Raw genomic sequence first — 57671 nt, 5'->3', positions numbered from 1 at the left:
GGTCAGCACCAAATCATTATTGGTCACCATAGGTAACAGCCCTAGGGAGCCACCCGCTAAAATCGCCGAGGTTAGCCCAGCGGCTTCTCCCCCTGCAGTAGGTTCCATTTTATAGGTCACAATCAGTTTTAATGGATTGCCGATATTCTCTTTATCCATTTTTTCAAATAATGGGATGCCCTTGAGTTTGTTATAAAAGTCAGTTGAATCAATGGTACTAATAAAAAATACTGGTGGAAGTACCGTGGTTTGTGCTTTAACAAACGGGCTAATGAGCAACAAAGCCAGTATCAAAATACGAAGCATAAATAGCATTGGAAACATCCTTATTGATAGCAATTTAGTTGAACAACAGCACCAAGTGCCGCCGCATTTGCCGTTCGAATATCGCCCTTCATATTGGGTTCAACCGACTGATAACTAATGCGGTGCTTATCTAAAAAACGGGCAGCATATTTTGCATCAAGGGCAAAGTTAACATTCTGCGGCAATGCACCCGATTCACGTAGACTCGTCACATTTAAGGTACTGACGGTAATACCTAATAGCTCCCCACCGTCAGAGACAACTGGGCCACCACTTGAGCCGGGCTGGATCGGTGCCGAAAACTGGAATTGCCCCACCGCCCCCTTTAATGCCTCGCGTGAGCTGATATTTCCGCGCGTTAAATTGGGAGAGGCCGCCAATAATCCCTGCAAGGGATAGCCAACATTGGTAATCGCCTCGCCCAGGAAAATCTCTGTACCTTTACGCAATGGTAAGTATTGCTCCACTGGCGTACCCGTACTCACGACCGCTAAATCCAATAAGGTCGAGCTAGCCTCTACGGCCGCATCAAAGGATTTACCGCCAACATTCACCTGTGTCACCATGCAATTTTTGAGTACATGGGCCGCAGTGACAATTTGCCCCTGAGGATTAATATAAAAACCTGTTCCTGTACTGACTGGCTTTTGCATATTTGCCAGCAAATTCGCCGAGACATCCTTCATTGCATACTGTGCAGGATAGGAGCTAGCCGACGGCGTCAACGTGTTTAGCACATCGACAATCACTAATTGAGTCGCACGCAATGCGGCGTTATAAAGACCTAAACCATCCCCTAAATAACCAATATCTGCCTTAAAGGATTTTTGCCCTTCGCGAATGGGCTTATCGGAGCCATTAAATACCCGATAGCTCATGATCATTTCTGCTTTACCCGACTCAAATTTCCACTCAGGATCGATATCGATCAGCAGTCCATACTGACTCGCTTGCGTGCGGTCTAATAACTTAGCATTTGAAAAATAAGCACCAAAACCATCCTTCACGCCATCACTGAGTGATTTTCCTGGATCGACCCAAATATTCCATTTCTCTAAATAAAAACGGTTATTTAACTGCGAATGGGGCAAATAATAAGCAACACTCACATCCACAGGGAGTGTAATAGCTTTATTTAGCACCACACCCTTTGGTAATTTATTGGCATTTAACTTGGTATTGGTGCAACCACTGAGATGAAAACAAAATAGAGCAATAAGCACACAGGAGAGAAATCGCATCGGTTATCCTTAATATCAATGCAAATAGCGCCATACAGCATAAACGTGATAACCGTACGGACCATGGCGTATGCAACTTAAGTTGCATTAAGCCAAAGATTCTATTGCAAGTTAAAGGCAACATCAACGATGAAAATTTACAAAAATCAAACAGTCGCAACTATTTCTTAATGCCTGGAAGGCTAATATACAGGCCTGAAAACTCAGCGCAGAGCAGATCTTCACAGTAAAGCTTAACCACAAGTCGAACTTTGGCTTTTCGCCCCACAGATAAGCCCGCTAAACTGGCATCCTGCCATACCACGCGTGCAATAGGTTGATTGCGAATGGGCGCCAAGTAACGGATATGGGCATCGGCTAACACTATGTCGCCATCCACATTGAGGAGTTGCTGTTGCAGCCATACCATGCCCCAACCAGTGAGCGTCATAAGGGTATAAATGCTGCCCGCAAACATGGTGTGATGCAGATTGATATTCGGCGCGAGTGGCGCACTCACGCTCAATTCACCATCAGAAAATGACAGCGGCGCTATCTGCATAAACTCACTCACAGGTATAGTGCGGTGCCAGGTCTGGCGTAATTGGTTTAATAATTCGTCCATGTGCATGTCCTTACTGCCGTTGGCACACTGTCCTGTAGGTTAAACCTGTAAATGGAAGGTCACTGGGCCATCGTTGACCAGTTCAACCTTCATATCAGCAGCAAATTGCCCTGTTTCGGTGGTCACGCCCTTGGCGCGGCAAAAGGCGACAAACTCTTCATACAGGCCAAGCGCTTGTTCTGGTGTGCCCGCACCCGAAAAGCTCGGCCTTAGCCCACGCTCAGTATCAGCGGCCAAGGTAAATTGGGATACCACTAAAAGCGAGCCTCCCGCTTGAGTCAAATTGAGGTTCATTTTGCCGTTTTCGTCAGAAAACACTCGATAACTCATCACTTTAGTAGCTAGCTTTTCCATCTTCTCGCGGTTATCTTCCCGCTCAACCCCAAGTAAAACTAACAAGCCCTTATCAATTGCACCTATGGTTTGATTATCTACAACCACACTGGCGCGGCTGACTCTTTGAATTAAAGCGATCACAACTTTTCCTTTAAATTAAGACTTAACAACGGGCATCAAAGGAATTGGGCGCAGATACTGCTCAATTCCCTCCGGCAAGGACTTAGCGATTTCTGCCAAGCCGCCATCGGTCCACAGCATAAAACGGCGAAGCTCCTCGATTTCGACCTTATCAGCAAAGGTCACAGTACCTTGGATTTGGATTACCGCACCTTGCTCGCGCAATACAAATTTAGCGAAGTTTAGCTTGGCATTCAGTTCGCCAATCACCGCGGGCAGTTCAGGGCTGGCCTGCAACTGTGGATGCACCGCATAAAAACGGTTCATCAGAATACGGTCAATCCCCGCAGCATTTATACTGGGTTCGAGCATAAAATCATTATTGCCAAATTGCACCGCAACCTTATCCGCCCCGACTTTAGTGGCTAAATAGTTGGCATTAATTAAGGCCTGATACAAAGCATCAGCAGCGGCCTCATTGGTCATTCCAGCCAATTGCACCACTTTAGGCGCCACAGGTGCGCGAGCCTCGGTAGATTCGACCGCAGAAGATGAGGATTGAGATTCTGGGGTTGAGGATGAGGTGGCCGCGCAGGCCGTTAATCCTAAAATGGCGGCAATAATCATAGCTAATTTCATGCAAACTCCTGTCGCTTTATCCAAGACCACATGGCTTGAATTTCGAGTGTGACGGCAAGTGAGAGTATTTCACTATTCAGCGAATGCCCGCCATCAACAATAGTGTGGATTTGTATCCTGGGGTTATCGATTTTTGCCCCAAATGCGGCTAATAAACGTGCCGGACAGACAGCATCCTGCGTGCCTTGTAATAGCAGGGTACGCGCAGAGACTTGAGATGTCACCCGTTGTAATACACTGAACATATTGAAGTAATCATTTTGCGCATAGTGCAGCTCGATTTGAGCTAAGGCGAATAGCGGCGGCGCAAGCCGCTTAGGCAGGCCAGTTGGTACACCCGCTAGGGTTAATTCCCATTGGATCCAACGGCGGGCAAATTCGTGGCGAGTTGCTTCATCTTGGGCGTTAAATCCTAGCTGATAGTGCGTAAATAAATCCGCCAATCCAATAGAAGGCGCGGCAAATTCACGGTAAGCCTGCGGATATAACTGCGCGGCGCCCGAGGGTGCATAGAGCCATTCAATCCCTTCTTTTGATGGAATAAACAGCGCCCATAATACTTGAGCTATTACCCGCTGCGGAAATAACCCACTGTAAATTAAGGCTAAGGTGGCGCCAAATGAGCCACCCGCTAAGCACCAACGCGCTATGCCTAAGTGAATGCGAATCGCCTCAATATCGCTGATGAGTCCATTTAAATGATTGTGTTCCAACTCGCCAGCGGGCAGTGATTGCCCCGCACCACGTTGATCTAACAGTAAAATCCAATAGTGCTCGGGGTTAAATAAACTGAGCTCACTCACACTAGCGCCTGCGCCAGGACCACCATGCAAATAAAGCAGCGGGATACCCTGCGGATTACCATATTGAGCGAGATGCAACTGCTGCCCATTGCCCATCATCAGCCAATCACGGCGGATAAAAGGGGCAAAATGATGGCCATCAGTAATCATAGGCGGGCTAAGGCTCGTTAAACGTATTAATGGATGACAACTTCGCTACGGCTTATCCAATGTAGTCGATGACGGCGCGCTTTCGGAAAGTTCAGCCTTCGTCTCAAGCACTTGGCTTGATTGGGCGGATGTGGTTTCTGGCTGCGCGGCGGGTGTATCCTGCGCCGCTAAAGGTTGACCATCGAGGTTAGTTTCGTTGATATCGCTGCTGGACTCATAGTCCAAATACTCGGGCATGGCGGCGGTAATTTCGGCGCCCAGCAGCACGATCATCCAAGATAAATATACCCAAACAAATAGAATAGGAATGGTCGCCAGCGCACCATAAATGGCTTCATAACTTGGAAATTTCGTCACATACAAGGCGAAACCTTTTTTCCCCAACTCAAATAGCAGTGCCGCCACCACAGCGCCCAACAGCGCGTGCCAAAACTTCACCTTTTGATTCGGCACCACCATATAGAGCAGTAAAAACGCGGCCACCGAAAATAACAGCGGCAAACGTTCGATAAACAGCGGCATTACGCCAGATAAGGTATCGCCCTCAAAGAGCTTTAACGACACCACATAGGAAGTCGCCACTAGGCTCGCCCCCACCAGCACAGGGCCTAAGGTAATCACCATCCAATACATGGAAAAGGCCACGACCACAGAACGTTTTTCCTTAGTGCGCCAAATATTATTTAGTGACTTATCAATGGCGGAGATCAGCATAATAGCTACCACGACTAAGGCCGCGATCCCCACCGCAGTCCCCTTCGAGGCATTGCCCACAAATTCATTGATATAGACTTGTACCGTATCGCCCGCTGCGGGTAAAAAATTCTCGTAAACGAAGGCTTCAATTTGGCCGCGGATCCCCTTAAACACAGGAAACGCCGACAGCATAGACATAGTCACCGCCACCATAGGGACGAGCGATAATAGGGTGACATAGGCCAAGTGGCCCGCACGAATATTGATTTGATCTTCTACTAGGCGCTGGCGTAAATGCAGCAGGAAGTGCCAAATCCCAAGGAGTAAGGCTCGAATTTGTGCCAGATCTATCTTCTTAGTCACGGGTTTCTCTTGATTCTGTTGGTATAGACTCGTTATCTTCGTACAATAAACACTTAATTTACAAGTCTAAGGAGTGAATTGATGTCACAACAAGGATCCACTGGCAATGTTATCGCCGCAATCGCTAGTCTGTTTTTCCCAGGCCTAGGCCAACTGCTACAAGGGCGAATTTTGGCAGCATTGCTATTCTTCGTGGTCACTGTAGTCGGCTACGCCCTTTGGTGGTTAATTGTGCCCGCGGTAATTGGTGCTATCTTTCACCTCTGGAGCATTATCGATGCGGCACGTTTTAAGGCCGACTAACTTCATCTGACTCAGTGACGGAATACCCAATGAAAAGATTGATCACCTCTAGTCTGATAGCGGCAACGCTATTGCTGACGGGCTGCCAGAGTGCCTATTACGGTGCCATGGAAAAAGTGGGCTACCACAAGCGCGACATTATGGTCGACAGAGTGAAAGCCGCGAAAGAATCCCAAGAGGATGCGCAAAAAGAGTTCAGCTCAGCACTCGAGGAGATGCAAGCCCTACTCAACCACAATGGTGGCAACCTCGAAAAAGCCTATAACAAGGCTAAAGATGAATACGAGTCAGCCCAAAGTGCCGCCGATGACGTAAGTAATCGCATCAACAAGGTCGAAGATGTTGCCGAGGCGCTATTCGATGAGTGGCAAACGGAAATTGGTGAGATCAGCAAAGCGAGCCTACGCCGCAACAGCGAAACTAAGCTCAAGGAAACCCGTCGCTCCTACGAGCAGTTGATTAAAACCATGCGCCGCGCCGAATCAAAAATGCCGCCCATTCTCACCGCTATGAAAGACAATATGCTGTATTTAAAGCATAACTTAAATGCCCAGGCGATAGGCGCGATTAAAGGTGAATTTGCCAACTTACAAACGGATATCTCAGGCTTAATCAAAGAAATGAATAAATCTATCAATGAGTCTACTCGATTTATCGAGGCCCTTGAGAACTCAAAAGGGTAAGGCCATTTAGCTTGCTCAAACTGGCTGTTAATTCCGTCAAACCAATCTGAATTAACAGCTTAGCACTGATGCTCTAACCCTCTAAACACTTCGGCAAGCTGCGATGGCGGTTTGCTGTTGATTTTATCCTCCCTGCATTCCCAGTTTCGTTTGTGCAAGGCTAAGATTTTTAGCTTTGTGAGCGATGGCGCGCTTTAGTGTGATGATTCAATCAATATTGGATCTAACGCACAAATTCACTTTAGGCTCATAAACTTATCTACAAAAGATTGCTCAGATTGAATACGTGTATTCTATTTGCAGTATTAACATGACCTTTATTGAATCCCTTACCCTAATGTTGGCCCTGATGTATATCGCCTCCCTAAGCTATTGGAGCGGTAAAAAATGGGGAGCAGTGACCACCTTACTCCTGAGTGTGGGCGCCGTGGCGATTAGCCTCTACTGGCCCTTGGCGCTCGCCCTAATCATTGCCTTGCCCCTTACACTTATTGCCCATAAGTTTGCTCCGGTGGAGTATAAGGCCGAGATAAAAATCAACGCCCTGCGTGAAGGCTGCCAACACCTGCTCGCACTCTCGTTGTTTTTAGTCGCCATCCAATACTGCATTAATGCTATCCAACTCAAACAAGGGGTCACGCCTTGGTTAATGCGCCCTGATGTTGTCGATGCCTTTTTGCCCATCGCCGGCGGGATTGAATTAAAAGCCATATTGACGCTCAACCTGTGGGACCAAACCCATCCCGCCGCCGCTGTGATGCTCGCCGCCGTGCTACTCACAGGCCTACTCTGTAAACGCGCCTTTTGTGGCTGGGCCTGCCCCTTAGGACTCGCCGGCGAATACCTCTACGCCTTGCGCAAACGCTTTATCAAAGCAGAACTTGCGCCACCCGCATGGCTAGACTGGCCACTACGGATGCTTAAATACTTATTACTGCTGGGACTGTTTTATGTAGTGATCGGTATGCCAAGCGAGTCAATTCCCTATTATCTGCAGGGTAACTACCACAAAATTGCCGACCTTAAGATGGCACTGTTTTTTATCACACCAGGGCTTATTACCTTAGCCTGCTTTGCTCTTATCCTCGTCCTCGCCGCATGGCGTCGCCAAGGTTTTTGCCGCTACTTGTGTCCCTATGGTGCCATGCTCGGACTGTTAAGTTTTGCCAGCCCACTGAAAATCCGCCGCGATACTCAGCATTGCCTGATCGAAGCCAAGGGCATGAAGTGCGATAAATGTACCCGCGCCTGCCCAGCCAACATCATAGTGCATACCAAAACCACGGTTCGCAGCGACGAATGCCAAGCCTGTATGCGCTGTGTGGCGGCCTGCCCTAAATCAGCGGCGCTCGGTTTTGGCCTTAAATCGGGTCACAGAGTTAGCCATAAAGGATTGTTAGTCTTGTTATTATTGGCGCTCTTCCTCCTGCCACTCGGCGCTTATTTAGCGGGATTCTGGCATAGCCAAACACCGGACGCTATCCGCATGGAACTTATCCAAGTGATTGACCGAGTGGGTCATTAACTCTCTGATTTGTTGATAAGAGATATAAAAAAGGTGCAGTCTAAACTGCACCTTTTATGGTCACAACGAGCTTAAGTACTAGTGATTAGGCAAGGTCAAACCTATCGGCATTCATCACCTTAGTCCAAGCCGCCACAAAGTCATGCACAAACTTCTCTTTGGCATCATCCTGCGCATAAACCTCAGCATAGGAGCGCAAAATCGAGTTAGAGCCAAACACCAGATCGACACGGGTAGCGGTCCACTTCACTGCGCCAGTTTTACGCTCGACTATCTCATACAAATTAGTACCCGCAGGCTTCCAGTTGTTGGCCATGTCGGTAAGATTCACAAAGAAATCATTAGTTAACACACCCACTTTGTCGGTAAACACGCCGTGGCGTGTACCGCCATAGTTAGTGCCCAACACCCGCATTCCCCCAACCAACACTGTCATCTCATGGGCGGTTAACCCCATAAGTTGAGTGCGATCGAGCATCATCTCCTCGGGCTGAACTATATAATCCTTTTTCTGCCAGTTACGATACGCATCGTGCAAAGGCTCAAGTACGGCAAAGGATTCCACATCGGTCATTTCCTGCGTGGCATCACCACGGCCAGGCATGAAAGGTACTGTGATATTGACTCCCGCAGCGTGGGCGGCCTTTTCAATCGCCGCAGCGCCACCGAGGACAATCAAGTCGGCAATACTGACCTTTTTGCTTAAGCTTGCCTGCAACGCGCTCAACACCTGCAATACTTTTTGCAACCGCTCGGGTTCGTTGGCCTGCCAATCTTTTTGTGGTGCTAAACGGATCCGTGCGCCATTGGCGCCACCGCGGAAATCCGAGCCTCGGAAGGTGCGCGCGCTGTCCCACGCGGTTGCGACCAATTCGGAAACACTGAGTCCCGAGGCTAATAATTTCGCCTTCAGGTCGACAATCTCACTGGCATCCAAACGATAATCAACGGTTGGGATGGGGTCTTGCCAAATCAGCTCTTCACTCGGCACTTCTGGCCCTAAATAACGGCTCTTAGGCCCCAGATCGCGGTGAGTTAACTTAAACCAAGCACGGGCAAATACCTCGGAGAAATAGGCGGGATCTTGATAAAACTTCTCGGAGATCTTGCGATACTCGGGGTCCATTTTCATCGCCATATCCGCATCGGTCATGATGGGGTTAAACTTGCGATTCGGGTCGCCCACTGAGACGACTTTATCTTCCTCTTTAATATTAATAGGTTCCCACTGAGAGGCGCCCGCGGGGCTTTTTTTCAATTCCCAATCGTAATTTAACAGTAGGTGAAAATAACCGTTATCCCATTGAGTGGGATGAGTCGTCCAAGCGCCTTCGAGACCACTAGTCACGGCATTTGCACCCGTGCCTGGGCCTTTTTTGTTGAGCCAGCCCAAACCTTGGGCCTCAAGTTCTTCGCCCTCGGGTTCAGGGCCAAGATCCTGTGCCTTACCATTGCCATGGCATTTGCCCACCGTATGGCCACCGGCGGTTAAGGCCACGGTTTCTTCATCATTCATCGCCATCCGTGCAAAAGTGACACGCACATCTTGAGCGGTGCGCAGTGGATCGGGTTTACCATCAACCCCTTCAGGATTCACATAAATCAGCCCCATCATTACGGCGGCTAAGGGATTTTCAAGGTCACGCGCGCCCGAATAACGGCTGTTAGGATTATCACTTGGCGCGAGCCATTGTTTTTCAGAGCCCCAATAAATGTCCTTCTCTGGGTGCCAAATATCCTCTCGACCGCCGGCAAATCCAAAGGTTTTTAAGCCCATAGACTCGTAGGCCACATTACCCGCGAGGATCATCAAATCTGCCCATGAGAGTTTATTGCCGTATTTTTTCTTAATCGGCCAGAGTAAACGGCGGGCTTTATCAAGGTTGGCGTTATCGGGCCAGCTATTGAGTGGGGCAAAGCGTTGATTACCCGTTCCCGCGCCGCCACGGCCATCGGCAATGCGATAGGTACCCGCAGAGTGCCATGCCATGCGGATCATCAAGCCACCATAATGCCCCCAATCGGCTGGCCACCAATCTTGGCTATCGGTCATAAGGGAGTGCAAGTCCTGCTTCACGGCAGCGAGATCAAGGGTCTTAAAGGCTTCACGGTAATTAAAGTTGGGATCCATGGGATCCGTCTTCTTATCATGCTGATGCAAAATATCGAGATTAAGTGCCTTAGGCCACCAATCCATATTGTTGCTGGCAACGGCTGAATTTGCCCCATGCATCACGGGGCATTTACCTTGAGAGTGTTGAGTCTTGTCCATGGAATATTCCTTTACTTATGGCTAACGAAGGGAATGACCCTATAAGGCGTCATTAGGCTTATCTGGTTTGGACGTCTTCTAAAACGTTTATCGTTTGCATTAATCCCTTCTGCACTGTTCCAAAGTAACGATTAATGCACCATTCGGTCTGTATACTAAACAAGCAAAATGACAACATTTCAAACTTTTGCCACTAAAGCTAGGTAACTGTAACAAGAACAGCAAACCCTAGCTCAAAAAGCGGGCACAGATCACACTATTGGTGGTTTTTACATCACTATCTTGATTTTAATCAGAACGGAAGATGGTTTTATCACTAATACTCATCTCAAATAAGAACAATAAAACGCTTATATTCTTACTTGAGGTGAATCTATGCGACAGAGACGCTTGCAACTTATGCAGTCACTTTTTGATGAATATATTGAGATGTACGCTGCACGGGATGACAAACTCACAGCCCGCTTTAGCGATACTTTTAGTGGTTATGCAGGTAGCAGCGATATTCTTGTCACCAGTAAAGATGAATGGGTAAAAATAACCCGTCAGGACTTCGCCCAAGTCCCCGAACGGATCCATATTGAAGTATTAGATCTTTCACTACAGGATCTTGCCGAAGATATTATTGTTATTACAGCGTTTTTCCATATACACCTCCCTATTCCAGACTCGATACTTAGCCAAGAAACCGCAAGGTTAGTGCTGATTTTTCGCCAAGAAAGCAACGATTGGAAAATCGTCCATAGTGGAATATCCATTCCCTATGGTTTAGCAAAACAAGGCGAAATTTACCCGATGACGAGTTTAGAAGAGCGCAATCGAGAGCTAGAGTCCATTATACAAGCGCGAACCTATGAACTTGCAGAAGCGAACAACAGACTCGAAAAACTCAGCAATACCGATGGGTTAACCAATATTGGCAACCGTAGATTGTTTGATCAAATGCTGCAAAAGGAATGGAGTCGTGGGCAACGCAACAACACGCCACTCTCGCTTATCATGCTCGATATTGACCACTTTAAATTATTTAATGATTTTTATGGCCATCTCGCAGGAGATGACTGTCTCAAGATGCTGGCGAACAGCTTATCTCAATCAGGTCGTCGGGCAGGTGAATTGGTTGCACGCTATGGCGGCGAAGAATTTGTTATTTTACTCCCCAATACGGATCACCAAAGCGCACTCGACACCGCCAAGCACGTACATCAACTTATTCAATCGCTTGCTATACCCCATATTAAAACAGACATAGGAATTGTCACGGTCAGCGTGGGGGTCGCGTGTTTACTCCCCTCAGATAAACATAATGCCTTAGAATTAGTCCACCAAGCAGATACCGCCCTTTACTTGGCGAAGTCCGCAGGTCGTAACTGCATACGCTCAGTACATGAACCTGAAATATAGCCATTAAAAAGCCCCGCTAAGTTGCCTTAGCAGGGCTTTATTCACTGTATGGCAGTCACTTTACGTGCCCACCACAACCACCATTAACCGCGGCTAGCGCGCTTACGGTCGTTTTCAGTTAAGTGTTTCTTACGAACACGGATGCTCTTAGGTGTTACTTCAACTAATTCGTCATCATCAATAAACTCAAGCGCTTGCTCAAGAGTTAAGGTGATTGGCGTAGTCAGTACTTGAGCTTCGTCAGTACCAGAAGCACGCATGTTAGTCAGCTGCTTACCTTTCAAACAGTTAACTGTCAGGTCGTTAGAACGTGAGTGAATACCCACAACTTGACCTTCGTAAACTTCGGCTGCGTGGCCAATAAACAGACGACCGCGGTCCTGCAGACCGAACAGTGCGAATGTCAGCGCCTTACCCGTAGCGTTAGAGATCAATACGCCGTTAGCACGTTGACCGATATCGCCACCTTTGTGCGGACCGTAGTGATCGAATGAGTGGTAAATCAGACCAGTACCAGAAGTTGCAGTTAAGAACTCAGTTTGGAAACCAATTAAGCCACGGCTTGGGATGATAAAGTCAACGCGCACGCGGCCTTTACCGTCAAGCTGCATGTCTTTCATCTCAGCCTTACGGATACCCAGCTTCTCGATGACTGTACCTTGATGCTCTTCTTCAACGTCAACGGTCAGGGTTTCGTATGGTTCACACAGTTCGCCATCGATGGTTTTTAAGATAACTTCTGGGCGAGAAACCGCTAATTCGTAACCTTCACGACGCATGTTTTCGATCAGGATAGATAAGTGTAATTCACCACGGCCAGATACCGCGAAACGGTCTGGGCTATCGGTTTCTTCAACACGCAGTGCCACGTTGTGCACTAATTCCTGTTGCAGACGCTCAAGAATGTTACGTGATGTCACGTATTTACCTTCTTTACCTGCGAAAGGTGAAGTGTTGACTTGGAACGTCATGGTCAGCGTTGGTTCGTCAACTGATAGTGGTGGTAGTGCTTCAACATTACCAGCGGCACACACAGTGTCAGAAATCTTCAGCTCGCCTAAACCAGTAATCGCAACGATGTCGCCCGCGTTTGCAACGTCAACTTCGGTACGCTCTAAGCCCATGTAACCTAATACTTGGCCCATTTTACCGTTGCGTACTTTACCGTCAGCACCAATTACGCTCACTTGTTGGTTAGCTTTGATGCTACCACGCTTGATGCGACCAACACCGATTACACCTACGTAAGAGTTGTAATCAAGCTGAGAAATTTGCATCTGGAACGGACCTTCAGCATCTGCTGCAGGTGGAGATACTTTTTCAATGATCGTCTGGAACAGTGGCGTCATATCTTCACTGACGACATCCGGATCTAAAGTTGCAAAACCGTTTAATGCAGAAGCATAAACGATTGGGAAATCTAATTGCTCGTCGGTCGCACCTAAGTTGTCGAACAGGTCGAATACTTGGTCGATAACCCAATCAGGGCGAGCACCAGGACGGTCAATTTTGTTGATAACAACGATTGGCTTTAAGCCTTGGGCGAACGCTTTCTTGGTTACGAAGCGAGTCTGTGGCATTGGACCGTCAACGGCGTCAACCAGCAGTAATACTGAGTCAACCATAGACAGAACGCGCTCAACCTCACCACCGAAGTCGGCGTGGCCTGGGGTGTCTACGATGTTGATGCGGTAGTCGTTCCACTTGATGGCAGTGTTCTTTGCCAGAATCGTGATTCCACGCTCCTTTTCAAGATCGTTGGAGTCCATCACCCGCTCAGTAGCTTCTCCCCGGGTCTCAAGGGTTCCTGATTGCGACAGCAGCTTGTCAACCAGGGTCGTTTTGCCATGGTCAACGTGCGCAATAATGGCGATGTTACGTAAATTCTCTAGCACAGATAAACCTCTTACCATCAAACAAAATTAGGGATATTACAATATTCGTTACAGCAATCTACGTTGAGTCGCCATAAAAAAGCGTGACATTCTACTCCAGAGCGGCCATATCGCACAGGATTATTTTTGAACACTTATAAAACTATTTTTTGGGGCCTATGCTAACGAATCCGTTATGGCGATAAGGCAAATAACCCAAATGCACCGTTAACGCGCAGACAATTGCCACGTTATCTCGAACTCAATACGACTAACCAGCTGAAATTACTATTTTTCACTGGAATGTCATTGCAGACTATGCGCTCAAGGCCGCCATAAGTATAGCGAATAACCCCAATTCGGCAGCCCCGTTTTTTCGTCCAAACACATCAGTATGCCAAACCGCTACCTAAGTATTTTCCCTATAGCCTAAATAAATGGCTTTAGACGCAGTTTCAATAAACTCTATTCCCACCTAAGAACAACAAGACTAATCAATTGATTTTTAATGATAAGCAATGAAAACAAGCCAAAATCATTATCAGAAAAACAGCTTAGCATCTCACTGTTTTGTGACATTATGGCGAGCACTGAAAACAGTGAGCTTACGCGGTTATCTAGACTTATTTATATGCTAAATTCATTCTGTTTTGCTGAGCCTAATGGATAGTAACAGGCTAACAGCGAGTATGCTGCTCAGCTTGAATATGGATATGAATTAACCAAGCAAGCCGATGCTCATCGTCACTGCACTAAAATGGGGGCGAATGGCGCGCACCAAAATGGATGAATGCACCAAAATACCACATCAAAACGCACCAATAAGGTGCAACACAGAGTTAAAGATAGTGCGATAAAACACATATTCATTAATTATCAACAAGTTAAATTGTTGGCATAGATATCGCTTTATAGCTAGTAAGTTTTGCTCAAGCACAACTTGAGTTAAAAGATTATAGAAGGGACATCCCTTTACCCTACCGGAGACTTGAGAATGTCAGTTGAATCAGTTTTAAAGCAACTTGAAGAATTAGAAGTTAAGTTTGTTGATTTACGTTTTACCGACACCAAAGGTAAAGAGCAGCACGTATCTATCCCAGCTCATCAGGTAGACGCTGACTTCTTCGAAGACGGTAAAATGTTTGACGGCTCGTCAATCGCTGGCTGGAAAGGCATTAACGAATCAGACATGGTACTGATGCCAGACCCAACTACGTTCGTACTGGATCCATTCACCGAAGAAACCACTGCACTGATCCGCTGTGACATTCTCGAGCCAGGCACAATGACTGGTTATGACCGCGACCCACGTTCTATCGCGAAAAAAGCGGAAGAATACTTACGCTCTACCGGTATCGCTGACACTGTATTAGTTGGACCAGAACCAGAATTCTTCCTGTTCGACGACGTCCGTTTCGGTACTGACATGTCTGGTTGTTTCGTGAAAATCGACGCTAAAGAAGCGGCTTGGAACTCTGGCACTAGCTACGAAGGTGGCAACACTGGTCACCGTCCATTCGTGAAAGGCGGTTACTTCCCAGTAGCACCAGTTGACTCATCACAAGACTTACGTAGCGCGATGTGTTTAGTGCTCGAAGAAATGGGTCAAGTGGTTGAAGCTCACCACCACGAAGTGGCGACTGCGGGTCAAAACGAAATCGCAACTCGCTTCAACACCCTGACTAAGAAAGCGGACGAAATCCAAATTCTGAAGTACGTAGTACACAACATGGCTCACGCCTACGGTAAGACTGCGACTTTCATGCCTAAGCCAATCGTTGGCGACAACGGTAGCGGTATGCACGTTCACCAATCTCTGGCGAAAGATGGCGTAAACCTGTTCGCAGGCGACAAATATGCTGGTTTAAGTGAAACTGCACTGTACTACATCGGTGGTATCATCAAGCACGCTCGCGCACTGAACGCTTTCACTAACCCAAGCACTAACTCTTACAAGCGTTTAGTACCACACTTCGAAGCGCCAGTGATGTTAGCCTACTCTGCCCGTAACCGCTCTGCTTCAATCCGTATTCCAGTGGTACCAAGCCCTAAAGGTCGTCGTATCGAAACTCGCTTCCCAGATCCACATGCAAACCCATACTTAGGTTTCGCAGCACTGCTGATGGCGGGTATCGACGGTATCCAAAACAAGATCCATCCAGGCGAAGCGATGGATAAAGACTTGTACGATCTGCCAGCGGAAGAAGCGGCTGAAATCCCACAAGTAGCGACTTCATTAGAAAACGCCCTTGAAAACCTGCAAGCTGACCACGAGTTCTTAACTCGCGGCGGTGTATTTAGCGAAGATTTCATCCAGTCTTACATTGCACTGAAATCTGCAGAAGCTGAGCGTGTAAGCCGTACAACTCACCCATTAGAGTTTGAAATGTACTACAGCCTGTAATGGCTAGATGCATGCAATTACTCACTGTATAAATGCATGCATAAAGTATCAAAGCCCCAACAGTTTTGCTGATGGGGCTTTTTGTTTCTTGAAGGTATACGCTTCTTTCATGCTGGTGCAATGACCAACACTTTTCTCTAAATGGCGACATAGCCAACCACTTATTTATCATCAAAAGAAAGCATACCAGCAGACACCACTGCAATAACAACAATAGGGACAGATGTCGTTTAAGACTGAGCTAAACGCGATATAAAACTAACTTATAGGCAGAGGCGTTAACTACTGCGACACTAAAGTTGGGAGTCTCTTTACTGTTGTCTCATTACTGCTGCTGAATAATTGACACATATATTCATGTGGTTAGAATGCCGACTTGCTAAAACTGAATATATCGGTGTCGAACAAAACCAGTTCGGGTTCCATAAGACTAACGCCCAAAGTTAATCAAGCGAGTCGCTCATACCGAAACAATGCGGTTTTTCACATATAAACAATGGAGTGGTTATGCGTTGGTTGACTTGCTTGGTCGTGTGCTGTTCTCTCACGGGATGTGCAACAATAACATCGAGGATGGGAGAAAATTCAACTTGGGGGCATTCTTTCTCCAGTGTTCAAACTGCTGTTGATAATGGCGAGGAGTGTGCGATAGTTTCTGCGTTATCCGCCCCGCCACTGCTACTGTTTACTATCCCTCTGACACTGGTCGATATGGGTAGCTCGCTGATCGTCGATACCGTGATGCTGCCCGTCGATTTGGCTATCACGCCCAGTAATCCCAAGCTCCGAACCCCGCGTTCTATGTTCTGCCACTATAACTACAGCATTTGAGCATATTCGCCCCAATAAATGACCTCAGCCTCAGGGCATGGGTTAATGACATCGGCATTAGGGGGCGCCTTGATGCCCCAGAGCCATGCTCCCTGTTCGAGGCTATTACGCCATGTCGGCTGAGTAAGCTATGCTCAATCCGTTAACGATGGGCTTTTATTACCTCCAGTAACCTTAGGATATCGGCCTCATCGTTATAAATATGTGGCGATACGCGTATCCCTAAACTGCGGGCATCGACACTGATATTCGCCTCAGCCAATGCCGCCATGATCGGCGCTTGCCGCTCGCCAAATTGCAAAATCAGCGTACCGCTACGCTTATCGATTGCCCTCGGCGAGACGAGCTCATTGTCCAATGCCTGTACCACTGGAGCCATCAGTTGCAAGTTATGCTCACGCATTGCCTGTGAGCCAATATTGGCAAAATATTGAATACTATGGGCGGCAATAGCGTAGGGGGCGATAGAAGGCGTGCCGCCCCAAAACCGCAACGCTGTTGGATGATAGCGAAAATCATGAATATCAAACTCAAAGGGATTTTCATGGCTAAACCAACCCACATCCTGTGGCTGACATTCGGGCAAAATAGCCGGATTGACCCACAGATACGCAGCGCCGGGGCCGGAGCATAACCATTTCACACTCGAACCAATCATAAAATCTGGCTGTAGCTTGGCTAAATCCAGCGGCAAAATCCCAGCCGATTGCGCCACATCCACTAGGCTCAAGCAGCCACGCTCACGGGCAAGGGGGATAATCTGCGCGAGGGGGGCCTGTTGTCCCGTGTTAGAATAGGCATGGCTGACAAAGACTAAATCAACATCGTCGCTGATATGTGCGTCCCACACATTGGGGTCGGTAACATCTAAGCCCTTGGGAATAAAGCGCAGTTCACAACTTGCGGGCAATGCCTTTTTAAGGGCGAATCCCATGCTAGGAAAATCAATCTCGCTCATCAGCACCACGGCGCCATCGCGATTTAATCTATCCAGTGACATCACCAACTTGGTCAATGCGCTCGATAGATTCACCTGCGGGCAAAATTCCTGCGGCTGACCATTAAAAAGGCTTGCCAGCGCCGCGGTAAAGTTATCGATGACACCTAACCATTGACCCCAAGGCTCGCGGCCAGACTCCTGCCAAGGTGCAAAAAACGCCTGCTTAAACGCCTGCTCGGTCGATTTGAGTGGCCGCCCCACGGAATGGTTAAGCAGATATCCAGGGCCTGCGAGGCAAAAGTCCTGTTTTACATTTAGCAGCATGGCCTTACCTCAAACTGTCTTTGAGTTTTTTCAAATCATAATAACGGGTGCGAATATCGTCACGTAATACGGCCGCGCGTCTATCCCTTAAACGCTCAAGGGAGGCGAGTAACACAGGCAATGGTGGACCACTGGCGGTCACTTTGGCTAAATGTTGTTGTTCCATGCTGACCGAAGGCTCAGCAATATACTTAGTCACTAATTCATTGTGATGTTGAATCGCAGTTTGCCCATGTAATTCACAGACTTCGATAAACAGCTTGAGATTTTCTTGATACCAGTCCTGATGCACACAGCCCTTGGCCTGCAAAAAGTCATCCATCAAATTAGGGCGGCGCATGCATTCCCGCAAGATTTGCTGATCCTCCGGCATCATGTATAAAAACTTATCCACCAGCATTTGCGAATAAGATGCTTCGTTGGCAAAACATAAACCTAGGGTTAAATCGATAACGTTAATCCCAGCAAAGTCGCCCGCATTGGCGCCACGATACACCACAGAACCAACCCGATAGGGTTTGTAATATGGGCGGACACAGTAGAAGAAACGGTCCGTATCTAAACGATTGAATAACTGCGTATTCGAATCAATCACATCCTGCAATGCCTGCTTAGCGACGCGCAGTAAATCGTGACTAATTGGATGAGAAATCCCCAAAGGCTGGATTTTTAATAGCGCATCAGCTGCACGTTTATAGGCCAAAATGCCTTTAGTGTTGTAATCCACAAACAGTTTTTCATCGGGCAGATCGGTAAAGCGTTTGTAGATACCATTATGGGCGCGGTTATGGGTGGTTAAATGGGCGGTAGCAAAGCGCGGCGTGACTCCAATTGAGGCGCCGATATGCATCGCCAGCGCTGACGCTTCAAGAAGTGGCGAGGTGGTCTCCCGTGTTGGCTCAGTAATTTCATGGCGGCGGCAGGCGGCCATATACAGGCCAACATTGCCTAGCAAATCAAAAGCACTATCAAAGCCTTCGTCGGTATTGCCCTCATCGAGCAAAGCCTTAATCAGCCCTCGCCCTTCGCTTTCTAGAGTTTGCTTAAGCTCGGTACCGATATCTTGCACATTAGCACGGTCGATCTGCTGGTAATAAAGCTGTTCAAGCTGCGAGTTGAGTTCTACAAAGCGGCTGCGGATCCACTCATCGAAGGCTTCGGTATTATAGGTGGCAGGTTTCACTTGGACATCCTTGGCGATTGTTATGGTTATTTTTACCGGAGCAAGTACTAGGGCATGTTTCACTTGGCTACAGGCGCCATTAGCGCTTCCGAGTTAACAAGGATGCAACTTCTGGCGACACGTTTCTAGCGCTAGCTCAAATTTATGAAAAATCTAATGCCACTTTTTATTTACACCTTGCGCCAGCGCAAGTTATCAAAGTCAATCGCCTCGCAAAATAACGCCAAATACAGCTAGTCCTAATACAAATAGCGCGGCAGGTTCCGCAGGGGTAAATCAAAATGATTTTAATGGAATTTATTGTCGTACTCGGCTGCTTGCTACTGGGCACCCGCTATGGTGGTATGGGGCTCGGGTTGATAAGTGGTATAGGTTTATTTTTACTGACGTTTGTCTTTGGTCTCGCCCCCGGACAGCCACCAGTGCAAGTGATGTTAACCATTCTTGCGGTTATCGGTTGTGCCGCCGTGTTGCAAACCGCAGGCGGCTTAGATGTGATGATGCAGTTTGCCGAACGTTTACTGCGCCGCCATCCACAGTACATCACCATTCTGGCACCGTTAACTACATGGACGCTCACCTTTTTGTGCGGTACAGGCCATGTGGTTTACACCATGTTCCCGATTATCTCTGACATTGCCCTGAAGAAGAACATTCGCCCAGAACGCCCCATGGCGGTGGCCTCGGTCGCCTCACAAATGGCGATTTGCGCCTCCCCTGTATCAGTCGCCGTCGTTTCTATGGTATCGATTTTGGCGGCACAGTACGGTGTTGGCCATGCCTACAGCATGCTGGACATTTTAATGGTGTCGGTGCCAGCCTCCCTTTGCGGTGTGTTAGTGGCGGCACTGTGGAGCCTACGTCGCGGCAAAGATTTAGATAAAGACGAAGAGTTTCAAGAGCGAATTCAAGATCCTGTGCAAAGAGCCTTTATCTACGACAAGGGCGAAACGCTACTGAATCAAACCTTCCCCAAAGAAGCGTATTGGGCAACAGGGATCTTCTTTGCCGCTATCGCCGCAGTGGTGTTACTTGGCTCCTTTAGCGAGCTGCGTCCAGTGTTTGAAGAGAAAGGCAAGCTCGCGCCACTGTCGATGAACTTAGTGATCCAAATGATGATGTTGATTGCAGGCGCCTTTATTTTGATGAGCTGCAAAGTCAAGCCGGCTGAAATTGCCAATGGTCCGGTTTTTAAAGCGGGTATGGTGGCGATATTCTCGGTATTTGGCGTGGCGTGGATGAGCGATACTTACTTTATCAGCCATATGGATGTACTGAAGGAAAACCTCTCCCACGTAGTGCAAAACCAGCCTTGGACCTATGCCCTAGTGCTGTTTTTAATCTCCAAACTGGTCAATAGCCAAGCGGCCGCGCTCACGGCGATTGCACCGATGGGATTAGCTTTAGGTGTCGATCCTAAGCTATTAATTGCTTTTTTACCCGCCAGTTATGGCTACTTTGTGCTGCCCACTTATCCAAGCGATTTGGCCTGCATCGGTTTCGATCGCTCAGGTACCACTAAAATTGGTAAGTTCATCATTAATCACAGCTTTATTATCCCAGGACTGATTGGTGTTAGTACCGCATCAACCGTGGGTTATCTGTTGGCAACTGCGCTACTGTAAAGTTAGTTTGCGTTAATAAGCACATATAATCAGGCCGATAGCACATTAACGCTATCGGCCTGACGAATTAAAGATGTGCAAGCGCTCAGTACGAAAGTATTAAGCTCCCGCCACACTCCCTTATCAGCTAGACGTCTTTAGCAACAGCAGCATACAATCCCGCCTTATATCATGCTGAATCAATTTATCTTTTGAGAATGTCGTACTAAAGATGATTAAAGGTTTTCGCTTATGGATGCTGATTGTGGGCCTAGGGCTTAGCGTAAGTTTTCTCGGCTATCAGTTGCTTACACGCTATCACTTCAACACTGATCACCAAGTGGGTGACATTATCGACTCCCTCAATGGAATCGAGATTTACTATAACGGTGGCGTTAACACTAATGAGGGACGCAACCTCTCCCTCGACGGCTATAACCTCGGCATAAAATATCAATGCGTAGAATTTGTTAAGCGCTACTTTTACCAACGATATCAACACAAAATGCCTGACAGTTTTGGGCACGCCCGGGACTTCTTCGATAATCTGCTCACTGATGGCAGTTGGAACGAAAAACGTGCACTGCGCCAATTTACCAATGGCAGCCAAAGCAAACCTATGGCTGATGATTTGCTGGTCTTTGCCCCATGGATGTTTAATCCCTATGGCCATGTCGCCATTATCGCGGCCGTCACGGACAATAGTATCGAAATTGCCCAGCAAAACCCCGGTCCATTTGCCCCATCAAGGGAATATTTTCCCTTAGAACAACGGGCTGGACTCTGGTATATAAACGCACCACGCGCCAAAGGATGGTTACGTTGGGAGGCAATAAGCCCTAAGGTGATAACAGAAACGGGCGGCTTTATCGACCCTGCGATGGCCATTAAGGAATAAGCTATGGGGATTTTTAACTGGGTAAAACAGCTATTTGCCATAAAAGCGACAACTCGCTCGCAGGCAACGGATCTTCAAGCACTCTTTGGTGGCGAGGCAACTGCGAGTCTCACTGTGCCTCGCCACCAAGCTTATCCCTTAGTCACGCCAACAACTGAGACTGAATTATCCGCCTATCAACTCCATTGCTTGCTGAATGATCAAGATAAACAGCGACTCGACACTTTACTTTGCCAGGCGGGATTCGAGCAAATTGTAGGTTCTGATGCGCCATTTAATGGCGTACTGCATCACACACCAACCTACAGACAACAGTATTTTTACAGCAATATGCAGATTTTGCGGGGTTCTGCGTACTGCTCATCACCAATGATATCAATCTATTGCAACAGCTTATTACCTTTAAGGCCACGCCGCCTGCTCCTTGGGAAAGTTTTCCCGATGTTGATCCTGATACACTTGGGAGTTTGCAAGGGAACCTTGAGTTTTGGTGCGATGCGTTTTGGCGCCCCTATTGGTTATCACTTGGTGAAACCGAGCGCCTGCAATATCCGACAAACTGGTGTGAATTCAGTGAGTTTCACTAAAAGATTTATGTAAGAGATAACAATGAAACTGAAATATATCGCATTCATTCTCGCACTCTTTTTCCTTGCCGGATGCTTGGTGCCAGAACAACCTATCATCCCCGTAAAAGGTGCCACGAATAAGGATTGGAATAGCCAAACCTTTTGGTATGAGCCTTGGGGAAGTTCGGGCACACACAAGGGTATCGATATATTTGCGGCCACGAGTACCCCGGTTATCGCACCAACGCCCATGCTACTGCTGTACAAAGGTGACTTTTTTAAAGGCGGAAAAGTCGTTGTTGGACTCGGCCCTAAATGGCAAATGCATTATTTTGCGCACCTAGGCAGCATTGAAGCATCGACAGGCTTATTCGCGACAGGTGGAGAAACGCTAGGCACAGTCGGTACGACTGGCAATGCTCAAGGTAAACCACCCCATTTGCACTATTCCATCTTAAGCCTGTTCCCAAGACCTTGGCGAATAGACACTTCAACCCAATGATATAAAAAGGCTTTTTATCTCAATCCCATTGAGTATTTAGAGGCTAAGTAAGCTTTATTGAGGATTTAACTGTTAGAGATTAACGGCTCACTCAACGGGCACTTCTAGCTCATTTTCTGCCGCGAGAGCCTGTGCAACTCGTTCTGCTTTCGCGATATATTTAGGTTTATTACTGGTGTGAAGCTTGGCATTAGCTTTTTTCGCCTTCTGCTTAAGCGTTTGATTAATCTTCTTTTTGCGGTTCATAAGCGCTGTATCTGAGCAATATTCAAGCCGACATTATAGCCATCCTTAGCCACAGCAACAAATCAGTAGGATGAAGATAAACCCTCAATCTTAATACACCTATAATTGCTATCCGAGTCACAAGTTGCAAAAAACGCCACATTTTAGCTCGTTTGATTTACAGATCGACTAGACAACCTTGAATGACTTCCTTATCATCCGAAGTTAATAAAAATCACTATCATTTGCAATGTTGTTTAACGGAAGAGTCTGATGCCAAGGAATTCGGTGTAGCAAATTCACACGCCCTTAGCAGGAAGTTATATGACGTTCAAAACCTCGTTTGTTGCTCTCGCTGTCTTTGCAGCACTCACCCAATCCGCTATTGCACAAGAAAAATCCGACACGGAAATAAATAAAAACAAAGAAATAGAAAGAATTACCGTGACCGCGAGCCGTATGGATAAATCCCCAAGCTCGATTCCTAATACAGTGACCATTATCGACCGCGTGCAACTCGAAGAACAGTTCCGCACCACCAAAGATCTGTCGACCATTATTGGCAACTTAGCGCCAAGCTTTTCACCAAGCCGCCAAAAGATGAGTAATACGGGTGAAACCCTGCGTGGTCGTGCACCATTAATTATGATCGATGGCGTGCCGCAATCGAACCCGCTGCGCAGCGGTGGCCGCTCAGGACAAACTATCGATCCTGCAATGATTGAACGCATTGAAATTATTCACGGCGCCAATGCGATGCACGGCCTAGGCGCACAGGGCGGTATTATCAACTACATCACCAAAAAGCCCACGGGCGATAACCAGCACGTCGCTAGCTTTGATGTCACAGTCCCTGACTCACTCAAGTCTAACGGTGTCAGTTTTGGTGCCAGCTATGCGTTTTCAGGCGAGTCAGAATTGATCGATATGCTAGGCTCGGTCAGCTATCGCAATAACGGGGTTTACTACGATGCCAATCACGATGTGATTGGGGTGGACACGACGCAAGGCGAGTCCATGGATAGCCAGAGTAAGGACTTCTTCATCAAATTAGGCCACAACTTTACCGAGTCACGCCTAGAGCTGATGGTTAACCATTACAACATGGATAACAATGGCGACTGGATGGCCGTTGCAGGTAATAAACCCAATGGTATTCCAACCGGTGCCGTGGAACAAAAACAGCCCTGGGAAGCGGCTAATAACCAAGTCACCACCACTAGTTTGACCTATAGCCACGAAAACATTGCAGGCCAACAGCTCAACATGCAGTTGTTTAATCAAGACTTTAAAGCGGTGTACGGCGGTGGTTGCTTCGATAGCTTCTACGATCCTTCCTTTGAAGGCAGCGATCAAGTGGTTCAATGCGGTGTAAATAGCAAAGGCGAGCACTTATACTACGAGCAATCACGCAACTCTTCGGTTAAATGGGGCCTAAAAACTTCGTTAATCGCGAAAAACATTGCAGATACTGGCATCGATGCGGCCTATGGTATCGACTTGTTCCGCGATACGACTGAACAGGACTTAGTGAAAACTGGGTTCTCTTGGGTACCTGAAAGCACCTATGATAACTTCGCGCCGTATCTACAGTTAGACTATGATTTAATTAAAGATTTAACCGTATCAACCGGTGTGCGTTACGAGCACGCTACCCTCAATGTTGATGACTACAAAACCCTCTATGGCGCTGGCAATAAGCAAATCGCGGGGGGCGAAGCCACCTTTGATGAAACCTTATTCAATGTCGGTTTATCCTATAAAATCACGCCGGATATCCGCGTCTACACTAGCTACAACCAAGGTTTTGGCATGCCAGACATTGGCCGTATTCTGCGTGATGGAAACAGTTTCCCCGGCGCCAATCCAAGCATTAGTGACTCTTTAGCCTTAACTCCAATCGTGACGGATAACGTTGAATTGGGTGCCGATTATCAAGGTAGTTTCTTAAGTGCTAAGATTGCTTACTACCGTTCTGCTACCGATTTTGGTGCCCGTTTAGCCTTAAACAGCGACGGTTTCTATGATGTAAAACGTGAAAAAAGCGTCATTGATGGGATCGAAGCGAATGTTACCGCTTATCTAACAAGCAATGATGATTTGGGCATGAACATCGCACTGCAACGGGGCGAATACGATGTAAACGGTGATAATAAGGTCGATACCGATCTCGATGGCGCCAATATTTCCCCGAATCGTATCAACTTATTCTGGACCCACAACTTCGATAATGAAATGTCGACACGTGTTCAAGCAAATTACTTTATGGACCGTGATTTTGAAAATGCCAAAGGTGCTAAATATGCCGAGTTTGATGGTTACACCACTGTCGACGCGTCATTTTCAATGCCGCTCTACACGGGTACCTTAAGCATTGGTGTACAAAACCTGTTTAATAAGGATTATTTCAACTACTACTCACAAACCATGGGTACAAATGATCGTTATTTTAAAGGTATGGGTCGCACTGCCACTATAGGTTATACCGTGGCGTTTTAATTAACGAACAGGTGAAATCGATAATCAGCGCAACTTAGGTTGCGCTTTTTATTGGCTCATTGAAACACGCTACGCCTTAGTGACAACGGTAAGGCGGGAACCCGAAAAATAAACACAGCACTATGATAATTAACAGATCTTTGCCTACGCCCGCGTTTAAAAATACCACAACGGGAGGCAATAGAATCGCAATAATGACTCATAGTCATTTGTTTATATCGACAGCAGGCCATCCTTAAACCGTAATAAATGACGAGTAAGCAGTTTTTAACTTCGTCGTTAGCCCACCGGTTTGAAACCATTGCATTATCAACCTGTGGCTTGGGCGTTGTGGCACAGGTCTTCACTTAACATTCAGTCCATTTCAACAAAAATGCCAAAAGCCATCTATAGTTAAAGGAAAATTGAACGCCGCCATGGAATTTGATCCCCAAGCGCTTTTACTAATTAAATTTATTTGTCTACTGACAGGTACAGCCCTGAAGGATCCCCTCATAAATCAGCCATAGCATAGCCATATTTGAGCAACTGATTGGCGAATAATACCCAGGCCGCCAGCAATTCTTTCTCCGTGATTTGATAATCAGGCCGCCTGAGTACCTCCAATCCCAAGCGAATCGTTGAGAGTACCGTTCGATGCCCAATGGTATTGGCCTGAAAATGCTTATCCCAGCCCTGTTGCTGTGCGTGTAAACCAACTAGCCACAACAGGCATTGAACCATCAACGCTATCAGTAGGATGATGTCGAATCGCTCTGGACTGTTGGTACGACTTTGGCGTAAGCCAAAGCCGTATGCCGGGCTTTTGAGGTCACGAAAGGTTTCCTCTATTTGCATACGTTTGGCGTACAGGTTTACCAGCTGCTTTGGGCTCCGAGATTCTGGTGGTAAATTGCTGGCTAACACCCAAGGCTCTTTCGCCGATGTTGAGTACGTTTTTGCCGATGGATGGTGGCAATTAGTCCTCGTTGAACGCTGATTTGTACGCCCCTTAGGTTTGCTACGATAAAGCGTGAGATGGCAATTGATAGGGTTAGTTTTGGTCAAGGTCTTACAACCCAGGCTCTTCGCTTGACCGTTGGCCAAGTCATGTGTACTGCGAACTGCACGCCAATTTTCAGCGCCAATATCTGCAAATTGAACTGTACCGCGAATACGGCTTAGCCAAAACCAACCATGCGCCTCAACCTCTTTGTACCAAGGCACTTTGAACCCCGCGTCAGTCACGATGAGAGGGGTAACATGCAAAGGTAAAATCTTGGCTAAGTCCGCTAAAAAACCGTTGTGGGAGGCCTTAGAGCATTGTTCTGATAGGGGATAGGACTTCTCATACAGGGTAATAGAGCGGCCATTGAAGGCTATTGAGGCGCGCAGAGCCATGATGCGTTTATGCTCTCGGATGTCTGACCAATCGACGAGCACAATCGGCATAGGGTTACCAGAACAGATGAGGCTGGCATGCCATTGGTAGACAGCTAACCGTTCTTGATGCAGATGCGTGTTGCCGAGCAAACGATCAATGCGCTTGATGTTGTGCTTGGTTCGGGCCGTGGTTGGTAAATTTCGACCTAACTCAGTCAAGGTCAGTGTCTTACATTCAATCAGTGCCTTAGAGGCCAGCATCAAGCTGTTTAATCGTTTTAGGTGAAGTTCTGGGCAGTATTGGTGTAAAGAATGTTGTAGGATATTGGCTTCGCGCATCTTGTTGTCCAAGTGTAGTTTTTGGAGAAACCATTTGATCATGCAACAAGATGCGCTTCCACCCTAATTTGATGATTTATTTGTAAATCATCAGGGGATTCTTCAGGGTACAGCCGCTATTGCATGGGGATTAATCGCCAAACCATTGAACATTGCCAAATTAGCCAGCATACGCTTTTCCCTTGCGAATATCTGTGTATTTATCGGCATCATTCTCAACACTCTAAGAACCGAATCAAATAGTTACCTCTACTGGTTTTGCGCAGATATTGTTATCTTACTCGGATTTATCATGCTGCGTTGGGGCACACAATACCTGTTTAGATTGAAGCACAGCACTAAGTTCGATCTGACTATGCTCGCAATCACCGCAGCACTCATGTTGATGGTTCCCCCAAATGTCCAATCTCAGCCGATACTCGCCATGCTTTTTTCAGCCAATGCAGCACTATCTTTTGTGATGCTCAGTCGAGATAACTATTACGCTATCCGCAGAGAGACTGGCAATAAGATAGCGATTGCCATGATCACCCCCTTAATCGCGATGGCTATCATCTTCATGATTCGGTTTTTCATCGCCCTGTTATCGCCGAGTGAAACGCCAATATTTATTGCCATGCACACGATTGAAGCCATTCCTGTGCTGTGGTTTTATGTGTTCTTAGCCTTACTTATCAATATCCTGATGATAGGTAATGCGATGACTCGTCTGGTGAGTAAAATCAGAATGTTGGCTGAAAAAGACCAGCTCACAGGGCTGTGGAATCGACGCGCAATGCAAAAAAGACTCACCACAACCCACCAACGCTGGCAGAAAAATGCAGAGCCTTATAGCGTGATCTTGCTCGATCTCGACCATTTCAAACATATAAATGATCACTATGGTCATGATGTTGGTGACCTCGCCCTGCTGACAGCGGCAAGATTATTTCACTCGGTATTACGGGAACACGATGTCCTGTGTCGTCATGGTGGGGAAGAGTTTTTGGTTTTACTGCCAGCCACAAGCGCACCATCCGCAAGAGCCGTTGCGGATAAATTACATCGGGTACTGAGGGAAAATCCGATTAACTGGCAGGATAAAAAAGTCCAACTTTGCGCAAGCGTGGGTTACGCCACGATTTATCAAGGATGTCAGCCAGACAAACTATTGATTGAAGCCGATCATGCCATGTATCAAGCAAAGTCTGAGGGGCGCGACCGGATCTGCCAAGCATTTCCCTCCCAATAAACACCTATCGTTCAGGCCAATCTAAAGTCTCTGGTGCTTGCCAAAATGTCAGCGCCTCACTGACAGTCTCAGTTAAAAAGAGCTCACCCTGCTCAGGCATATCAAGATACGCATAATTCTGCCAACTGCCATCTCCATGTTGATAACGAAAATGCAGGCAATAGGCGTGCAGATAACAGCGGTCGGCGACATCGGAGCCATAGAGGGCATCGCCCAAAATCGGTACCCCAAGGCTAGCAAGCGCGACCCGTAACTGATGGGTTTTCCCCGAGTGGGGTTTGAGTAAATACAGCCGTAGCCCATCGCCAACACTGACGGAAAAGAATTGGGTAATCGCTGGATTTTCTTTGGTTCGCAGTAACTTAAACATACTGCGGCGGGATTTAGCCATATCGCCAATCACCCAGCCTTGCTTCTTTTTAGGCTTACCTTTGGCGAGGGCAAGATAGTATTTCTGCACTCGATGGGCGCTAAAAAGCTCAGTCAACTGCCGCGCCGCAGCCGGATGTTTGGCTAACAGTAACAGCCCTGAGGTCGGGGTATCGAGCCGATGCACGGCAAAGAGTTTTATCCCTAAATCCTGCTCCAACTGCGCAACGACACCCGCAGTGCCATCTTGGCTGTGAAAATGCACATTCGGCGATTTAGAAATAACAAGAAAATCAGCCTCATTGGCTATGATTCGGTACATGGGGTTCCTAACACTGTCACGCGGATATTGGCCTAAAACTGAATGGTCACTACAAGGCCGGGATGATTATCCGAAAGAGTAATTTGCGCATTGTGCCGCGATAGAATCGCTTTGACCATAGATAATCCTAAACCCGTGCCCTGCAAATGGCGGCTTGGGTCGAGGCGAACTAAACGTTCAAATACTCTTTCTTTGCTGTCATCGGGGATCCCAGGACCGTTATCGCAAATCTTAATTTGGGCACCGGATTGAATAATATCGATACGTGCGCCTTGGCCAGAGTACTTCATCGCATTGTCGACCAAGTTATACAAGGCTTGGAACAACAGATACTTGTCACCATATATTTTATGGTCAGATAGCAGCGACAGGCTCAAGGTTTGCTCATTCGACTCCGCAACTGCATCGGCCATTTCCAGCAAATCAGTACATAGCTGCGCCAAACTCAGCTCCTGCAAATCTAAGGTTTGCTGCCCTTCCTCAATGCGTGTCAGCGAGAGCATGGCATCGAAGGTCGCAAGGCAGTGGTCAAGCTCTTCGGTCAAAATAGCACAGCCCTCACTGATTTCATCGGGAGATTTGGCCGCTAACTCCTCAAGACCAATGCGAATATGGGATAAAGGCGTGCGCAAATCGTGGGCGATATTATCAGTCACACCACGCACCGCCATCAGGTTATTCTCGAGAATATCCAGCACGTTGTTAAATTGCAGCGCCAACATATCAAACTCGTCCTGACGCCAACTGAGCGGCAGACGCGTATCATAATGCCCACGCTCAATTTGCTCACTTAAACGGTTGTACTGCACTAAACGGCGTAAAATTGCTTTAGAAAACAGATAGCCCAGCGCTAAGGTTAACACTATGGTCAACATCACGGCCGTGGCCGCTGCGCTGATAAATTTATCAATGAGTGTAGCTAAGTTGTCGGTACGGGTGGCGATGAGCACGGGGCCATAGCGAGTCATCACTAGACCGCCGGTAAGGATATGCAACTTATCAGGGCCGCCAGTCAAAATCGGGAAATCCCGCGTTTGCGGCAGCATGGGCATGCCTTCAGGCATAAAGCTTAAGGCGCCAACCATATCATAGCTATTGCGCCAGGCGATAAGCGCCGTCTGCGGATCGGCGGCACGAATTTGCGCCGCAAAACTGCGACGGTCGACAGTAAGAGCAAGCTGCTGATAGCGTTGGGTTTCGGACTCAAGATACTGAGTCACTTGGTACTGCTGTTCGATAATGAGTTGCCGATAAAGGGCAAACAGCAAAGCGCCTATGATCACAGTCACTAAGGTCGAGAAGATAATAGTGATGCGCCAGGCGCTGCTTTGGTAAGGCTTAATGCCTTTGGCGTAAGCGATAACCAGCTCCCCTTACGGTTTCAATCAATTCACCGTGGCCTAACTCTTCAAACTTGCGACGTAACTTGGCGATATGCACGTCGATCACATTAGTACGGGGATCAAAGTGATAATCCCACACTGCTTCAAATAATAGCGTCCGACTAATAACCTGATTAGCGTGTTCCATCAGATACTTAAGCAATTGGAATTCTTTGGGTTGCAGCATTAAATCGTGGCCATCTAAGGTCACGTTGCGTGTTAGCAGCTCCATTTTTAAGCCGCCGACCACCAGATCTGTGGTAATAGGTACGGATTGGCCCCGTTGCATCAACTTTTCGGCACGTACAAGCAGCTCCGAAAAGGCAAAGGGCTTAGTCATATAATCATCGCCACCCGCACGCAGACCTTTTACCCTTTCATCCACATGGGCCAGCGCCGACAGGATAAGCACTGGAGTTTGGTTGCCAGTTGCTCTAAGGGCGGCCAGCAATTTCAACCCATCGAGTTGGGGCAACATGCGGTCGAGAATCAAGAGGTCGTACTGACCACTCGTGGCTTGCAGCAGACCTTGATGACCATCGCTGGCGGTCTCAATATTATGTCCCTGCTCAAGAAATCCTTTAACGATGTAGTCGATCGTTGTCGCATCATCTTCAACTAAAAGTATTTTCATCTGTATGCTGCGCTCCCCTGTCTTCACTTAGCGGTAATACTCAGCGTGCTAATCCCACTTAAGTAAAGGTAACTGTCGTAAATTTTCAATATCGAATGCCAATTTATACTTGCCTGTATCGTCCAGCAACTTTAACTCTAAGTAACTGATACCTAAGTCATGGTCTAATTTAGCATCGGTCAGAAAGGCCTTATGATCCTGAGTCGCCATTGCAATAATGCCGGAGAAGGTTTGATGCTTAGTGTTGATAAGGCGTGCGGCTTCCACCTCGCCGACATCATCGGCTGTGACTTTACCCGCTTTTTGTTTCAATAACTTACCATCTCGCGCCCGATATTCGAAACGGGTAATTGCATTCGCCAGCGGATTAATCAACTCAAACTGGTAGACCAACTCGCCTTCCTGCATTTCCATTTCAAACTCGGCAATCACGCCAGGAAACTCCTTCTCAATTTGCTGCATCACGCTTAACGGCGGCTGATACTCACCGCTCGAAAGCATCGAATACATGCTCTGGGCTGCGGTGGCAATCCCAGATACCAACATGAATCCTAGCAACCATAGTCTCATGGTTCCTCCATAAAAATCGGCTAAGTTTGTATCTTATGAGACAATCAGTTAGATGTCGATGGCGTACTAAAATCCCATCGCTTTTATCCCTGTTTGCCCATGATGGCGCCTAGTTCATCACTCATGTGAATTGCTCAATCCACTTGATTCAAACTCAGCAAACACTGACGAATGCATTCAGTTTACCTAATAGCGACTGAAACACCGATGGAAACAAGATTAAGCTTTGATCATCTGGGGATTTTGAAGCATGACATTTACCGTAAAAACCCATCATTTAGCCATTTAAAATCACACTAATTGAATTTCAGCTGGTATTTTAGCGCATCTGTGTCGTCAAAAAGTACGATTGGCAATGCAATCCCGTTGTTCTAGAGTCAACTAAACGGCCATTTAAATCGGAGTGCATATGAAACCAATTACACGCTGGATTAGCTTAAGTTTGCTACTGCTTGGAGCATTAAGCGCCTACGCCTATGGCAGCGCCACAAGCGCTGTGACGTTTATAATCTTAGGTATGCTGTTGGAAGGAACATTTTGGATGGGATTACTCGGTAAAAAACGTCATTAACTTATTCTAAAATATGAATTTGCTCAGATTTGAGCGCAACCGTGGTTTGCATCCCCTTGGTTAGGCCAAGCTTCTGTGCGAGATGAAATGACACTTCCGTATTAAGCTGTAGTTTAGTCCCGGTAGCATAACAGACTACCCGCACTGACTCGCCCATCACAAGTAAAGAGTCGATTGTCACATCTAACTTATTAAAACTACGGCATAAACGTCCATTTGAAATGGCGTTAAATCGAATACCCTGATTGGGGATGACCCAGCGAACTTTACTGCCAACACTGCGGTCTTTGCCAAAATCGCTGGCAATCAGCTGCTCACCAAATTTGAGCCAGGTGATGTCTTTAGTGCGGTCTTGGAACATCACTTCGCCATCGAAAATATTCCTTAAGCCCATCTGCCGCGCAACAGCCTCGTTACGTGGCCGCGATAACACCTCAAACGGCGCACCCTGCTGTAACATCTGGCCTTGGCTAATCAAGATCATCGAATCGGCCAGCAGCAGTGCTTCGTTTAAATCGTGGGTCACCATAATCACTGGGCAAAGCAGTTGCTCTTTGAGTCGAGCAAGTTCGAGATACAAACGCTCACGAGTTTCTCTGTCCACCGCTGAAAATGGCTCATCGAGCAGTAGCACTGAAGGTTCACGGGCAAGGGCGCGAGCAAGCGCAACCCGCTGGCGTTGACCACCGGAGAGGTTCATAGGCAGTCTATCGGGCAAACCATGTAAATTAACCCGTTCTAACCAATCCTTCGCCCTAGCAACTCGCTCCGACTTGGGAATATGGTCAAGCCCTGCAACCACGTTCTCGAGCGCGGTAAGATTGGGAAATAAGCCAAAATGCTGTGGCATATAGCCAATATGGCGCTGCTGCGGCGTTAGCGCGGTGCGACTTTGATGGTCAAACCATGGCGTTTCACCAAACACAATACTGCCCGTGTCGGGATGATTCAGCCCTGCGATCATCCGCAGTAACGTCGTCTTACCGCCGCCCGAAGGCCCTACGACCGCTAACACCTCACCCGCCTTACAGCTAAATTCGGCGCTCAGTTTAATATGCTTATGGTTTTGGATCTGGCAATGCAGATCAGCGATGATTTGCGCCACCCTGACCTCCTAAACGCCGTGACAAACTGGTAGTTAGAGCCAATGCGGTAATCGCAAATAACAGCAATACCAGAGACATAGTACCTGCTGCGCCAAAATCGAAGGCCTGCACGCTGTCATAAATGGAGATCGATATCGTCTTGGTTTCGCCAGCGATATTGCCGCCCATCATCAGCACCACCCCAAACTCACCCAGCACATGGGAGAAACACAGCACTATGGCGGTCAACACCCCCGGCCAGACCATAGGCAATTCAATTTTAAGTAGAATTTTAAGTTTGCTCATGCCGCAACAGGCTGCAGCATCGCGCACATCATGGGGAACTGCCTCAAAGGCACGTTGTATCGGTTGCAACGCAAAGGGAATATTGACCAGCACGGATGCCAGCACTAACCCCGAGAAATGAAACACTAACTGCTGCCCAGTCAGATGCTCTAACCACTGCCCTAACCAGCTTTGGCTGCCAAGCCCCACCAGCAAGTAATAACCAATCACTGTCGGCGGTAAGACTAAGGGCACCATGATGAGCGCCTCAACCCAAGACTTACCGATAAACTGCCGATAAGCCAAGGCGCGCCCAGCAAGAATCGATAGGGGGATCAGCACCAAGACTGTGATGCTACTGAGTTTGATCGATAACCAAAGCGCCTGCCAATCCATGTCTAGCCTTACCGAGCGGGTAGACCAAATCCGTATTGCAGGAATACGACTCTGGCGGCATCAGATTGAAGATAGAGGTAAAAACGTTCGGCAGTTACCCCCGCTTTAGGCGTTAACGCCATACGCTGATAAAGTGGGCCGTGAAGATCTTCGGGTAAAGCAATTGCTTGGCCTAATGCTTTAAACTGTGGCGCTAAGGCAAGCGATAACGGAATAATACCGCCTTGAGTGGAGCCACTCACGGCAAATTGCGCCGCTTGGGAGGCATTTTCACCTAGGATTAGCTTGGTTTGTAGACCATCCCACAAGCCTAGTTTTTGTAAGAGTTCGCGGGCGCGTTCGCCATAGGGCGCATGCTCAGGATTAGCAATCGCAAAGCGCTCCAACTTACCCGTGGCGAGTAGGGCTTTTACGCCGTTAAGTTCAGTATCCAAGGTTAAAGGGGACTTGTTTGGGGCGACTAAGGCTAGGCGACCCACTGCGTATTGCACGCCTTCATCGCGGGTAAAGCCCGCTTTTTGCAGCTCATGGATATAACGCTCATCGGCGCTGAGCAACATTTCAAATGGCGCACCATGTTGAATTTGCGCGACAAAATTACCCGATGAGCCGTAGGAGACTCGCACCTTGAGCCCAGTTTCGGCGCTAAAGTTTTTAACAATATCATCGAGGGCAAACTTGATATTGGCGGCGGCCGCAATCGCAGGCACTGTCTCGGCGCGGCTAACGGTAGGCATCAAAGCAACACAGAACGACAATACTAGAGAAAATACTAGACCCCAGATTTTGCCTAACCCTGTCACACCGTGCATAAACTCACCTCTCAGTCTCGCCTGCTGCTAGCTCAGTCTTACGTTAGTCTTTGTGTTGCCACACTTGCGCCGCTTGCTCGTCGGCATCCTTGGCCTCGACCCAATTCTTGCCCTTGTCCCCTGCTTCTAATTTCCAGAAAGGGGCTTTGGTCTTCAAAAAGTCGATTAAGAATTCGCAGGCCGCAAAGGCCGCTTTGCGATGAGCGCTGGTGACACCAATAAACACAATTTGCTCACCCAGCGCCATCGTGCCGACACGGTGGATAACCGTAACGTTATTGAGCGGCCAACGCTCACGCGCCTCGGCAACGATTTGCTCAAGAACACGCTCCGTCATACCGGGATAGTGCTCTAAAGTCAGGTCAGTCACCACTGAACCATCGTTAAAGTCGCGCACTTTGCCAACAAAAGTCACAACCGCGCCATCACTATTATCTTGGGCTAATTGGTGGTATTCATCGGCCACATTAAAATCAACAGTTTGCACCCGTACATTCGGCAGTAAACGCATATCAACCTCCGGTCACAGGTGGGAAGAAGGCGACTTCATCACCATCACTCACTTGGGTATCCCACTGACTGATGGTTTGATTTACCGCCACCAGTAATTTGTCCGAGGCTAACACTTTGGCCCATTTATCATCTTTAGCCGCTAAAGTTGCCCGCAATCCTTCTGCGGTTTGTGTCTGCTCGCTCGCTTCAACACTCAGTTGTGCCGTCCCTAAAAGCTCACGAACTTGGGCAAAAAACAACACGTTAATCATATTCTTATCTCGCTTTACGTTATTCAGCTTTAAAGTGTCCCGACTTGCCGCCGCGTTTTTCGAGCAGGCGCACCTGTGAAATCACCATGTCTTTCTGCACGGCTTTGCACATATCGTAAATCGTCAGCGCTGCGACAGAGGCCGCCGTGAGCGCCTCCATTTCGACACCGGTTTTGCCGGACAATTTACACAGACTAGTGATGCGCACACGATTGTGCTCAGGCTGAGCCTCAAGCTCGACTTCGACCTTGGTTAGCATTAGTGGATGGCATAACGGAATTAAATCTGAAGTCTTTTTCGCCGCCTGGATCCCCGCGATACGCGCGGTGGCAAACACATCGCCCTTATGGTGGCTGCCGCTCATGATCATCTCGAGGGTCGTGCTCGCCATCTCGATAAAGGCTTCGGCACGGGCCTCGCGCTCGGTCACGGCTTTCTCGGTCACATCGACCATATGGGCATTGCCGTCGGCGTTAATATGGGTAAATACATTGCTCATTGAAGCGATCCTTTAAACTACTGCTAAATTCAAGCATGTGGGAAATTGAGCGCAATCGCAAAACCTAACTAAATGAAAGATAACGCGATAAGCAGACTAAAACCTAAGTTAGATTAACCGCCAATCGAGGCCAAATGCTGAGTTACGCCAGTAATGCCCTGATGCAGATAATGGGTTTCTTTCTTCTGTGCCAGTTGACCGTGTAACCGCTCGATTAATTCCGCTTGCTGACTCGGGTGTTGTAGTAGATCACGCAAATCAATACCGGACTCGGTAAACAGGCACAAGTGCAACTTACCTTTGGCCGAGACCCGCAAGCGATTACAGCTCACGCAGAAGTTAGTGGCGTAGGGCATGATCAAGCCGATACGGCCCTTAAAGTCACTGTGGCTGAAGTTTTGCGCAGGGCCATCATCGGCACGGGGCGTATCCAATTGCCAGCCGTTGGCAAGCAACTGAGCTTTAATATCGGCACCCGCTAAGTGGTGGGCTTGGAAATACTCGCGACCAAGGCCGGTTTCCATTAACTCAATAAAACGCAGATCGATGGGCGTGTGCTTAATCCAATTCAAAAAGCGCGGTAAATCTTTATCGTTCATGCCTTTGAGCAATACCGCATTGACTTTTACGCGCTCAAAGCCTGCTGATAATGCAGCATCGATACCACGCATCACCTCGTCGAACTTATTCTCGCCGGTGATCTGGTAAAACATCTTGGGATCTAAGCTATCCACCGACACATTGATGCGGCGCAGACCAGCATCGAACCACTCTTGGGCATGCTTCTCGAGCCTATACCCATTAGTGGTAGTGGCTACAGTATGAATACGCGGATTATCAGCGACCACTCGAATAATATCGGTAAAATCTTTACGCAGCGTGGGTTCGCCGCCTGTGATACGGATTTTTTGAGTACCAACGAGGCTAAATGCGGACACCAAGTTTTCTATCTCACTGAGAGATAAAAACTGCTGTTTGCCATTGGGATGATAACCATCAGGGAGGCAATAGCTGCATTTGAAGTTACAAACGTCAGTGACTGACATCCGTAAGTAATGAAATTTACGACCAAAATTGTCTTGTAATTGAGACATGATCACCTTTCCAAGTGTGGGAGGCGAGAGCATTTCTTTACTCACCCCAGTGGCCTTATTGCCACGGCTACACCCCCATATCTGTTGACTTAGGTAGGCAAGCTCGGAGAACCGTCAGCTGTGATTATAAGCCGAAAGTATTGCCGAGCTATACCCCTAAACAGGTATTTCTTGATCAGGTTCAAGTGAGCGTGAACAATCTGTGACAGTGCTCACCCAAAGATTTGTCATTCTTTAGGCTAAACAGCCTGCTTAGCCCCTGTGCCCTGCGGTGATTTTGAGGTAAGGTGGACATTAGTAATAAAACGCCCGTTTACAAACAAACTACAACACCCGATATAAATTGGGGATAAGCGAAGGAAAAGGTGAACTGATGGAACGCGAATCAATGGAATTCGATGTTGTTATCGTCGGCGCTGGCCCAGCTGGCTTGGCGACTGCGTGTCGATTAATGCAGATATCAAAGGATTCAGGTAAAGAAATTACCGTTTGCGTGGTAGAAAAAGGCTCCGAAGTGGGCGCGCATATTCTATCAGGCGCCGTATTCGAACCAAGGGTATTAGACGAGCTATTCAGCGACTGGCGTGATAAAGGCGCCCCCGTCACCACCGCCGTGACCCACGATGAAATCTATCTACTCAACTCCGCTACCGACAGCAAACTCATGCCCAATGCATTTGTGCCGAAAACCATGCACAACGAAGGCAACTATATTGTCAGCGTAGGTAATCTCTGTCGCTGGCTCGCGACCCGTGCTGAAGAACTCGGCGTAGAAATTTTCCCCGGCTTTGCCGCCAGCGAATTACTCTTCAATGAAGATAACAGCGTGAAGGGTATCCTGATTGGCGATATGGGCGTCGGCACCGATGGCCAACCCAAAGACAGCTTTATGCCCGGCATGGAGCTTCACGCCAAATATACCGTGTTCTCAGAAGGCTGCCGTGGTCACTTAGGCAAACAGCTGATCGCGAAATACCACTTAGATAATGGTAAAACACCACAACATTACGGCCTAGGCTTTAAAGAAATCTGGAAAGTGCCCGCCGAGCAACATGAACAAGGTAAGGTTGTGCATACCGGCGGCTGGCCATTAACCGATGGCGCCTCGGGTGGTGGCTTCCTCTATCATATGGAAGACAACCAAATAGCAGTGGGGTTAATTATCGACCTCAACTACAAGAACCCACATCTAAGCCCGTTCGATGAGTTCCAACGTTATAAGACTCACCCAGTCATCGCTAAATACTTAACTGGCGGCGAGCGTTTGACCTATGGCGCACGTGCTATCACTAAAGGTGGCCTGAACTCACTGCCAAAAATGAGCTTCCCCGGTGGTTTACTCATTGGTTGCGATGCGGGAACCCTCAACTTTGCCAAAATTAAAGGCACGCATACCGCCATGAAGAGCGGTATAGTCGCGGCTGAAACGCTTGCCAAAGCCATGATGGCCGAGGTCGAAGGCGGTAAAGATCTGGATTGTTTCCAAACCCATCTGGAAGAAAGCTGGTTACACGAAGAGCTATATAAGTCGCGCAACTTTGGCCCAGCAATGCACAAGTTTGGCACTTTCCTCGGCGGCGCATTTAACTACATAGATCAAAACTGGTTCGGTGGTAAGTTCCCGATCACCCTGCGTGATGAACACCCAGACTATGCACAAATGGCCCCAGTAAGCGCCTACAATAAGATTGATTACCCCAAACCCGATGGCAAACTCAGCTTCGATAAGCTCTCTTCAGTCTACCTGTCGAGCACCTATCATGAGGAAGACCAGCCTTGCCATCTACGCTTAAAAGACAACAGCATTCCGCTCGGGATAAACCTGACGCAATTTAACGAGCCCGCCCAGCGTTACTGCCCTGCTGGCGTGTACGAAATCGTTGAAGAAGCGGGTCAACCGAAGTTTGTTATCAATGCGCAAAACTGCATCCATTGCAAAACCTGTGACATTAAAGATCCTAGCCAAAATATTACTTGGGTGACGCCCGAGGGCGGCGGCGGTCCAAACTACCCGAATATGTAATCTCTACCGAAGAAGGCGCTCATTGAGCGCCTTCTTTTTACTTGCCTTACCCCTACATTTTGGCCACAATTGCATCATAAAAATCACATGCTTCAAATCAGCAACTCATTTCCATCTATACTCTACATAACAAGATCTACCGCAAGAGCAACAGGTTAGGCCAAATAAATGTCTTGTACGCTGTTTTATTCGGCATTCGACCTAAACAAAGGTTAACTTTTAACATTTCTGTCCGATACTAGGTCATTGGTAGAAAACGTCGACCGATATTTCTAAACGTATAACACAGGCATATTGATATTTATGATATTGAATAACCTTACTATTAAGCAGAAAATTCTGCTGACAGTGGCATTTGCTGTGCTGCTGTCGACCATACTCGTGGGCGTGCTCAGCCAACGCAGTGCTAAAAATGTGGTTCAGCAACGTATGCTCGGGTCGGAAATGCCTAGCCTAATGATGCAGATCCGCAACAAGATTGAGCTGGATATTTCGAGCTTAATGAATGCCGCCGAACAACTCGCCAGCAGCCGTATGTTACTGCAATGGCTTGAAAATGGCCGTCCACCGGAGCAAGAGCCCCAAGTCGTTGCCCAATTAAAAGACATCACCCGCCAATACCATTTGGCCCAAGCCTCCTACGCCGATAGACAAACCGCCGCTTATTACACTCAGGATGGTTTTTTACGCGTACTCACGCCCGCCCAAGATGGGTGGTTTTTTGGTTATCGTGATAGCGGCCAAGAGCGGATGCTAAACGTATTTACCGAAGCCAATGGCGAGATAAAACTCTTTATCAACTACCAACAACCTAACGGTCGCGGACTTGTTGGTCTCGCCAAATCCCTCGATGATATGGTGCGGCTCCTCGACTCTTTTAAGATTGAAAAAACCGGTTTTGTCTACTTAGTCGATGCCAAAGGCGAGGTAAAACTACATCCAGACGCCAGCCAAATTGGCAAGAGCAGCCTCAAGAGTTTGTACTCGGGCGCCAACATGAGTTCATTACTCAATCGTAGTGATTTCAATCTTATTAATACCGACGTCCAAGGTGAAAACACCTTCATTGCCAGCAGTTACATCCCGTCGATGGATTGGTATTTAGTCGCTCAAGTACCTGAGGCCGAAGTCTTTGCCCTGCTGACAGATGCGGCCTACCAAATCTTAATTTGGACTGTAATCATTGCCGCAGCCTTTATCATGCTCGCTATTGTGGTAGCAGGCTCCGTGAGTCGCCCTATCGCCCAAGTCGCAGCAATGTTCCATGATATCGGTGAAGGTGAGGGTGATTTACGCCAACGCTTACCTGTAAATGGTGAAGACGAAATTGCGCAACTTGCCCAAGGATTTAATAGCTTTATTAGCAAAATCCAAGATTCTGTTATTGAAGTCGCGCAGACCAGTGAACAACTCGGTCTCTCGGCGAAAGATGTATCTAATCAAGCGCAGCAAACCCTTGAAGATAGTCATGAACAAAAAGACCGCACTATGATGGTGGTAACGGCCATCAATGAGATGGGGGCAACCGTAAATGAAATCGCCAGTAATGCAGCCCAAGCCGCTGTCGCCGCGAAAGATGCCGATACAGAATCCAATAGCGGCCAAGTGGTGGTAACGCGTGCCCGTGACACTATCAATCAGCTCTCCCATGATGTGGAACAAGTAGGTGAAGTGATTGAATCCCTCGCGACTCATACCAAATCTATCGGTGGCATCCTCGATGTGATCCGTGCTATTTCGGAGCAAACCAATCTATTAGCCCTCAACGCCGCGATTGAAGCTGCACGCGCAGGTGAAGCGGGACGTGGCTTTGCCGTAGTAGCAGATGAAGTCCGTAATCTGGCATCACGTACCGCAGCCTCTACTAACGAAGTCCAAGGTATGATCGACAAGTTGCAATCTGAAGCAAGCCGCGCAGTTAATGCCATGGCACAGAGCCGCGCTCGCTCACACGAAGGTGTCACAGCGGTTGATGAGGCTAGCCAGTCTTTGGTTGGCATTAGCGATCGTATTGGTCTTATCAGTGATATGAACATTCAAGTCGCGGCGGCAACAGAAGAGCAATCGACCGTAGTCGAAGATATTAACCGTAACGTGACCGAAATTAACGACATTACCCAACGCACCGCGAGCACAGCTCAAGCTGCGGCGCAGGCCAGTTTAGCGTTAAATCAACTCGCCCACCGCTTGGATACCTTGGTAGCTAAGTTTAAAGTGTAATTGTCAAACACAAAGATATTGATATAGAAAAAAAATGCCTTAGTGGATCTCCCTAAGGCGTTTTTATTACACAACTTAAAAGGCGATTAGTTATCGGAGAGAAACTTGATTGTCAGTGGATAGCGATAAACCTGCCCTTCACTGGCCTTAACTATGCCTAGGATAGTACAGACTAAGTCCAAAATGCCTAGGATGATAAGCAAGATAAATCCAATGCCTACAAACGCTAATACTCCACTGATAATCACGTAGATTAGTAGGCTTAGCTTAAAGTTCAGACAGCTGCGCCCACATTGGTCGACAAAAGCCGACTCTTCACGCTTCATCAGCCACAAAATGAGCGGACCAAGGATGGAGCCTAATGGCACTAAATACCCGATTAAACTAGAGGCATACACCAGTAAACCAAAATCTTTCTCGCTCTTCGTCACTGACTCTATCATGACACTTTCCCTGTATTATTGTTTGAAATATAAAAGTTATTAGCTCTTTGGGCCATACAAACGCATTTGCCAATCTTCGACTTGCTGCGTTGCTAAGCGGCGCTGTAGGCTATTCACCCAGCTTTGTGCCAGCCCTTCACAGGAGGCGAGTCTATCATAGGCTTTAGCGTTATATTGAGGAGAAAAATTCAGCGCCATCGCCTCGGCAACGCTGATATCAGTTTTACGCTCGACTAATTCTATCTTGTCGCTTAACTGAATCACACCTGGGATTAATACTCTGTAAAACCAACCGCATAACTGACTCTGCTGCATGGCAAGGGCAAAGTCTCTATGGCCAAATTGCAGGTTCAATTTAAAGCAAGGTGAGCGTGGCTGAGTCACTTGCACTGTGACGGCACCGATTTGCAGCACATCCCCAATATTGACCTCGGTTTCATTTAAGCCAACCGTGCTGATATTTTCACCCATGCTCGGTGCATCTTCGAGTTGGGTGATTAAATCCCAACGACGGTATTGACCATAATGCTCACGGGGAAAATGATGCAATACTCGGTCAAGTCCGCCATGATGTTTAGGATCAGCCTGTGCATCGCCTTCCACATGGTCGACATTCACCACTAACTGCTGCGCCGATTTTTTACCGTCAATGCCAGTTGAAATGCCGCGAATGTCTTGCAGGCTCGCCCCTAAATACAAACCCGATAATCTGTTTACCAATAAGGTCGACATTGGTTACTCCCATCATTGTCGCCACACGGGGCCAAATAAAAACGCTAAGTATTACATACTCGAAACAAATCGAGCGTGCTCTAAAATCTGGGTATCACTGATTTAACACTACTTGATTACGGCCAGCTTCTTTCGCTTGATATAAAGCTAAATCGGCTCGTTTTATTAAATCCTCTGCCGGTTCAAGCTTTTGATATTCTGCAACACCAATACTGACTGTGATTGCAATATGTACTCCATTGACCTTCAACTCGCGCTGAGAAATCGAATCACGGAAACGTTCCGCCAACTCTGCCGCATGGCTTAAATCCATCTCTGGCAATAACACCAAAAACTCTTCCCCACCCCAACGGCAAAGTATATCTTGCTGTTTTAGCTGGCTACGTAGCAAGTTAGTGACCGTTTTGAGCACTAAATCACCAATACTATGACCATAGCTATCATTCACTTTTTTAAAGTGGTCGATATCGACAAGGAGAACTGAAATAGGAGTTTGCGACAAATTAGCTTTGTCTAATGCCTGATGGAAATACTCTTCAAAGACTTGTCGATTAGCTGCGCCAGTGAGTTTGTCAGTTGATGCCATAACCTCAAGTTTGCGCTGATAGCGCCCTAAGGTCATGTTTGAAATAAACAAAATACCTATGGTCACGACCAAACTTAGGGCTAAGTTCCCCCAAAAGGTATTAAGCAGTTCTTGTTCTTGCGGAGCATCTTCTTGCTCAACAATTAAATACCACTTGAACTCAGGCACTAATCGACTGTTTAAGTAGACCGTTTTACCGTTGCGCTGATAGCTAAATGCGGCGCTTGGGCTAGTTAAAATGCGCGTTGATAGTTGCTCCAAGCCAGTGCTGGCTTGCAGTGAATTAGCTCCATCATATTCATCACCATGGAGAGTGACATTTCCCTGTCTATCGGTGAAAAAAACCCGGCGGTTATAACGCTTTTGATAGAGTTCAATCAGCGCCTTGACCTTTTCAACTGCAAGGCCAACGCCAGTAACCCCCATAAACTTACCTTCAAAATCAAAAACTTTATAGTTAACAAATACGGTTGTTTTAGTGCGATCAGCGGTATCAGCATCGATATTAATTTCATAATGTTCTGATTCTGGTAACGAACGGACACGAAAATACCAAGCATCATTAGGCTCAATATCTTGGATTTTCTTTAATACCCCCGATGAGTGGTAGTAGTTGCGACTCTGTTCTGAAACAAAAAAGCTGGTGACAGTATCGTACTTATCCTGGATTTCTTTCAGATAACGGATCAGCTTTTCAGGCTCTTGCTCATGGTTTAATGTCCAATCACGCACAAAGGTATCCTGTGCCATTAGGGAGGAAATAAAGATCGGACGTAGTAGATCTTGTTGAATTTCTGAATAAATATTATCGCTTGTTAAAGGTAAAGTATTACTTTCAATTTGCTGACTCAAAGAGTCATGGGCCACTTTATAGCTAATACCACTGGTCACTAAAAAGGCAACTAGCAACAACACAGAAAGTAGCCAAATAAACTTCTTTTTATCATTCCAAACGTGATTGCCCATTTCCAACTCCAACAGCAGTAGGCTTATTATTTTGTAGTAGCGTGGTGAGTTACCTAAATGTTAACGCAATCCCTCAATGACCGCACAATATTTCCGCTATATGAATGTTCTTCGACGAAATAACATTATTCGAGGTAAAAAAATGCCCCGTTGGGGAAACGAGGCAAACAAGCGAACCAACAAAATGGGAGAAAAGCGCAAGCAAACGTTAAAGGACAAGAGCTCTCCGTCACTGTGCGCACTTTATCAATCCAAGATGACAGAAAAATGACGTCCAAATTGTTCAACACTTGCAGCCCATTTCCAGCATTATGCTTCTAAATACTGTTTTAAAGCTTCACCAGGAATAGAACTGTCTGTTGCGACTGCAAAAGCCGCCCAAACAGCACCTTCAGCCATTGCTTGAGTGATAGATTTGCCAGCACAGAGTCCATGAATAAGCCCAGCAGCATAGGCATCCCCTGCACCCGTGGTGTCGACAACCTCAGCAGGCACCGCAGGCACATGCTGCACATCATCTTGGGTATAAACCTTCGCGCCACGGACACCATCAGTCACCACAAAATAACGTAATGATTCCCCACCAATGCTTACACCGTAATCCCAAGAGGCGACATCACATCGTCCATGCATATCACTCATAGAAGCAAGTAGTACATGGCAAGGGCGTGGTCTATCATCCTTGGCAAGTTGCGCGATCACAAGGCAATGATCGAGTGCCGTTTTAGCCCAACTTACAGTCCCTTCCGCTGATGTATTAAAATACAACGCATCCCAATGCTGCCATTTTGGTGGAACCGATAACTCAAAAACTGGCCGCTGCGGGCGGATAATGGTGCGCTCACCGTCAGGAGTCATCACCAGCAGCATCTCACAGGTATTCCCTGCGCGGCGCTGCACTAAACGACAATCAAGCCCTTGGGTACTAGCCTCGGCGATAGCCCAATCCCCCATTTCATCCCTACCCACTTGGCTGACTAATGCAACTCTATGACCTGCCCAAACAAGTCCAAGCCCCGTATTCGCCCCACCGCCGCCTAGCCGTTGACCGCCATCTTGATAATGAAAGCGACCACCGGTTTTTAAAGGTTTATCAAGGATTAACACACGATCACAGTTAAGGTTGGCCACCAGCAAAATATTTGCCATGACAAGGCTCCATTGAAAGAGAATACCACGCCCAACCGGGACACGTTTGGGGCTAAAAGAGCCCCCAATCTAGACCAAAATGCGAGGTGGCACAATCTGAGTATCTAATACCTATTATTCATCAAATGTCAGCTTAAATGGGCTTTTGTTGTAAGACCTTGACCATAATCAAATTCAGCAACACCACACATTCAGGCTAAACAGTTAAAGACGATGTTCGATTAAGAACATGATAAATAATATGAATAATCTTGAAAAACGTAAGCTTTACTCATGAAAACATAAAAATGTCACCAAGATTCAAGCGAGCCTTAAATTAGAAAAAGGTTAAACTTGGTGCCAAGGATAAAGACGAAAGGAATTCGTATGTTAATGGGCTGGCTGCATGAAGATATGGATAGCGAAGAACAATTACGCCGTTATCGGCAATGCGTAGAGGAATTTCATCAGCTGAATTTTCATGATGTTTATGTAGCAAAAATCCAACATGAATATCGATTACTACAAACCTTGTTTGAAGAGCAGTCGATTCAACAAAGTGAGCCTGACTGCTCTGAAAAATAACACGAGAATTAATCAACCGCCTTAAATGGCGAAAGTGATGCAAACTTGACCTCAAGTTGCCAATCCTGAATAACCATCTCCGACGGTTGCCAACTGTCATCAACCCATTCGTAAAGTAGGCCAGGATCTTCCTCAGCATTCACCAATAAACGACGGCCATCTTTTAAAACAATCGTATAATCAAGCCCCTGCGCATCCACACTTTCAATATCCCCCAAGACTTTGTGGTGAATGCTTGCAATTGCCCCAGTAGCCTTAACTGCTTCAGTTTTATTCGCTCCGCTGTAAAGTCTTAATACCTCATTGGTAGCGGGTTTATGAAATAAAAACTCTTCAGTCACGCCCACAACGATCGACGGATCAAGCTCATACCAAGCGGGTATCCATAATGCGTTCATTGCCATCCCGTTATATCCTGAATAATAATTTTACGGACGTGAACATTCTGCCCTAACCTTAGCCGATAAAATACTGCCCAAAGATAAAATAATTTTATCCTTGCGCAATCCAGTAAACGGCAATTCCTTTATCAAATACAGATAAAGCTAGCCGAACAAGCCCGCTCTTAACCAAAACGGCTTATCTCTAAACCACTGGGTACAAACCCATTTTTGCCCCGCGGTTACCTCACAGCCACGGTGCAATGAGGAAGGAATGGGTTTGCCTGTTTGATCCGTATTGTCAAAAACCAAAATAGCGGCAGTCTCAGGTTTGACTTGTATATAAGGTGCCTTGAACTCCGTTTCGCCTCCGTCAAAATCATCATTAAGATACAAAATAGCCGTTTTTGACCTTTGGCCAAAACGTGCCAATTCGGCTTCAATTTCAGCCGTATATGCATGTATTGCATCATAATGCCATTGATAGAACTGGCCAGGCTCGTACCTAAGTACAACTATGGGTTCCGCAAACGCCAACTTAACCCCTACAAACTTGGCAATGACTCTTTCAACACAAGCCATTGCAAGATTGTCATTAGGGATCGGAGTGGGGTAATGCATGTTGTTGCGGATACCACTTTCGACACTCCCCTTTCCCTGATGTCCATACACAGTAATAGGCCGCAAATGGGGCAATGAACATCTCTTAATATCGTCTAATAAATTCACTGGGAGTTGTGAGTGGGACAGCGTTGCCGATTGCAGTTGCTTCCCGACTGAAGTCGGCTTGCGCTCAAAAGCCAATAGCGCAGCAAACACACTGATCGCATCAGCGTGGCGGGGCGTAATCGTTTTTAGCCAAGGTACGAAATAACAAAATTTCGCTTTAACCTCTTGCTCTTGCAGAGGATCTTCCATCAAAACATAGGAACCCCAAAACGATTTTAAACTCGCTAGTTCCTCTAACGCCCACTCAGCACTGAAAAACAAAGCGATGGCCAGCTCTCTTTCAGAAACCATGCTACGCATGCAGTGAACTAACCAAAAACGCACAAAATCAGCCGACTCAGTTGCCAACTTAAGTACTAACGCCTCAGGCAAACGATTGAAATAACGCTCTTCTAATAATTGAACAAATAACTGCTGCATATAAAGACCTATTCACAACTCAACCCTACTATGCTCATTAAAACTGAATCGAACCTGCTAAGAAACATTTTATTTACAATCGATCGTTTTATCGTCTTTTGTCTCTATCAATCTTGAGTACAAAAATACAATCCTAGTTTCATCTCAGGCTTGGTTTCTGTTAGCTTGAAAACTCAGATAAATAACTGCCACATTTTGTTGGTAAAGTGATCCGATAACCAACCGTGACGTATTGAGCCTGACAACCCATGGCAACAACAATGGCACCCGCTTGCCCTATGGAGAAATCGAACATGCCTGTTTTGCAAACACTCAAACTTACGGGTGATAATGAAACGCTAAAACGTCAAGCGCTTAAGCACTACTTCAACCAAACTTGGACGCTCTATGAGTCGCTCTTCGAGTTGATAAAACACGACCATGCCTATTATTTAAAAGCCGAGCCTTTACGCCATCCGCTGATTTTTTACTTTGGCCACACCGCGACCTTCTACATCAATAAGCTCAAACTGGGCAAATATCTTGAGGACAGAGTCAACGATCATTTTGAGTCGATGTTTGCTATTGGTGTTGACGAGATGTCTTGGGACGATCTCAATGAAACCCACTACCAATGGCCAACGGTCACCGAGGTTAAAGACTATCGAGATAAGGTGAATCGCGTTGTTAACCAATTAATTGATACTATGCCAATCACCTTGCCTATCACTCAGGACAGCCCTGCTTGGGTCATTTTGATGGGGATTGAGCATGAACGTATCCATTTAGAAACCTCATCAGTCATTATCCGTCAGTTGCCTTTAGAGGAAGTATCCCCAAGTGTTCACTGGCCTGAGTGCCAAGACTATGGAACGATAGACGCTAACCAGCTGATTGCTGTGGCGGGCAAAAAAATCACTTTAGGTAAAAAAGAGCAAGATGAAACCTACGGCTGGGACAACGAATACGGCAATAAGAGTTTTAAAGTGGCAGACTTTAAAGCCTCAAAGTATTTAGTGAGTAATCAAGAATATTTAAGCTTTGTTGAAGCCGGAGGCTATCAATCGCCCGAGTTTTGGAATGAAGAAGGTCGTGCATGGCTGGCTTACACTCAAGCCCAGATGCCACGTTTTTGGCGCCGTTATGAGGGCCAATGGTGGCAACGAAATCTTACCAGCGAAATTCCACTTCCCCTTAATTGGCCAGTTGAAGTCAATCAACTCGAAGCTAAAGCGTTTTGTTATTGGAAAGCGCGCCAGACTCAAAGCAACATCCGCCTTCTGACTGAGGCGGAATGGTATATTTTACGAGAAAATATTCCAACCGATGCCCCCGACTGGCAAGAAGTACCAGGGAATATCTCGCTGGCCTACTACGCTTCCTCTTGTCCGGTAAATCGCTTTAAACATAATGAATTTTACGACATTGTCGGTAATGTCTGGCAATGGACCGAAACTGCTATCGATGGTTTTAATGGCTTTGCAGTGCATCCACTCTACGATGATTTTTCAACGCCAACTTTCGATGGTAAACATAACCTGATTAAAGGGGGCTCTTGGATCTCGACGGGCAATGAAGCCATTGCAACCTCTCGCTACGCGTTTCGCCGTCACTTCTACCAACATGCCGGATTTCGTTATGTGGAGTCCCTGCAAAACCCAGAGCAAATGGCCGAGGTTAATGTGTACGAAACCGATGAACTGATTTCTCAATATTTAGAATTCCATTATGGCGCTCAATATTTTGGCGTCCCGAATTTCTGCGTTAATGGCGTTCAACAGGCGTTAAACGAAATCCAACTTGAGCATACCGCGAAGGTATTAGACATCGGCTGTTCGGTGGGCCGAGCCAGCTTTGAGTTAGCTAAAGTGTTCGACCATGTTGATGGTATCGATTTTTCGGCCCGTTTTATTCAACAAGCCTACACGCTGACTGAACAAGGCGAAAAACGCTATACCATCCGCACCGAGGGCGATTTACAAGAGTTTAAGAGTGTCAGCCTTGCTAAACTGGGCTACCAAGAAGAAGCCAAAAAAGTCAACTTCATGCAAGGTGATGCCTGTAATCTTAAGCCCATCTACACAGGTTACGACTTAGTTTATGCCTCAAACCTTATCGACAGGTTGAACGATCCCAAACATTTCCTCACCAGTATTGGCCAACGTATTAACCAAGGTGGCTACCTAGTGATTGCATCACCTTATACTTGGCTTGAGGATTACACACCAAAAGAGAAATGGCTCGGAGGCATCAAAGTAAAAGGGGAAAACTTCACCACTTTAGATGGATTGACCGAAACCTTGATCGGCCAATTTGAGCTAGTCGCGGTTAAAGAGATCCCCTTTGTTATCCGTGAAACTAAACGCAAGTTCCAACATTCCCTCTCAGAAATGACGATCTGGCGTAAACGATAACCGAGAACATTTAAGAAAAAATCCGCCAGAGAATCACTTCTGGCGGATACATAACAGACAGCTCTGTAACATTCGCGGCCCCAATGGCAAGGATCTGCTTTTGATATTGCTTACCATAACCAAGTTGATTTGCTAACCCAATAAACTCTCTGTCCTGGAAGCGGCTAGACTTATCACTGCACTGTATTCCTCTACTAGGGCGTGTTGATATTTCAGTAGAATAACTAGACATCATTCCTCGTTTCGCGAGCACGTGCTTGCCAGAACGAACAAAATCTAATCTCGAAACGTGAACACGCCCTAATACCAATGGCATTAAACATCTGTTCATTCAGCACGAGTTCAAAGTGCTTTAGGCAAGTCGAAGCATAATGGAGCTCTATCAGAAGTCTTGAACCTAATATAAAGTACTTCATCCAGCCATCACCTGCACTATGGTTGCTAAGCCAGATTATTTTATTGGGTATGCCAGCACCAACGAGTAATAACATAGAATAACTTAGAAAGTTTATGCACTTACACCAAAAACAAATCCTGCGTGCACAACATCTTATTTATTAAGCAGCTAAAGAGCAAAAAATCATATTGACGACAGAATTAAAATAACTTTGAATTGCATACATATTCATAAACATAAAGTAATTGGAGCACGGGATGGAACGAATTGAGCAAGTAGCAGTAGCCAAAAAAGCCAATATCTATTTTGAGGGTAAAGTCGCTAGCCGCAGTGTATTTTTCAGTGACGGTAGTAAACAAACCCTAGGCGTAGTGCTTCCTGGAGAATACGAGTTTTCCACCTCGCAGGGTGAAATCATGCAAGTCACCAGCGGCAGTTTTGAGGTATTACTGCCAAATAGCTCAACTTGGCAAATATTTAGCGAAGGCAGCCAGTTTGAGCTTGCGGCCAATGTCAGCTTTAAAATTCGCAATAGCGATATCGCAGAATATTGCTGCAGCTATCTATAGCGTTCAAGTCGATGGAATGCTTAGTCAACTGAGCATTCCTCTATTTACATAATACGTCTGTATAAAAACCAACCACTAGACGACTGGTCTAATTTGCTATAGACTCCTGCGCCATGAAAACAGAAACCCAATCAACCCGTCAGCATATTCTCGACGTCGGTTACTCGCTGATCGTTAAGCAAGGCTTTTCGTGTCTAGGGTTAGCCCAATTACTCAAGACCGCCCAAGTACCAAAAGGCTCGTTTTACCATTACTTTGAATCCAAAGAGCAATTCGGTGAGGCACTGTTAACCAGTTATTTTGAGCAATACCAAACAGAGCTTGATAGCTTATTTGCCAACCCACAGCTCTCTGGCTTTGATCGCCAAATGCAATACTGGCAAAGATGGTTGCACGTGCAGCAGGACGGTTGTATCGATCAAAAATGCCTAGTCGTTAAGTTAAGTGCTGAGGTGGCCGATCTCTCTGAGGCTATGCGCCTTGTGCTTTTAAAGGGGTCGGCTGGCATCATTGAGCGCTTAACCCAGTGCATTCAAGTGGGGATTACCGATAAATCCATCTGTGAACAGGATGCTCAGGCAACAGCAGAGTTGTTGTATCACATGTGGCTCGGCGCCAGTTTGATGAATAAACTCGGCCACAGCCGCGCAGCTTTAGAGCGCGCCCTTGCAATGACCGAATCTATTTTAAAGACCAAAACCATGGGTTAATGCCAGCAACACTGGCACACCAATTAATCAGCAACCAGTTAATGAACAATGAAATATCGCCTCGTCGGCTTGATTTATCATTTAGTAGCCAAACAAATATAGACGACTGGTCTACTAAATTTATTTTCCAACCATAGGACAAATAGCAGTATGTTTAATTTCACCTACTACAATCCAACTCGTATTCATTTTGGTAAAAATACCATAGCTGAAATCGACACCTTAGTGCCTAGCAATGCCAGAGTGATGGTGCTATTTGGCGGCAGCAGCGCCAAACGAACAGGTACCTTAGCTGAAGTAAAACAAGCGCTTGGAAATCGTTTTGTGGTCGAATTTGAGGGGATCGAACCCAATCCAACCTACGAAACTCTGATGCAAGCGGTCGCGCAAGTACGTGAATTACATATCGACTTCTTACTCGCCGTTGGTGGCGGTTCGGTCATCGATGGCACTAAGTTTGTTGCCGCGGCTGCGGTATTTGAAGGCGAGCCTTGGGATATTCTCACGAGCTGGGGCACCAAGGTGACCAAAGCCATGCCATTTGGCTCGGTATTAACCCTACCGGCCACAGGTTCAGAGATGAACAATGCCAGTGTGGTGACCCGTAAATCTTTGAAAGCAAAGCTGCCATTCCGTAACGATTTAGTGTATCCACAATTCTCCATCCTCGATCCCACCAAAACCTTTACCCTACCGGAAAGACAAGTGGCGAACGGTGTTGTCGATGCGTTTGTGCATATCACCGAGCAATATCTCACTTACCCAGTCAATGCCGCGGTACAGGACAGATTTGCCGAAGGTTTACTGCAAATTTTGATTGAATTAGGCCCACAAGCACTCACAAAACCTGAAGATTACGATATCCGCGCTAACTTGATGTGGGTCGCGACTATGGCACTCAATGGCACGATTGCCACAGGCGTTCCGCATGATTGGGCAACTCACATGATTGGCCATGAGCTCACCGCACTCTATGATATTGACCATGCCCGTACCTTAGCTATTGTCTTGCCAGCACTATTACGCTGCACTAAAACGGCTAAACGTGAAAAATTACTGCAATTTGCAGACAGAGTATGGCATATCACCACAGGCTCCGAAGACGAACGAATCGAGGCCGCGATTGCGAAAACCCAAGCATTTTTCGAAGACATGGGCATTGCAACGCACTTATCTGGCTATGATTTAGGTAAAGAAGCTGTCGATGCGGTTGTTGCTCAACTCGAGAAACATGGCATGGTTGCTTTAGGTGAACATGGCAATATCGATCCCGCCATGAGCCGCGACATTTTAACCCTCGCCTTATAGTTCAATCTCACGCCTCTGCAATCCCATGCGACCGTGAGGCTTAAGGCCATCAACGCACCATAATGGTGCGTTGATATTCCCTCAAACGGGGCAAAGGGTACTCACACTTAGGGGCATCAAGTTTTAAAGAAATATTTGTAATGGCGTTAACGTCATCATTCAGTCACACCTTGTCATCTTGCAGACCCGTTTATCGCCGATAAATCCTCATTACTGATGCACAAACACCATGATTTTTGATGAAAAAACGACTACTCTTGGATAATCTTATCTTACTGATAAAAGGATTTTTGCATGCGTTTATTTACTCTCATCAGCTTAGTGCTGCTTAGCTTATTCGCGCAGGCAACAGTATATAAGTGGGTCGATAAGGACGGTAAAGTTCATTATTCCGATGAGCCACATCCAAATGCTGAGATTGTTGAATTAAAAGAAAAAACGCTAAACCAAATTACCCTTCCCCCCGTAAACCCTGATACAAATGATTCGCAAGCCATTGAACAAACCAAATACCAAGTCGTCATAACTTCCCCCGAAGAAGAGGAAACCGTCAGGGATAATAATGGCGATTTCCAAGTCACAGCCACAGTAACCCCTGAAATCAAGAGCCAATATTTGATGGCCCTTAAACTCGATGGTAAAGCCATCGGCCAACCCCAAATTGGCGGCACATTTCAGTTGAACAACATCGACAGAGGTGAACATACCATTGTTGTCGATGCGATGACTCAAAACGGCAAAGTCTTTGCATCTAGCTCACCAAGAAAGATATTTCTTCATCAAGCGGCGATGACTCCAGCACCTAAAAAGCAACCAAAATCAAATTAAGTTGTTTAATAATAATTAGTTAGGTTGTAAGAAATACATTAAGCCGTTTGACGAAGTCGAGTTGCAGCATGCACCAAATCGGTGCAACATAAGGGTGCAACCCTATTTTCAGGAACGGTAGATGGATAAAGAGACTCTGCTCAATCATTTAGTGACCGCGGTACTGGTCATCGATAAGGATCTTAAGCCTTGTTATGCCAACGCCGCTGCAGAGCAACTGTTAGGTGTCGGTAGCCACAGGCTAGTCGAACAAGCATTACCCGAGCATTATCAAGCGCTTGGTGTCGACGCTCAGCTCCTTAGCGATGCGGTAAAGGCTGGGCAAAGTCTCACCGTTAACACCGCGACGTTAGTCACCTTAGATGCCCAGCATCACACCGTCGATCTGACACTGATCCCGCTCGAGGATGAAGCACAGCTGAGCCTGCTTGAACTTAGGCAAGTCGACCAACAACGACGAATCCACCAGCAACTTAGCCAAGATGCACAGCAGCAGGCGGCACAATTCTTAGTGCGTAACTTAGCCCATGAGATTAAAAACCCCTTAGGCGGCTTGCGTGGCGCAGCGCAATTGCTCTCGCGGGAACTCGACGATCCCGCGCAAAAGGAATTTACTAATCTCATCATCGAACAAGCTGATCGGCTGCGTAGCTTAGTCGACCGACTGCTCGGCCCGCAGCGCCCCACTCAACATAGCCTGCATAACATTCATCAAGTGGTGCAAAAAGTGTACAAGCTGGTGGAAATCGCACTGCCAGCCAATATCCAGTTGAAGCGGGATTATGATCCTTCGATTCCCGATATCGAGATGGACCCAGATCAAATGCAGCAAGCGGTGTTGAATATTTTGCAGAATGCGGTGCAAGCCCTCGAGTATACTGGCGGTGAAATCCTGATCCGCACCCGCACGCAACACCAAGTCACTATCGGTTCGCAGCGCCACAAGCTCGTACTGACCCTGTCCATTATCGACAATGGCCCAGGCATTCCACCTGAGCTCATGGACACACTGTTTTATCCCATGGTCACCAGCCGTGAGCAAGGTTCTGGGCTGGGTCTATCGATTGCCCACAACATTGCCAGATTACACTCGGGCAGAATTGATTGCGTCTCCAGCCCAGGACACACAGAATTTATTATCTCTCTACCGATTTTAAGTGCCAAATAATTAAGCAAAACCAACACATACCGTATGAGGAAGCAAAATGCGAATCAGTGAACAAGTGTGGATCCTCGACGATGATAGCTCAATACGTTGGGTGCTCGAAAAAGCGCTCCAAGGCGCTAAACTCAGCACCGCCAGCTTTGCTGCGGCCGAATCACTTTGGCAAGCATTAGAGATTGCCCAACCACGGGTCATCGTCTCGGATATTCGTATGCCGGGCACCGATGGCTTAACTCTGCTTGAAAGACTGCAAATCCACTATCCGCATATTCCCGTTATCATCATGACGGCGCATTCGGACTTAGACAGTGCCGTGAGTGCCTATCAAGCTGGGGCGTTTGAGTATTTGCCAAAACCCTTTGATATTGATGAAGCAATTTCCCTCGTTGAGCGTGCGCTGACCCATGCAACAGAGCAAAGTCCAACGCCAGCGGCGCAGGAAACTCAAGTCAAAACCCCCGAAATTATCGGTGAAGCCCCCGCGATGCAGGAAGTGTTTCGTGCCATTGGTAGGTTGTCGCGCTCTTCAATCAGCGTACTGATCAATGGCCAATCAGGCACAGGTAAAGAGCTAGTCGCAGGCGCACTGCATAAGCACAGTCCGCGTAAAGATAAACCTTTTATCGCCTTGAATATGGCGGCGATTCCCAAGGATTTAATCGAATCAGAACTGTTTGGCCACGAAAAAGGCGCCTTTACTGGTGCGGCTAACGTGCGTCAAGGGCGCTTTGAGCAAGCTAACGGCGGCACCCTGTTTTTAGATGAAATCGGCGATATGCCGCTAGACGTGCAAACCCGTTTGCTACGGGTTCTCGCCGATGGACAGTTTTATCGAGTCGGCGGCCACAGTGCTGTACAAGTGGATGTGCGCATCATTGCTGCCACCCACCAAGATCTTGAGCAATTAGTCCTAAAAGGCGGATTTAGGGAAGACTTATTCCACCGCCTCAATGTGATTCGTATCCATTTGCCACCGCTGTCACAACGCCGTGAGGATATTCCTCAGCTTGCTAGCCACTTTTTAGCCTCCGCCGCCAAGGAGATTGGTGTCGAAGCCAAAATCCTCACCAAGGAGACCGCCGCTAAGCTATCGCAATTGCCATGGCCGGGCAACGTTAGACAACTCGAGAACACTTGTCGCTGGCTCACCGTCATGGCCTCAGGACAAGAAATCCTGCCCCAAGACTTGCCGCCCGAGTTACTTAAGGAACCTACCAGTATTAATCCTATGGCAAAAGGCAGCCAAGATTGGCAATCGGCACTCACCGAGTGGATCGACCAAAAACTGTCTGAGGGAAATAGCGATTTATTAACCGAAGTACAGCCTGCCTTTGAGCGCATATTACTCGAAACCGCATTGAGACATACACAAGGGCATAAACAAGAAGCGGCAAAACGTTTAGGCTGGGGCAGAAATACTTTAACGCGAAAACTGAAAGAATTGTCTATGGATTAACCATCCATTTAAAAGCAAAAAAGGGATAGTGATATCCCTTTTTTATTATTTAGATTAAATCTAAATAATTAGAACTGGTAATGCACACCAATCGCCAGTTGTTTAATATCGGTATCGATATCTTTCACATTTAAATAATTGTGGTCAGCGTCTAAATCACCGCTAGTAACATCGTAACTCAAGCGAACATTTAAATGCTCTGTCACAGCAGCGTTAATACCAACACCGTAGGTCCAGCCATAGCCTGTGAAATCTTCATCAAAACCAAAACCGTCAATATTCATAGCCATAGATGCAACACCGACCTTTGCATAAGCTGAGAACATATCATTGATTTGCATAGTAAACTTAGGTGTAAAAGTAAGTGCACCCGCAGAAATATCGACATCGTTATCGCCTAAATCGCCAGTTGCAAATAAATTCGCCTCTAAACCAAACCATTCGTTAAAGTTGTAACCACCGTATACACCGAAACCTGTCCCTGTTTCTCCATCATCAAGCACATCAACAGTCACGCGATTTAGTGCACCACCCACATAAAAACCTGTGGTGTCAGCTGCCGCTACAGCTTGGCCTGTCACTAATACTGCTAGTAAAGAACCCGCAACTAAAGATAGTTTTTTCATTACATTTCCCTAATGAGTTAACCTAAGTAGTAAACGCCGCGAATAATATAACAAACACAAAATAAGAGTAATAGTTTGTAAAGGCTAAATACACTTTATACAGAAAGCATTCAGCTTTAAATAAAACGAGCATGTATGAGAAGAGACTTAAGCATTAACTAACGACTCGCAATACATTCATAATCGCGAAATAACACTAGAGAATAAGGGAACGACGTTTTCGCTCATCGAGGCATTCACTAATCATAACTTTTCTCGATTGTGCACAAATTACCCGGCTGCGCCACATTAATAATGGCCAAACATGTAGTCGATACTCCCGCTGCGCAATATTGAACGGAATAATTCTCGGCCAATAATATAAGGATTGACGCAGGATAAGCTCGCTCCAAACGCCCATAGGAAGATTCACTAGATTATGATCAGAGAGGTTTGAGTCAAGTCCCCCGCTCGCGCTGGGGACATGCTCGGCAATCAACTCAAAGCGAGTGAGTCGACAATCGATGATAACGGCAGATGAGCCGCGTATTAGCATCAAACAGGTGAGACTGCCGCTGCATCCATGGCATAACCACTCCTTTGGTATGTCAATAATCGCTTTAGTGTTTTACCGCGGTTATTGAGTCATTGGCTCCACTTGTACGGGATCTTGGTGAATAATCACCTCGGCATCTTCAAAGGCGGCCTTTACCCTAAGCCCTGTGGTATCGGCAATACTGTGGGCCTCGTTTAGGCTTAAATGGCCGTCTAACTCCAAATGGAATTGAATAAAAATGGTTTTACCTGCTTGGCGCGTCCGTAAATCATGAAGCCCTAATACTCTTGGATCTTCCTTAGCAATTTGTTTTATCCGCTGGCGGGTTTCTTCATCTAACTCACGATCTAACAATGCTTGAATCGAGCGGTAACCTAAATCAAAAGCCTGTTGGCCGATATAGCAAGCGATAAGCACGGCAAAGAGCCCATCGGCCCACCACCAACCATATTGGGACAA

At 46.9% G+C, this 57671-nt stretch carries 56 protein-coding genes and 1 riboswitch (2 of these 57 running past the window's edge); of the genes, 23 read left to right on the top strand and 33 right to left on the bottom strand.

Annotated elements, in window-relative coordinates; translation table 11 throughout:
* The 7 genes from FJD32_RS01870 to FJD32_RS01840 form a co-directional block, all read right to left on the bottom strand.
* Positions 1-315 carry the 5' portion of a hypothetical protein gene (locus FJD32_RS01870; RefSeq protein ID WP_037423235.1) on the bottom strand. 219 nt of this gene lie to the left of the window's left edge, so only the first 315 of its 534 coding nucleotides appear in the window; its start codon is at positions 313-315; its stop codon lies off the left edge, out of view.
* Between the two features lie 11 nt (positions 316-326).
* Entirely contained in the window at positions 327-1547 is a 1221-nt protein-coding gene (locus FJD32_RS01865) for a serine protease (RefSeq protein WP_055646868.1), read from the bottom strand.
* 160 nt (positions 1548-1707) lie between these two features.
* Positions 1708-2151, bottom strand: a complete 444-nt coding sequence (locus FJD32_RS01860; RefSeq protein ID WP_055646869.1) for a thioesterase domain-containing protein — start codon at positions 2149-2151, stop codon at positions 1708-1710.
* A gap of 39 nt (positions 2152-2190) precedes the next feature.
* Complete coding sequence (dtd, locus tag FJD32_RS01855) at positions 2191-2628, bottom strand: D-aminoacyl-tRNA deacylase (protein ID WP_037423224.1); 438 nt, start codon at positions 2626-2628, stop codon at positions 2191-2193.
* Between the two features lie 15 nt (positions 2629-2643).
* Entirely contained in the window at positions 2644-3246 is a 603-nt protein-coding gene (locus FJD32_RS01850; RefSeq protein ID WP_037423221.1) for a hypothetical protein, read from the bottom strand.
* Entirely contained in the window at positions 3243-4199 is a 957-nt protein-coding gene (locus FJD32_RS01845; RefSeq protein WP_140907487.1) for an alpha/beta fold hydrolase, read from the bottom strand. Before FJD32_RS01845 ends, FJD32_RS01850 begins: the two co-directional genes overlap by 4 nt.
* A gap of 45 nt (positions 4200-4244) precedes the next feature.
* Positions 4245-5258, bottom strand: a complete 1014-nt coding sequence (locus FJD32_RS01840) for a virulence factor BrkB family protein (protein WP_055646870.1) — start codon at positions 5256-5258, stop codon at positions 4245-4247.
* A gap of 81 nt (positions 5259-5339) precedes the next feature.
* Here FJD32_RS01840 and FJD32_RS01835 point away from each other — a divergent pair, with 81 nt between their 5' ends.
* The 3 genes from FJD32_RS01835 (at position 5340) to FJD32_RS01825 (ending at position 7769) form a co-directional block, all read left to right on the top strand.
* Positions 5340-5561 carry a hypothetical protein gene (locus FJD32_RS01835; protein ID WP_037423215.1) on the top strand — a complete coding sequence of 74 codons (222 nt, stop codon included), beginning with the start codon at positions 5340-5342 and terminating at the stop codon, positions 5559-5561.
* 29 nt (positions 5562-5590) lie between these two features.
* Positions 5591-6244: a DUF2959 domain-containing protein gene (locus FJD32_RS01830; protein WP_037425018.1), complete on the top strand. Its 654-nt coding sequence runs from the start codon at positions 5591-5593 to the stop codon at positions 6242-6244.
* 310 nt (positions 6245-6554) lie between these two features.
* The gene (locus FJD32_RS01825) at positions 6555-7769 is read left to right on the top strand and encodes a 4Fe-4S binding protein (protein ID WP_037425020.1); all 1215 of its coding nucleotides are present in this window, start codon (positions 6555-6557) and stop codon (positions 7767-7769) included.
* An 85-nt stretch (positions 7770-7854) separates the two neighbouring features.
* On the opposite strand, the gene katG is transcribed toward FJD32_RS01825, so the two are convergent.
* Positions 7855-10041: a catalase/peroxidase HPI gene (katG, locus tag FJD32_RS01820; RefSeq protein ID WP_088586534.1), complete on the bottom strand. Its 2187-nt coding sequence runs from the start codon at positions 10039-10041 to the stop codon at positions 7855-7857.
* A gap of 375 nt (positions 10042-10416) precedes the next feature.
* Here katG and FJD32_RS01815 point away from each other — a divergent pair, with 375 nt between their 5' ends.
* Positions 10417-11445: a diguanylate cyclase gene (locus FJD32_RS01815; RefSeq protein ID WP_037423204.1), complete on the top strand. Its 1029-nt coding sequence runs from the start codon at positions 10417-10419 to the stop codon at positions 11443-11445.
* Between the two features lie 83 nt (positions 11446-11528).
* Here FJD32_RS01815 and typA read toward each other — a convergent pair whose 3' ends face one another.
* Positions 11529-13340: a translational GTPase TypA gene (gene typA, locus FJD32_RS01810; protein ID WP_037425027.1), complete on the bottom strand. Its 1812-nt coding sequence runs from the start codon at positions 13338-13340 to the stop codon at positions 11529-11531.
* A gap of 973 nt (positions 13341-14313) precedes the next feature.
* On the opposite strand from typA, the gene glnA reads away from it, so the two are divergent.
* Positions 14314-15723, top strand: coding sequence for a glutamate--ammonia ligase (gene glnA / locus FJD32_RS01805; protein ID WP_037425030.1), 1410 nt, complete (start codon positions 14314-14316; stop codon positions 15721-15723).
* Positions 15724-16296: 573 nt separating this feature from the next.
* A complete protein-coding gene (locus FJD32_RS01800; protein ID WP_226871843.1) occupies positions 16297-16554 on the top strand; it encodes a YceK/YidQ family lipoprotein in 258 nt (85 codons plus the stop codon).
* Between the two features lie 142 nt (positions 16555-16696).
* Here FJD32_RS01800 and FJD32_RS01795 read toward each other — a convergent pair whose 3' ends face one another.
* Positions 16697-17818 carry an aminotransferase class V-fold PLP-dependent enzyme gene (locus FJD32_RS01795; RefSeq protein WP_088586533.1) on the bottom strand — a complete coding sequence of 374 codons (1122 nt, stop codon included), beginning with the start codon at positions 17816-17818 and terminating at the stop codon, positions 16697-16699.
* A 4-nt stretch (positions 17819-17822) separates the two neighbouring features.
* Positions 17823-19001 (bottom strand): monodechloroaminopyrrolnitrin synthase PrnB family protein, encoded by a 1179-nt coding sequence (locus FJD32_RS01790; RefSeq protein WP_047539708.1) that lies wholly within the window; start codon positions 18999-19001, stop codon positions 17823-17825.
* A 281-nt stretch (positions 19002-19282) separates the two neighbouring features.
* Between FJD32_RS01790 and FJD32_RS01785 the strand changes: the two genes are divergently transcribed.
* The 4 genes from FJD32_RS01785 (at position 19283) to FJD32_RS01770 (ending at position 22574) form a co-directional block, all read left to right on the top strand.
* Positions 19283-20626, top strand: a complete 1344-nt coding sequence (locus FJD32_RS01785) for an anaerobic C4-dicarboxylate transporter (RefSeq protein ID WP_088586532.1) — start codon at positions 19283-19285, stop codon at positions 20624-20626.
* A 211-nt stretch (positions 20627-20837) separates the two neighbouring features.
* Positions 20838-21503, top strand: coding sequence for a CHAP domain-containing protein (locus tag FJD32_RS01780; RefSeq protein ID WP_037425039.1), 666 nt, complete (start codon positions 20838-20840; stop codon positions 21501-21503).
* A gap of 3 nt (positions 21504-21506) precedes the next feature.
* Entirely contained in the window at positions 21507-22103 is a 597-nt protein-coding gene (locus FJD32_RS01775) for a hypothetical protein (protein ID WP_240199981.1), read from the top strand.
* A gap of 9 nt (positions 22104-22112) precedes the next feature.
* Positions 22113-22574 carry a M23 family metallopeptidase gene (locus FJD32_RS01770; RefSeq protein ID WP_088586531.1) on the top strand — a complete coding sequence of 154 codons (462 nt, stop codon included), beginning with the start codon at positions 22113-22115 and terminating at the stop codon, positions 22572-22574.
* An 87-nt stretch (positions 22575-22661) separates the two neighbouring features.
* On the opposite strand, the gene FJD32_RS01765 is transcribed toward FJD32_RS01770, so the two are convergent.
* Positions 22662-22820 (bottom strand): DUF2986 domain-containing protein, encoded by a 159-nt coding sequence (locus FJD32_RS01765; protein WP_037425046.1) that lies wholly within the window; start codon positions 22818-22820, stop codon positions 22662-22664.
* 303 nt (positions 22821-23123) lie between these two features.
* Here FJD32_RS01765 and FJD32_RS01760 point away from each other — a divergent pair, with 303 nt between their 5' ends.
* Entirely contained in the window at positions 23124-25298 is a 2175-nt protein-coding gene (locus FJD32_RS01760; RefSeq protein ID WP_037423169.1) for a TonB-dependent receptor, read from the top strand.
* A 76-nt stretch (positions 25299-25374) separates the two neighbouring features.
* Here the strand turns inward: FJD32_RS01760 and FJD32_RS01755 are convergent, their stop codons facing one another.
* The gene (locus tag FJD32_RS01755) at positions 25375-25494 is read right to left on the bottom strand and encodes a YqaE/Pmp3 family membrane protein (RefSeq protein ID WP_224022102.1); all 120 of its coding nucleotides are present in this window, start codon (positions 25492-25494) and stop codon (positions 25375-25377) included.
* Between the two features lie 296 nt (positions 25495-25790).
* Complete coding sequence (locus FJD32_RS01750; protein ID WP_001206290.1) at positions 25791-26999, bottom strand: IS4-like element IS10A family transposase; 1209 nt, start codon at positions 26997-26999, stop codon at positions 25791-25793.
* A gap of 97 nt (positions 27000-27096) precedes the next feature.
* On the opposite strand from FJD32_RS01750, the gene FJD32_RS01745 reads away from it, so the two are divergent.
* The gene (locus tag FJD32_RS01745) at positions 27097-28230 is read left to right on the top strand and encodes a GGDEF domain-containing protein (protein ID WP_140907486.1); all 1134 of its coding nucleotides are present in this window, start codon (positions 27097-27099) and stop codon (positions 28228-28230) included.
* 4 nt (positions 28231-28234) lie between these two features.
* On the opposite strand, the gene FJD32_RS01740 is transcribed toward FJD32_RS01745, so the two are convergent.
* Genes FJD32_RS01740 through FJD32_RS01725 form a run of 4 tightly spaced genes read right to left on the bottom strand, consistent with a single transcriptional unit; the run spans position 28235 to position 31507 of the window.
* Entirely contained in the window at positions 28235-28921 is a 687-nt protein-coding gene (locus FJD32_RS01740; RefSeq protein ID WP_055646882.1) for a TIGR01621 family pseudouridine synthase, read from the bottom strand.
* Between the two features lie 32 nt (positions 28922-28953).
* Positions 28954-30210 (bottom strand): HAMP domain-containing histidine kinase, encoded by a 1257-nt coding sequence (locus FJD32_RS01735; protein WP_037423161.1) that lies wholly within the window; start codon positions 30208-30210, stop codon positions 28954-28956.
* Between the two features lie 49 nt (positions 30211-30259).
* Positions 30260-30937, bottom strand: a complete 678-nt coding sequence (locus FJD32_RS01730; protein WP_011621087.1) for a response regulator transcription factor — start codon at positions 30935-30937, stop codon at positions 30260-30262.
* 48 nt (positions 30938-30985) lie between these two features.
* Positions 30986-31507: a hypothetical protein gene (locus tag FJD32_RS01725; RefSeq protein WP_037423157.1), complete on the bottom strand. Its 522-nt coding sequence runs from the start codon at positions 31505-31507 to the stop codon at positions 30986-30988.
* A gap of 409 nt (positions 31508-31916) precedes the next feature.
* Between FJD32_RS01725 and FJD32_RS01720 the strand changes: the two genes are divergently transcribed.
* On the top strand, positions 31917-32078 hold the full coding sequence (locus FJD32_RS01720; protein WP_037423154.1) for a hypothetical protein: 162 nt from the start codon (positions 31917-31919) through the stop codon (positions 32076-32078).
* Position 32079: 1 nt separating this feature from the next.
* Here FJD32_RS01720 and FJD32_RS01715 read toward each other — a convergent pair whose 3' ends face one another.
* The 7 genes from FJD32_RS01715 to moaA all read right to left on the bottom strand — a co-directional run bounded on the left by FJD32_RS01715 (position 32080) and on the right by moaA (position 37013).
* Positions 32080-33183, bottom strand: coding sequence for an ABC transporter ATP-binding protein (locus FJD32_RS01715; protein WP_055646884.1), 1104 nt, complete (start codon positions 33181-33183; stop codon positions 32080-32082).
* On the bottom strand, positions 33164-33844 hold the full coding sequence (gene modB, locus FJD32_RS01710) for a molybdate ABC transporter permease subunit (RefSeq protein WP_055646885.1): 681 nt from the start codon (positions 33842-33844) through the stop codon (positions 33164-33166). The genes FJD32_RS01715 and modB overlap by 20 nt, the downstream gene beginning before the upstream one ends.
* A gap of 8 nt (positions 33845-33852) precedes the next feature.
* Positions 33853-34656: a molybdate ABC transporter substrate-binding protein gene (gene modA / locus FJD32_RS01705; protein WP_140907485.1), complete on the bottom strand. Its 804-nt coding sequence runs from the start codon at positions 34654-34656 to the stop codon at positions 33853-33855.
* 43 nt (positions 34657-34699) lie between these two features.
* Positions 34700-35167, bottom strand: a complete 468-nt coding sequence (gene moaE / locus FJD32_RS01700; RefSeq protein WP_088586523.1) for a molybdopterin synthase catalytic subunit MoaE — start codon at positions 35165-35167, stop codon at positions 34700-34702.
* Position 35168: 1 nt separating this feature from the next.
* Positions 35169-35420, bottom strand: coding sequence for a molybdopterin synthase sulfur carrier subunit (gene moaD / locus FJD32_RS01695; RefSeq protein WP_037423143.1), 252 nt, complete (start codon positions 35418-35420; stop codon positions 35169-35171).
* A 19-nt stretch (positions 35421-35439) separates the two neighbouring features.
* Positions 35440-35919 (bottom strand): cyclic pyranopterin monophosphate synthase MoaC, encoded by a 480-nt coding sequence (moaC, locus tag FJD32_RS01690; RefSeq protein ID WP_011074083.1) that lies wholly within the window; start codon positions 35917-35919, stop codon positions 35440-35442.
* Positions 35920-36032: 113 nt separating this feature from the next.
* On the bottom strand, positions 36033-37013 hold the full coding sequence (moaA, locus tag FJD32_RS01685) for a GTP 3',8-cyclase MoaA (protein ID WP_055646888.1): 981 nt from the start codon (positions 37011-37013) through the stop codon (positions 36033-36035).
* Positions 37001-37134, bottom strand: a riboswitch (molybdenum cofactor riboswitch). Its footprint overlaps the gene before it by 13 nt.
* 252 nt (positions 37135-37386) lie before the next feature.
* On the opposite strand from moaA, the gene FJD32_RS01680 reads away from it, so the two are divergent.
* Both FJD32_RS01680 and FJD32_RS01675 read left to right on the top strand, forming a co-directional pair.
* Entirely contained in the window at positions 37387-39036 is a 1650-nt protein-coding gene (locus tag FJD32_RS01680) for an electron transfer flavoprotein-ubiquinone oxidoreductase (protein ID WP_055646889.1), read from the top strand.
* A 303-nt stretch (positions 39037-39339) separates the two neighbouring features.
* Positions 39340-41256, top strand: coding sequence for a methyl-accepting chemotaxis protein (locus FJD32_RS01675; RefSeq protein WP_055646890.1), 1917 nt, complete (start codon positions 39340-39342; stop codon positions 41254-41256).
* Between the two features lie 86 nt (positions 41257-41342).
* Here FJD32_RS01675 and FJD32_RS01670 read toward each other — a convergent pair whose 3' ends face one another.
* The 4 genes from FJD32_RS01670 to FJD32_RS01655 form a co-directional block, all read right to left on the bottom strand.
* Complete coding sequence (locus FJD32_RS01670) at positions 41343-41699, bottom strand: DUF4870 domain-containing protein (RefSeq protein ID WP_055646891.1); 357 nt, start codon at positions 41697-41699, stop codon at positions 41343-41345.
* A gap of 39 nt (positions 41700-41738) precedes the next feature.
* On the bottom strand, positions 41739-42431 hold the full coding sequence (locus FJD32_RS01665; RefSeq protein WP_055646892.1) for an MOSC domain-containing protein: 693 nt from the start codon (positions 42429-42431) through the stop codon (positions 41739-41741).
* A gap of 94 nt (positions 42432-42525) precedes the next feature.
* The gene (locus tag FJD32_RS01660) at positions 42526-43983 is read right to left on the bottom strand and encodes a sensor domain-containing diguanylate cyclase (RefSeq protein WP_047538607.1); all 1458 of its coding nucleotides are present in this window, start codon (positions 43981-43983) and stop codon (positions 42526-42528) included.
* A 309-nt stretch (positions 43984-44292) separates the two neighbouring features.
* Positions 44293-45132 (bottom strand): PfkB family carbohydrate kinase, encoded by an 840-nt coding sequence (locus FJD32_RS01655; RefSeq protein ID WP_037423122.1) that lies wholly within the window; start codon positions 45130-45132, stop codon positions 44293-44295.
* 366 nt (positions 45133-45498) lie between these two features.
* Here FJD32_RS01655 and FJD32_RS01650 point away from each other — a divergent pair, with 366 nt between their 5' ends.
* Positions 45499-45696 (top strand): hypothetical protein, encoded by a 198-nt coding sequence (locus FJD32_RS01650; protein WP_099457300.1) that lies wholly within the window; start codon positions 45499-45501, stop codon positions 45694-45696.
* 8 nt (positions 45697-45704) lie between these two features.
* Here the strand turns inward: FJD32_RS01650 and FJD32_RS01645 are convergent, their stop codons facing one another.
* Both FJD32_RS01645 and FJD32_RS01640 read right to left on the bottom strand, forming a co-directional pair.
* The gene (locus FJD32_RS01645; protein WP_037423116.1) at positions 45705-46100 is read right to left on the bottom strand and encodes a hypothetical protein; all 396 of its coding nucleotides are present in this window, start codon (positions 46098-46100) and stop codon (positions 45705-45707) included.
* A 141-nt stretch (positions 46101-46241) separates the two neighbouring features.
* Positions 46242-47225: a 2OG-Fe(II) oxygenase gene (locus FJD32_RS01640; RefSeq protein ID WP_140907484.1), complete on the bottom strand. Its 984-nt coding sequence runs from the start codon at positions 47223-47225 to the stop codon at positions 46242-46244.
* A 293-nt stretch (positions 47226-47518) separates the two neighbouring features.
* Here FJD32_RS01640 and ovoA point away from each other — a divergent pair, with 293 nt between their 5' ends.
* The 7 genes from ovoA (at position 47519) to glnG (ending at position 56051) form a co-directional block, all read left to right on the top strand.
* Positions 47519-49618 carry a 5-histidylcysteine sulfoxide synthase gene (ovoA, locus tag FJD32_RS01635; protein ID WP_140907483.1) on the top strand — a complete coding sequence of 700 codons (2100 nt, stop codon included), beginning with the start codon at positions 47519-47521 and terminating at the stop codon, positions 49616-49618.
* A gap of 654 nt (positions 49619-50272) precedes the next feature.
* Complete coding sequence (locus tag FJD32_RS01630; protein ID WP_037423109.1) at positions 50273-50584, top strand: pyrimidine/purine nucleoside phosphorylase; 312 nt, start codon at positions 50273-50275, stop codon at positions 50582-50584.
* Positions 50585-50697: 113 nt separating this feature from the next.
* Positions 50698-51294 (top strand): TetR/AcrR family transcriptional regulator, encoded by a 597-nt coding sequence (locus FJD32_RS01625; protein WP_140907482.1) that lies wholly within the window; start codon positions 50698-50700, stop codon positions 51292-51294.
* Positions 51295-51444: 150 nt separating this feature from the next.
* Positions 51445-52602: an iron-containing alcohol dehydrogenase gene (locus FJD32_RS01620; protein ID WP_140907481.1), complete on the top strand. Its 1158-nt coding sequence runs from the start codon at positions 51445-51447 to the stop codon at positions 52600-52602.
* A gap of 294 nt (positions 52603-52896) precedes the next feature.
* Positions 52897-53430, top strand: coding sequence for a DUF4124 domain-containing protein (locus FJD32_RS01615; protein WP_099457294.1), 534 nt, complete (start codon positions 52897-52899; stop codon positions 53428-53430).
* Between the two features lie 121 nt (positions 53431-53551).
* On the top strand, positions 53552-54598 hold the full coding sequence (gene glnL / locus FJD32_RS01610; protein WP_140907480.1) for a nitrogen regulation protein NR(II): 1047 nt from the start codon (positions 53552-53554) through the stop codon (positions 54596-54598).
* A gap of 37 nt (positions 54599-54635) precedes the next feature.
* Positions 54636-56051, top strand: a complete 1416-nt coding sequence (gene glnG, locus FJD32_RS01605) for a nitrogen regulation protein NR(I) (protein ID WP_037423096.1) — start codon at positions 54636-54638, stop codon at positions 56049-56051.
* Positions 56052-56119: 68 nt separating this feature from the next.
* On the opposite strand, the gene FJD32_RS01600 is transcribed toward glnG, so the two are convergent.
* Both FJD32_RS01600 and FJD32_RS01595 read right to left on the bottom strand, forming a co-directional pair.
* Positions 56120-56677 (bottom strand): porin family protein, encoded by a 558-nt coding sequence (locus tag FJD32_RS01600; RefSeq protein WP_037425095.1) that lies wholly within the window; start codon positions 56675-56677, stop codon positions 56120-56122.
* 616 nt (positions 56678-57293) lie between these two features.
* Positions 57294-57671, bottom strand: the 3' end of a protein-coding gene (locus FJD32_RS01595; RefSeq protein WP_140907479.1) for a cation diffusion facilitator family transporter. It continues 513 nt past the right edge of the window; the window shows 378 of its 891 coding nt (coding positions 514-891); its start codon lies beyond the right edge, outside the window; it ends in the stop codon at positions 57294-57296.

The organism is Shewanella sp. LC6 (assembly GCF_006385735.2).
In the GTDB taxonomy this organism is placed as follows: domain Bacteria; phylum Pseudomonadota; class Gammaproteobacteria; order Enterobacterales; family Shewanellaceae; genus Shewanella; species Shewanella xiamenensis.
This window is presented reverse-complemented; position numbering and strand designations above follow the sequence as displayed.

Bases quoted from the DNA above. Each gene is read 5' to 3' on its own strand.
- FJD32_RS01775 (WP_240199981.1), top strand. From the start codon at position 21,507: ATGGGGATTTTTAACTGGGTAAAACAGCTATTTGCCATAAAAGCGACA.
- FJD32_RS01835 (WP_037423215.1), top strand. From the start codon at position 5,340: ATGTCACAACAAGGATCCACTGGCAATGTTATCGCCGCAATCGCTAGT.
- moaA (WP_055646888.1), bottom strand. From the start codon at position 37,013: ATGTCTCAATTACAAGACAATTTTGGTCGTAAATTTCATTACTTACGG.
- FJD32_RS01830 (WP_037425018.1), top strand. From the start codon at position 5,591: ATGAAAAGATTGATCACCTCTAGTCTGATAGCGGCAACGCTATTGCTG.
- FJD32_RS01865 (WP_055646868.1), bottom strand. From the start codon at position 1,547: ATGCGATTTCTCTCCTGTGTGCTTATTGCTCTATTTTGTTTTCATCTC.
- FJD32_RS01760 (WP_037423169.1), top strand. From the start codon at position 23,124: ATGACGTTCAAAACCTCGTTTGTTGCTCTCGCTGTCTTTGCAGCACTC.
- FJD32_RS01825 (WP_037425020.1), top strand. From the start codon at position 6,555: ATGACCTTTATTGAATCCCTTACCCTAATGTTGGCCCTGATGTATATC.
- FJD32_RS01860 (WP_055646869.1), bottom strand. From the start codon at position 2,151: ATGGACGAATTATTAAACCAATTACGCCAGACCTGGCACCGCACTATA.
- FJD32_RS01780 (WP_037425039.1), top strand. From the start codon at position 20,838: ATGATTAAAGGTTTTCGCTTATGGATGCTGATTGTGGGCCTAGGGCTT.
- FJD32_RS01765 (WP_037425046.1), bottom strand. From the start codon at position 22,820: ATGAACCGCAAAAAGAAGATTAATCAAACGCTTAAGCAGAAGGCGAAA.
- moaE (WP_088586523.1), bottom strand. From the start codon at position 35,167: ATGCGTTTACTGCCGAATGTACGGGTGCAAACTGTTGATTTTAATGTG.
- FJD32_RS01750 (WP_001206290.1), bottom strand. From the start codon at position 26,999: ATGCGCGAAGCCAATATCCTACAACATTCTTTACACCAATACTGCCCA.
- modB (WP_055646885.1), bottom strand. From the start codon at position 33,844: ATGGATTGGCAGGCGCTTTGGTTATCGATCAAACTCAGTAGCATCACA.
- FJD32_RS01620 (WP_140907481.1), top strand. From the start codon at position 51,445: ATGTTTAATTTCACCTACTACAATCCAACTCGTATTCATTTTGGTAAA.
- FJD32_RS01720 (WP_037423154.1), top strand. From the start codon at position 31,917: ATGAAACCAATTACACGCTGGATTAGCTTAAGTTTGCTACTGCTTGGA.
- katG (WP_088586534.1), bottom strand. From the start codon at position 10,041: ATGGACAAGACTCAACACTCTCAAGGTAAATGCCCCGTGATGCATGGG.
- FJD32_RS01800 (WP_226871843.1), top strand. From the start codon at position 16,297: ATGGGAGAAAATTCAACTTGGGGGCATTCTTTCTCCAGTGTTCAAACT.
- glnA (WP_037425030.1), top strand. From the start codon at position 14,314: ATGTCAGTTGAATCAGTTTTAAAGCAACTTGAAGAATTAGAAGTTAAG.
- moaD (WP_037423143.1), bottom strand. From the start codon at position 35,420: ATGATTAACGTGTTGTTTTTTGCCCAAGTTCGTGAGCTTTTAGGGACG.
- FJD32_RS01770 (WP_088586531.1), top strand. From the start codon at position 22,113: ATGAAACTGAAATATATCGCATTCATTCTCGCACTCTTTTTCCTTGCC.
- FJD32_RS01795 (WP_088586533.1), bottom strand. From the start codon at position 17,818: ATGCTGCTAAATGTAAAACAGGACTTTTGCCTCGCAGGCCCTGGATAT.
- FJD32_RS01680 (WP_055646889.1), top strand. From the start codon at position 37,387: ATGGAACGCGAATCAATGGAATTCGATGTTGTTATCGTCGGCGCTGGC.
- FJD32_RS01660 (WP_047538607.1), bottom strand. From the start codon at position 43,983: ATGGGCAATCACGTTTGGAATGATAAAAAGAAGTTTATTTGGCTACTT.
- FJD32_RS01650 (WP_099457300.1), top strand. From the start codon at position 45,499: ATGTTAATGGGCTGGCTGCATGAAGATATGGATAGCGAAGAACAATTA.
- glnG (WP_037423096.1), top strand. From the start codon at position 54,636: ATGCGAATCAGTGAACAAGTGTGGATCCTCGACGATGATAGCTCAATA.
- ovoA (WP_140907483.1), top strand. From the start codon at position 47,519: ATGCCTGTTTTGCAAACACTCAAACTTACGGGTGATAATGAAACGCTA.
- FJD32_RS01785 (WP_088586532.1), top strand. From the start codon at position 19,283: ATGATTTTAATGGAATTTATTGTCGTACTCGGCTGCTTGCTACTGGGC.
- FJD32_RS01670 (WP_055646891.1), bottom strand. From the start codon at position 41,699: ATGATAGAGTCAGTGACGAAGAGCGAGAAAGATTTTGGTTTACTGGTG.
- FJD32_RS01655 (WP_037423122.1), bottom strand. From the start codon at position 45,132: ATGGCAAATATTTTGCTGGTGGCCAACCTTAACTGTGATCGTGTGTTA.
- FJD32_RS01815 (WP_037423204.1), top strand. From the start codon at position 10,417: ATGCGACAGAGACGCTTGCAACTTATGCAGTCACTTTTTGATGAATAT.
- FJD32_RS01615 (WP_099457294.1), top strand. From the start codon at position 52,897: ATGCGTTTATTTACTCTCATCAGCTTAGTGCTGCTTAGCTTATTCGCG.
- FJD32_RS01645 (WP_037423116.1), bottom strand. From the start codon at position 46,100: ATGGCAATGAACGCATTATGGATACCCGCTTGGTATGAGCTTGATCCG.
- FJD32_RS01675 (WP_055646890.1), top strand. From the start codon at position 39,340: ATGATATTGAATAACCTTACTATTAAGCAGAAAATTCTGCTGACAGTG.
- FJD32_RS01850 (WP_037423221.1), bottom strand. From the start codon at position 3,246: ATGAAATTAGCTATGATTATTGCCGCCATTTTAGGATTAACGGCCTGC.
- FJD32_RS01600 (WP_037425095.1), bottom strand. From the start codon at position 56,677: ATGAAAAAACTATCTTTAGTTGCGGGTTCTTTACTAGCAGTATTAGTG.
- FJD32_RS01845 (WP_140907487.1), bottom strand. From the start codon at position 4,199: ATGATTACTGATGGCCATCATTTTGCCCCTTTTATCCGCCGTGATTGG.
- FJD32_RS01725 (WP_037423157.1), bottom strand. From the start codon at position 31,507: ATGAGACTATGGTTGCTAGGATTCATGTTGGTATCTGGGATTGCCACC.
- FJD32_RS01665 (WP_055646892.1), bottom strand. From the start codon at position 42,431: ATGTCGACCTTATTGGTAAACAGATTATCGGGTTTGTATTTAGGGGCG.
- FJD32_RS01730 (WP_011621087.1), bottom strand. From the start codon at position 30,937: ATGAAAATACTTTTAGTTGAAGATGATGCGACAACGATCGACTACATC.
- FJD32_RS01740 (WP_055646882.1), bottom strand. From the start codon at position 28,921: ATGTACCGAATCATAGCCAATGAGGCTGATTTTCTTGTTATTTCTAAA.
- modA (WP_140907485.1), bottom strand. From the start codon at position 34,656: ATGCACGGTGTGACAGGGTTAGGCAAAATCTGGGGTCTAGTATTTTCT.
- FJD32_RS01640 (WP_140907484.1), bottom strand. From the start codon at position 47,225: ATGCAGCAGTTATTTGTTCAATTATTAGAAGAGCGTTATTTCAATCGT.
- moaC (WP_011074083.1), bottom strand. From the start codon at position 35,919: ATGAGCAATGTATTTACCCATATTAACGCCGACGGCAATGCCCATATG.
- FJD32_RS01630 (WP_037423109.1), top strand. From the start codon at position 50,273: ATGGAACGAATTGAGCAAGTAGCAGTAGCCAAAAAAGCCAATATCTAT.
- FJD32_RS01625 (WP_140907482.1), top strand. From the start codon at position 50,698: ATGAAAACAGAAACCCAATCAACCCGTCAGCATATTCTCGACGTCGGT.
- glnL (WP_140907480.1), top strand. From the start codon at position 53,552: ATGGATAAAGAGACTCTGCTCAATCATTTAGTGACCGCGGTACTGGTC.